Origin of the sequence: Nocardioides guangzhouensis, from assembly GCF_004519545.1 — a bacterium.
GTDB lineage: Bacteria > Actinomycetota > Actinomycetes > Propionibacteriales > Nocardioidaceae > Nocardioides > Nocardioides guangzhouensis.
The window spans coordinates 1-54,685 of the sequence record NZ_SDKM01000019.1 but is presented as its reverse complement, the minus strand read 5'-3'; the positions used below and the strand labels follow the sequence as shown (position 1 = coordinate 54,685).

The 54,685-nt window shown below is 72.6% G+C and carries 60 protein-coding genes and 1 tRNA gene (1 of these 61 cut by a window edge); 31 read left to right on the top strand and 30 right to left on the bottom strand.

The genetic code is table 11. From position 1 onward, the window contains the following. On the bottom strand, window positions 1-995 hold the 5' portion of the coding sequence (locus EKO23_RS13840) for a UTP--glucose-1-phosphate uridylyltransferase (RefSeq protein ID WP_134718260.1). Its footprint begins 391 nt before the window's first position; the window shows 995 of its 1,386 coding nt (coding positions 1-995); the start codon lies at window positions 993-995; its stop codon lies off the left edge, out of view. 98 nt (window positions 996-1,093) lie between these two features. Here EKO23_RS13840 and EKO23_RS13835 point away from each other — a divergent pair, with 98 nt between their 5' ends. Further along, a complete protein-coding gene (locus EKO23_RS13835) occupies window positions 1,094-1,690 on the top strand; it encodes a 5-formyltetrahydrofolate cyclo-ligase (RefSeq protein WP_134718258.1) in 597 nt (198 codons plus the stop codon). A gap of 84 nt (window positions 1,691-1,774) precedes the next feature. Here EKO23_RS13835 and EKO23_RS13830 read toward each other — a convergent pair whose 3' ends face one another. Then, window positions 1,775-4,357: a penicillin acylase family protein gene (locus EKO23_RS13830; protein WP_246051081.1), complete on the bottom strand. Its 2,583-nt coding sequence runs from the start codon at window positions 4,355-4,357 to the stop codon at window positions 1,775-1,777. Between the two features lie 35 nt (window positions 4,358-4,392). Continuing rightward, complete coding sequence (locus EKO23_RS13825) at window positions 4,393-4,758, bottom strand: FmdB family zinc ribbon protein (protein WP_134718254.1); 366 nt, start codon at window positions 4,756-4,758, stop codon at window positions 4,393-4,395. A 120-nt stretch (window positions 4,759-4,878) separates the two neighbouring features. On the opposite strand from EKO23_RS13825, the gene EKO23_RS13820 reads away from it, so the two are divergent. Then, window positions 4,879-5,544, top strand: a complete 666-nt coding sequence (locus EKO23_RS13820) for an SAF domain-containing protein (RefSeq protein WP_134718252.1) — start codon at window positions 4,879-4,881, stop codon at window positions 5,542-5,544. Between the two features lie 60 nt (window positions 5,545-5,604). After that, window positions 5,605-5,973: a large conductance mechanosensitive channel protein MscL gene (gene mscL / locus EKO23_RS13815; RefSeq protein ID WP_134718250.1), complete on the top strand. Its 369-nt coding sequence runs from the start codon at window positions 5,605-5,607 to the stop codon at window positions 5,971-5,973. Window positions 5,974-6,033: 60 nt separating this feature from the next. On the opposite strand, the gene EKO23_RS13810 is transcribed toward mscL, so the two are convergent. Together EKO23_RS13810 and EKO23_RS13805 are read right to left on the bottom strand one after the other, a co-directional pair. Then, complete coding sequence (locus EKO23_RS13810) at window positions 6,034-6,234, bottom strand: hypothetical protein (RefSeq protein ID WP_175582696.1); 201 nt, start codon at window positions 6,232-6,234, stop codon at window positions 6,034-6,036. A 5-nt stretch (window positions 6,235-6,239) separates the two neighbouring features. Then, entirely contained in the window at window positions 6,240-7,424 is a 1,185-nt protein-coding gene (locus EKO23_RS13805) for an LCP family protein (RefSeq protein WP_134718246.1), read from the bottom strand. A 209-nt stretch (window positions 7,425-7,633) separates the two neighbouring features. On the opposite strand from EKO23_RS13805, the gene EKO23_RS13800 reads away from it, so the two are divergent. Beyond that, complete coding sequence (locus EKO23_RS13800; protein WP_134718244.1) at window positions 7,634-8,677, top strand: matrixin family metalloprotease; 1,044 nt, start codon at window positions 7,634-7,636, stop codon at window positions 8,675-8,677. 34 nt (window positions 8,678-8,711) lie between these two features. Here the strand turns inward: EKO23_RS13800 and EKO23_RS25305 are convergent, their stop codons facing one another. Further along, a complete protein-coding gene (locus EKO23_RS25305; RefSeq protein WP_167880472.1) occupies window positions 8,712-8,855 on the bottom strand; it encodes a hypothetical protein in 144 nt (47 codons plus the stop codon). 174 nt (window positions 8,856-9,029) lie between these two features. Here EKO23_RS25305 and EKO23_RS13795 point away from each other — a divergent pair, with 174 nt between their 5' ends. Then, entirely contained in the window at window positions 9,030-9,617 is a 588-nt protein-coding gene (locus EKO23_RS13795) for a hypothetical protein (RefSeq protein ID WP_134718241.1), read from the top strand. Between the two features lie 290 nt (window positions 9,618-9,907). Further along, on the top strand, window positions 9,908-10,093 hold the full coding sequence (locus EKO23_RS13790) for a hypothetical protein (protein WP_217702623.1): 186 nt from the start codon (window positions 9,908-9,910) through the stop codon (window positions 10,091-10,093). 10 nt (window positions 10,094-10,103) lie between these two features. Here EKO23_RS13790 and EKO23_RS13785 read toward each other — a convergent pair whose 3' ends face one another. Beyond that, window positions 10,104-10,454, bottom strand: a complete 351-nt coding sequence (locus tag EKO23_RS13785) for a YciI family protein (protein ID WP_134718237.1) — start codon at window positions 10,452-10,454, stop codon at window positions 10,104-10,106. Window positions 10,455-10,587: 133 nt separating this feature from the next. Here EKO23_RS13785 and EKO23_RS13780 point away from each other — a divergent pair, with 133 nt between their 5' ends. The 3 genes from EKO23_RS13780 (at window position 10,588) to EKO23_RS13770 (ending at window position 11,337) form a co-directional block, all read left to right on the top strand. Then, complete coding sequence (locus tag EKO23_RS13780; protein ID WP_175582694.1) at window positions 10,588-10,857, top strand: DUF6458 family protein; 270 nt, start codon at window positions 10,588-10,590, stop codon at window positions 10,855-10,857. Window positions 10,858-10,926: 69 nt separating this feature from the next. Then, window positions 10,927-10,999, top strand: a tRNA-Arg gene (locus EKO23_RS13775). 113 nt (window positions 11,000-11,112) lie between these two features. Continuing rightward, window positions 11,113-11,337, top strand: coding sequence for a hypothetical protein (locus EKO23_RS13770; RefSeq protein WP_134718234.1), 225 nt, complete (start codon window positions 11,113-11,115; stop codon window positions 11,335-11,337). Window positions 11,338-11,657: 320 nt separating this feature from the next. On the opposite strand, the gene cls is transcribed toward EKO23_RS13770, so the two are convergent. The 3 genes from cls to EKO23_RS13750 form a co-directional block, all read right to left on the bottom strand. Next, window positions 11,658-13,151, bottom strand: coding sequence for a cardiolipin synthase (gene cls, locus EKO23_RS13765; RefSeq protein ID WP_246051080.1), 1,494 nt, complete (start codon window positions 13,149-13,151; stop codon window positions 11,658-11,660). Between the two features lie 24 nt (window positions 13,152-13,175). Continuing rightward, window positions 13,176-13,592, bottom strand: a complete 417-nt coding sequence (locus tag EKO23_RS25300; protein WP_167880471.1) for a DUF6325 family protein — start codon at window positions 13,590-13,592, stop codon at window positions 13,176-13,178. Between the two features lie 159 nt (window positions 13,593-13,751). Continuing rightward, a complete protein-coding gene (locus EKO23_RS13750) occupies window positions 13,752-13,967 on the bottom strand; it encodes a hypothetical protein (RefSeq protein ID WP_167880470.1) in 216 nt (71 codons plus the stop codon). Window positions 13,968-14,188: 221 nt separating this feature from the next. Here EKO23_RS13750 and EKO23_RS13745 point away from each other — a divergent pair, with 221 nt between their 5' ends. The 6 genes from EKO23_RS13745 to EKO23_RS26180 all read left to right on the top strand — a co-directional run bounded on the left by EKO23_RS13745 (window position 14,189) and on the right by EKO23_RS26180 (window position 22,365). After that, window positions 14,189-14,743 carry a TM7S3/TM198-like domain-containing protein gene (locus tag EKO23_RS13745; RefSeq protein WP_134718228.1) on the top strand — a complete coding sequence of 185 codons (555 nt, stop codon included), beginning with the start codon at window positions 14,189-14,191 and terminating at the stop codon, window positions 14,741-14,743. Between the two features lie 143 nt (window positions 14,744-14,886). Next, the gene (locus EKO23_RS13740; protein WP_134718226.1) at window positions 14,887-15,375 is read left to right on the top strand and encodes a DUF1269 domain-containing protein; all 489 of its coding nucleotides are present in this window, start codon (window positions 14,887-14,889) and stop codon (window positions 15,373-15,375) included. Window positions 15,376-15,411: 36 nt separating this feature from the next. Beyond that, window positions 15,412-15,924, top strand: coding sequence for a DUF1269 domain-containing protein (locus EKO23_RS13735; protein ID WP_134718224.1), 513 nt, complete (start codon window positions 15,412-15,414; stop codon window positions 15,922-15,924). Between the two features lie 175 nt (window positions 15,925-16,099). Next, on the top strand, window positions 16,100-18,760 hold the full coding sequence (locus tag EKO23_RS26185) for a helix-turn-helix transcriptional regulator (protein ID WP_134718222.1): 2,661 nt from the start codon (window positions 16,100-16,102) through the stop codon (window positions 18,758-18,760). Window positions 18,761-18,909: 149 nt separating this feature from the next. Next, window positions 18,910-19,320, top strand: a complete 411-nt coding sequence (locus tag EKO23_RS13725) for a DUF7144 family membrane protein (protein ID WP_134718220.1) — start codon at window positions 18,910-18,912, stop codon at window positions 19,318-19,320. A 441-nt stretch (window positions 19,321-19,761) separates the two neighbouring features. Next, on the top strand, window positions 19,762-22,365 hold the full coding sequence (locus EKO23_RS26180; RefSeq protein ID WP_134718218.1) for a LuxR C-terminal-related transcriptional regulator: 2,604 nt from the start codon (window positions 19,762-19,764) through the stop codon (window positions 22,363-22,365). A gap of 48 nt (window positions 22,366-22,413) precedes the next feature. Here EKO23_RS26180 and EKO23_RS25295 read toward each other — a convergent pair whose 3' ends face one another. Further along, on the bottom strand, window positions 22,414-22,584 hold the full coding sequence (locus EKO23_RS25295; protein WP_167880469.1) for a hypothetical protein: 171 nt from the start codon (window positions 22,582-22,584) through the stop codon (window positions 22,414-22,416). A 180-nt stretch (window positions 22,585-22,764) separates the two neighbouring features. Between EKO23_RS25295 and EKO23_RS13715 the strand changes: the two genes are divergently transcribed. Further along, the gene (locus EKO23_RS13715) at window positions 22,765-23,397 is read left to right on the top strand and encodes an HdeD family acid-resistance protein (protein WP_134718216.1); all 633 of its coding nucleotides are present in this window, start codon (window positions 22,765-22,767) and stop codon (window positions 23,395-23,397) included. Then, complete coding sequence (locus EKO23_RS13710) at window positions 23,394-24,974, top strand: ICP22 family protein (protein WP_134718214.1); 1,581 nt, start codon at window positions 23,394-23,396, stop codon at window positions 24,972-24,974. Before EKO23_RS13715 ends, EKO23_RS13710 begins: the two co-directional genes overlap by 4 nt. Here the strand turns inward: EKO23_RS13710 and EKO23_RS13705 are convergent. After that, window positions 24,957-25,922, bottom strand: coding sequence for a hypothetical protein (locus EKO23_RS13705; RefSeq protein ID WP_134718212.1), 966 nt, complete (start codon window positions 25,920-25,922; stop codon window positions 24,957-24,959). The genes EKO23_RS13710 and EKO23_RS13705 overlap by 18 nt on opposite strands. A 46-nt stretch (window positions 25,923-25,968) precedes the next feature. Between EKO23_RS13705 and EKO23_RS13700 the strand changes: the two genes are divergently transcribed. Further along, window positions 25,969-26,562 carry a potassium channel family protein gene (locus EKO23_RS13700; protein WP_167880468.1) on the top strand — a complete coding sequence of 198 codons (594 nt, stop codon included), beginning with the start codon at window positions 25,969-25,971 and terminating at the stop codon, window positions 26,560-26,562. A 5-nt stretch (window positions 26,563-26,567) separates the two neighbouring features. Here the strand turns inward: EKO23_RS13700 and EKO23_RS13695 are convergent, their stop codons facing one another. Further along, complete coding sequence (locus EKO23_RS13695) at window positions 26,568-27,737, bottom strand: saccharopine dehydrogenase family protein (RefSeq protein WP_134718208.1); 1,170 nt, start codon at window positions 27,735-27,737, stop codon at window positions 26,568-26,570. Window positions 27,738-27,804: 67 nt separating this feature from the next. Here EKO23_RS13695 and EKO23_RS13690 point away from each other — a divergent pair, with 67 nt between their 5' ends. The 4 genes from EKO23_RS13690 (at window position 27,805) to EKO23_RS13675 (ending at window position 31,366) form a co-directional block, all read left to right on the top strand. Beyond that, on the top strand, window positions 27,805-29,751 hold the full coding sequence (locus EKO23_RS13690; RefSeq protein ID WP_167880467.1) for a beta-propeller domain-containing protein: 1,947 nt from the start codon (window positions 27,805-27,807) through the stop codon (window positions 29,749-29,751). Window positions 29,752-29,899: 148 nt separating this feature from the next. Next, on the top strand, window positions 29,900-30,106 hold the full coding sequence (locus EKO23_RS13685) for a hypothetical protein (protein WP_134718204.1): 207 nt from the start codon (window positions 29,900-29,902) through the stop codon (window positions 30,104-30,106). Window positions 30,107-30,248: 142 nt separating this feature from the next. Then, window positions 30,249-30,518, top strand: coding sequence for a DUF2277 domain-containing protein (locus EKO23_RS13680; RefSeq protein ID WP_134718202.1), 270 nt, complete (start codon window positions 30,249-30,251; stop codon window positions 30,516-30,518). Continuing rightward, a complete protein-coding gene (locus tag EKO23_RS13675; RefSeq protein WP_134718200.1) occupies window positions 30,515-31,366 on the top strand; it encodes a Sir2 family NAD-dependent protein deacetylase in 852 nt (283 codons plus the stop codon). The genes EKO23_RS13680 and EKO23_RS13675 overlap by 4 nt, the downstream gene beginning before the upstream one ends. A 3-nt stretch (window positions 31,367-31,369) precedes the next feature. Here the strand turns inward: EKO23_RS13675 and EKO23_RS13670 are convergent, their stop codons facing one another. Then, window positions 31,370-32,278, bottom strand: a complete 909-nt coding sequence (locus EKO23_RS13670; protein WP_134718198.1) for an EamA family transporter — start codon at window positions 32,276-32,278, stop codon at window positions 31,370-31,372. An 84-nt stretch (window positions 32,279-32,362) separates the two neighbouring features. Here EKO23_RS13670 and EKO23_RS13665 point away from each other — a divergent pair, with 84 nt between their 5' ends. Beyond that, the gene (locus tag EKO23_RS13665; protein ID WP_134718196.1) at window positions 32,363-33,247 is read left to right on the top strand and encodes a LysR family transcriptional regulator; all 885 of its coding nucleotides are present in this window, start codon (window positions 32,363-32,365) and stop codon (window positions 33,245-33,247) included. Here the strand turns inward: EKO23_RS13665 and EKO23_RS13660 are convergent. Next, on the bottom strand, window positions 33,234-33,920 hold the full coding sequence (locus EKO23_RS13660) for an iron-dependent transcriptional repressor DtxR (RefSeq protein ID WP_134718194.1): 687 nt from the start codon (window positions 33,918-33,920) through the stop codon (window positions 33,234-33,236). The genes EKO23_RS13665 and EKO23_RS13660 overlap by 14 nt on opposite strands. A 47-nt stretch (window positions 33,921-33,967) precedes the next feature. Between EKO23_RS13660 and EKO23_RS13655 the strand changes: the two genes are divergently transcribed. From EKO23_RS13655 to EKO23_RS13645, 3 genes are all read left to right on the top strand, one after another. Then, complete coding sequence (locus EKO23_RS13655; protein ID WP_217702622.1) at window positions 33,968-35,305, top strand: cryptochrome/photolyase family protein; 1,338 nt, start codon at window positions 33,968-33,970, stop codon at window positions 35,303-35,305. Between the two features lie 91 nt (window positions 35,306-35,396). Next, window positions 35,397-36,224, top strand: a complete 828-nt coding sequence (locus tag EKO23_RS13650) for a hotdog family protein (RefSeq protein WP_134718192.1) — start codon at window positions 35,397-35,399, stop codon at window positions 36,222-36,224. Between the two features lie 42 nt (window positions 36,225-36,266). After that, on the top strand, window positions 36,267-37,871 hold the full coding sequence (locus EKO23_RS13645) for a glycoside hydrolase family 13 protein (RefSeq protein WP_217702621.1): 1,605 nt from the start codon (window positions 36,267-36,269) through the stop codon (window positions 37,869-37,871). 177 nt (window positions 37,872-38,048) lie between these two features. Here EKO23_RS13645 and EKO23_RS13640 read toward each other — a convergent pair whose 3' ends face one another. The 6 genes from EKO23_RS13640 to EKO23_RS26175 all read right to left on the bottom strand — a co-directional run bounded on the left by EKO23_RS13640 (window position 38,049) and on the right by EKO23_RS26175 (window position 42,620). Continuing rightward, on the bottom strand, window positions 38,049-38,711 hold the full coding sequence (locus tag EKO23_RS13640) for a maleylpyruvate isomerase N-terminal domain-containing protein (RefSeq protein WP_134718188.1): 663 nt from the start codon (window positions 38,709-38,711) through the stop codon (window positions 38,049-38,051). A 184-nt stretch (window positions 38,712-38,895) separates the two neighbouring features. Continuing rightward, window positions 38,896-39,366 (bottom strand): MarR family winged helix-turn-helix transcriptional regulator, encoded by a 471-nt coding sequence (locus tag EKO23_RS13635; RefSeq protein WP_134718186.1) that lies wholly within the window; start codon window positions 39,364-39,366, stop codon window positions 38,896-38,898. Further along, window positions 39,363-40,952, bottom strand: coding sequence for an MDR family MFS transporter (locus tag EKO23_RS13630; RefSeq protein WP_246051079.1), 1,590 nt, complete (start codon window positions 40,950-40,952; stop codon window positions 39,363-39,365). Before EKO23_RS13630 ends, EKO23_RS13635 begins: the two co-directional genes overlap by 4 nt. A 241-nt stretch (window positions 40,953-41,193) precedes the next feature. Then, on the bottom strand, window positions 41,194-41,427 hold the full coding sequence (gene csrA, locus EKO23_RS13625) for a carbon storage regulator CsrA (protein ID WP_134718184.1): 234 nt from the start codon (window positions 41,425-41,427) through the stop codon (window positions 41,194-41,196). A 9-nt stretch (window positions 41,428-41,436) separates the two neighbouring features. Next, window positions 41,437-41,865: a flagellar assembly protein FliW gene (gene fliW, locus EKO23_RS13620; RefSeq protein WP_246051078.1), complete on the bottom strand. Its 429-nt coding sequence runs from the start codon at window positions 41,863-41,865 to the stop codon at window positions 41,437-41,439. A gap of 29 nt (window positions 41,866-41,894) precedes the next feature. Continuing rightward, window positions 41,895-42,620 (bottom strand): flagellin, encoded by a 726-nt coding sequence (locus EKO23_RS26175; protein ID WP_246051077.1) that lies wholly within the window; start codon window positions 42,618-42,620, stop codon window positions 41,895-41,897. Here EKO23_RS26175 and EKO23_RS13610 point away from each other — a divergent pair. Continuing rightward, entirely contained in the window at window positions 42,510-42,941 is a 432-nt protein-coding gene (locus EKO23_RS13610) for an FHIPEP family type III secretion protein (protein ID WP_246051084.1), read from the top strand. The genes EKO23_RS26175 and EKO23_RS13610 overlap by 111 nt on opposite strands. Window positions 42,942-43,233: 292 nt before the next feature. Here EKO23_RS13610 and EKO23_RS13605 read toward each other — a convergent pair whose 3' ends face one another. Then, window positions 43,234-43,635: a GFA family protein gene (locus EKO23_RS13605; protein WP_134718178.1), complete on the bottom strand. Its 402-nt coding sequence runs from the start codon at window positions 43,633-43,635 to the stop codon at window positions 43,234-43,236. A 93-nt stretch (window positions 43,636-43,728) separates the two neighbouring features. On the opposite strand from EKO23_RS13605, the gene EKO23_RS25290 reads away from it, so the two are divergent. Further along, window positions 43,729-43,902, top strand: coding sequence for a DUF6767 domain-containing protein (locus EKO23_RS25290; protein ID WP_167880465.1), 174 nt, complete (start codon window positions 43,729-43,731; stop codon window positions 43,900-43,902). A gap of 13 nt (window positions 43,903-43,915) precedes the next feature. Here EKO23_RS25290 and EKO23_RS13600 read toward each other — a convergent pair whose 3' ends face one another. Genes EKO23_RS13600 through EKO23_RS13590 form a run of 3 tightly spaced genes read right to left on the bottom strand, consistent with a single transcriptional unit; the run spans window position 43,916 to window position 48,308 of the window. Further along, window positions 43,916-45,943 carry an ABC transporter ATP-binding protein gene (locus tag EKO23_RS13600; protein ID WP_134718176.1) on the bottom strand — a complete coding sequence of 676 codons (2,028 nt, stop codon included), beginning with the start codon at window positions 45,941-45,943 and terminating at the stop codon, window positions 43,916-43,918. Continuing rightward, the gene (locus tag EKO23_RS13595; RefSeq protein ID WP_134718174.1) at window positions 45,940-47,679 is read right to left on the bottom strand and encodes an ABC transporter ATP-binding protein; all 1,740 of its coding nucleotides are present in this window, start codon (window positions 47,677-47,679) and stop codon (window positions 45,940-45,942) included. Before EKO23_RS13595 ends, EKO23_RS13600 begins: the two co-directional genes overlap by 4 nt. Beyond that, a complete protein-coding gene (locus EKO23_RS13590; protein WP_246051076.1) occupies window positions 47,676-48,308 on the bottom strand; it encodes a TetR/AcrR family transcriptional regulator in 633 nt (210 codons plus the stop codon). The genes EKO23_RS13595 and EKO23_RS13590 overlap by 4 nt, the downstream gene beginning before the upstream one ends. A 191-nt stretch (window positions 48,309-48,499) precedes the next feature. On the opposite strand from EKO23_RS13590, the gene EKO23_RS13585 reads away from it, so the two are divergent. Continuing rightward, on the top strand, window positions 48,500-49,315 hold the full coding sequence (locus tag EKO23_RS13585; RefSeq protein ID WP_134718172.1) for a hypothetical protein: 816 nt from the start codon (window positions 48,500-48,502) through the stop codon (window positions 49,313-49,315). A gap of 45 nt (window positions 49,316-49,360) precedes the next feature. On the opposite strand, the gene pdxH is transcribed toward EKO23_RS13585, so the two are convergent. Beyond that, window positions 49,361-49,990 carry a pyridoxamine 5'-phosphate oxidase gene (gene pdxH, locus EKO23_RS13580; RefSeq protein ID WP_134718170.1) on the bottom strand — a complete coding sequence of 210 codons (630 nt, stop codon included), beginning with the start codon at window positions 49,988-49,990 and terminating at the stop codon, window positions 49,361-49,363. Between the two features lie 99 nt (window positions 49,991-50,089). On the opposite strand from pdxH, the gene EKO23_RS13575 reads away from it, so the two are divergent. After that, window positions 50,090-51,196, top strand: a complete 1,107-nt coding sequence (locus EKO23_RS13575; protein ID WP_134718168.1) for a citrate synthase 2 — start codon at window positions 50,090-50,092, stop codon at window positions 51,194-51,196. A gap of 6 nt (window positions 51,197-51,202) precedes the next feature. Here EKO23_RS13575 and EKO23_RS13570 read toward each other — a convergent pair whose 3' ends face one another. The 4 genes from EKO23_RS13570 to EKO23_RS13555 form a co-directional block, all read right to left on the bottom strand. Next, complete coding sequence (locus EKO23_RS13570; protein ID WP_134718166.1) at window positions 51,203-51,802, bottom strand: class I SAM-dependent methyltransferase; 600 nt, start codon at window positions 51,800-51,802, stop codon at window positions 51,203-51,205. Between the two features lie 25 nt (window positions 51,803-51,827). Further along, a complete protein-coding gene (locus EKO23_RS13565; RefSeq protein WP_134718164.1) occupies window positions 51,828-52,421 on the bottom strand; it encodes a VldE C-terminal domain-containing protein in 594 nt (197 codons plus the stop codon). Window positions 52,422-52,506: 85 nt separating this feature from the next. Continuing rightward, complete coding sequence (locus tag EKO23_RS13560; protein ID WP_167880466.1) at window positions 52,507-53,013, bottom strand: GNAT family N-acetyltransferase; 507 nt, start codon at window positions 53,011-53,013, stop codon at window positions 52,507-52,509. Continuing rightward, complete coding sequence (locus EKO23_RS13555; protein WP_134718162.1) at window positions 53,006-53,422, bottom strand: zinc ribbon domain-containing protein; 417 nt, start codon at window positions 53,420-53,422, stop codon at window positions 53,006-53,008. Before EKO23_RS13555 ends, EKO23_RS13560 begins: the two co-directional genes overlap by 8 nt. Before the next feature lie 101 nt (window positions 53,423-53,523). Between EKO23_RS13555 and serC the strand changes: the two genes are divergently transcribed. Beyond that, window positions 53,524-54,645, top strand: a complete 1,122-nt coding sequence (gene serC / locus EKO23_RS13550) for a phosphoserine transaminase (RefSeq protein ID WP_134718160.1) — start codon at window positions 53,524-53,526, stop codon at window positions 54,643-54,645. Window positions 54,646-54,685: the final 40 nt, after the last annotated feature.

Genomic DNA, 54,685 nt, shown 5'->3' with positions numbered 1-54,685 from the left:
TGGATCACCTCCGGGGTCGTCGGGTCGCTCGGGTCGAGGTGCTTGGTGTTGCGGATCAGGGGCAGCCCGAGCACGCCCTGGCGGGCCCGCAGCGTCTCGCGCATCGTGGCCAGGTCGAACCACAGGTTGTTGGTGCTGGTGTAGCGGTGGCGGTCGACGTCGGCCAGCGCCTTGCGGTCGGACTCCGGGGTCTGCGCCGTCTCGCGCAGGATGATCCGGCCGTCGGACTTGCGGCGGGCGAAGTGGCCGCCCTTCTTGTCCGAGGGGGTACGGCGGGTGGCCTCGATCGCGAACGGCGCGCCGGTCGAGGCGAACCAGCCGGCCACCCGGGCGTCGGGCACCGCGCCGAGGTTGTCGGAGTTGGAGACGAAGGCGTAGCGGTAGCCGGCGGCGATCATCTGGTCGAGCAGGCCGGTGCCCAGCAGCGCGGTGTAGATGTCGCCGTGGCCGGGCGGGCACCACTCGAGGTCGGGGTTCCTCGACCAGGTCGCCGGCGAGAGGTCCTTGGCCAGGAGCTTGGGCTCCTTGTTCTGCAGGAACTCCAGCGGCAGCCCGTCGACCGGCAGCTGGTCGTAGCGGGCCAGCGCGGCCATGGTGTCGGCGGAGGTGCGGAAGCTGTTCATGAACAGCAGCGGCAGGCGCACGTCGTACTTCTCGCGGAGGAAGAGCACCTGGCGGGCGATGATGTCGAGGAAGGACAGGCCGCGGCGCACGCAGAGCAGCGACTTCGCGCGGTCCATGCCCATCGACGTGCCGAGGCCACCGTTCAGCTTGATCACCACGGTGCTCGCGATGGCGTCGGCGGCGACGTCGTCGGAGACCTCGACGTCGTCGAGGGACTCCATGTCGTGCGGGTCGATGGCGGACTCGGGGATCATCCCGGTCTCGCCGTGCTCGAGGAGCCGGAAGTAGTGGGCGAAGACGTCGATGGCGACGGGGTCGACACCCGCCTGCACCATCTTGTCCCGCGCCCGGTTCAACGCATCACTGCCCATACCTCGATCGTAGGGCCGTTCGCGTCCCAAACCGAACGGGCGTCACGGGTCGGCCCCGGCCCGGGCCCACGTCCCCGGGTTGGTCCTAGTGTTGCGACATGTCCGACCTCGGGTCGCCGGGTGCGACCGCCGCCAAGACCGCCCTCCGCGACCAGCTCGTCACCAACCGCAACCGGCGGCCGTTGCTGGAGCTCGGCGAGTTCGCCCGCGCCATCGCCGACCACCTGCTGACCCGGCCGGAGGTACGCCGGGCGGCCACGGTCGCGGCGTACGTCTCGATCGGGACCGAGCCCGGCACCGGCGCCCTCCTCGACGCCCTGCTCGAGGCCGGCAAGCGGGTGATCGTGCCGGTGGTGCTGCCCGACCTCGACCTCGACTGGGCGGTCTACCGCGGGTCGACCTCCCTGGTGCCGGCCCGGATGGGGCTGCTGGAGCCGGCCGGCCCGCGGCTCGGCGTCGACGCGGTGGCCGGCGCCGACGCGGTCCTGGTGCCCGGCCTCGCCGTCGCCGCCGACGGCACCCGGCTCGGCCGGGGCGGCGGCTGCTACGACCGCGCGCTGGCCCGGGTCCCCGCCGGCACCTTCACCTGCGTGCTGCTCTTCGACGACGAGCTGCTGCCCGGGGTCCCGCACGAGGAGCACGACCGGCGGGTGGTCGCGGCTGCCACGCCGTCGGGGGTGCGGGTGTTCGGGTAGGAATCCCCGGCTGACCGGGGGATCCTGCACATGACAGGCAGAATTCCGGCCGACAAGCGTCGGAACTGCGCGTCAAGTTCGCCGTCAGTCGCCGGGGAGCAGGGTGAGGGTGTCCTCGCCGGCCTCGTCGACGGCGTCGCGGGTGGACACCCAGGGCAGGGTGCGGCCGTCGACGTACAGCTCGGTCTGGTCGGTGTAGTTCGGGTGGAAGGCGTGGCCGCTGGCGCCGGTGAGGTTGATCCAGCGCGAGTCGTCGAAGTCGCCCAGCGAGACCACCATCCGCATCGACGGTGCCCAGACGACCCCGTAGCCGACGCCGGCGTCCCAGCCGGTCGCGTTGACGATCGAGTCGCCGCCGCCGATCCGCCAGTCGTCGCGGTTGAACAGCCACTCGACCGCGCCGACGCCGGACTCCCCCAGCGTCTGGTTGTGCAGGTCCATGCGGTGCAGCCGGCCCCACTCCCACTCGTCCGGGCGCCGGGCCTGCCGCCGGGTCATCTCGTCGCGCGCCTCGAGCTGCGCCTCCGTGAGGATGTCGTCCCGGGTCTCGACGGTCTCGGTGTCGCGGTCGTCCCAGAACGCGTTGGCCGGCTGCCGCAGCAACCGGGTCAGCACCGCGAACCACCGGCTCCCGCCGTCCGGCCACTGCGACTCCCGCATCTCGTCGTGGAAGGTCAGCGCCAGCAGGTTGCGCCAGACGGCGTTGTAGTACGCCGCGGCCGCCGAGTCCGCAGGCTGGCGGAAGTCCCAGTCGGCGAGCAGCCGCTGACCGCCGCGGAAGTAGCCCCGGGGCAGCTGCACGTCGAGCAGGTAGGGCACCAGCACCGGCGCCATCGCGTTGTAGTCGTCGAGCTGGATGTCGGCCATCTCGTCGACCGACAGGTCGCCCTCGTCGAGCAGCAGGCTCCGGATCCGCTGCGAGCGGTAGCCGTAGTCCCAGTCGTCGGTCAGGTGATAGGGGTACGACGGCCCCGCGACCGCCTGGTTCGCGGTCACCACGAACCCCTCGTCCGGGTCGAGCACGCTCGGCAGCGCGTCGAACGGGACGTACTGCCCGCTCCAGTCGTTCTCCGGCCGCCAGCCCGCCGACGGGGTGAGCCCGTCGTTGCCCGACTTGCGGATCGGGACCCGGCCCGGCGCCTGGTAGCCGATGTGGCCCTCGGTGTCGGCGTACACCAGGTTCTGGGCCGGCACCGCGAAGTCGGCGGCTGCCGAGCGGAACTCGTCCCATTCGGACGCCCGGTCGAGCTCCAGGATGGCGTCGGCGGTGTTCGAGGGCTGCAGGGCGGTCCACTCCAGCGCGACCGAGAAGCCGTTGCCGCGGTCCGGTCCCTCCGGTGCCTCGGCGTTCGCACCGACCGTGCTGAGCTCGCGGGACACGTCGGAGATCAGCGGCCCGTGCTTCGTCTCCCGGATGGTCAGGTCGAAGTCGTCACCGTTGCGGACCTTGATGGTCTCCCGCCGAACCTTCAGCCGGCGCATCTTCCCGTCGTACAGCCAGCGGTTGCCCTCGGTCTTCTCCAGGTAGAGGTCGGTGACGTCCGGGCCGAGGTTCGTGAACCCCCAGGCGATGTCGCGGTTGTGGCCGATGACCACGCCGGGGACTCCGGAGAAGCTGAAGCCCGAGACGTCGTAGGGGCAGGCCGCCGAGACGCTGCGGCAGTGCAGGCCGACCTGGTACCAGATGCCGGGCATGCTGGTCCCGAGGTGCGGGTCGTTCGCGAGCAGCGGCTTGCCGGTCGCGGAGTGCTCGCCGTCGACGACCCAGCTGTTGCTGCCCAGCCCGGAGCCGCGGCCGAACAGCGCCGGCGCCGCATGCAGGCCGCTCTGCGCGTCGTCCAGCGCGGCCACCTGGTCCGCGGTCCACGCCGGCCGGGCCGGGTTGCGGGTGCCGGGGCCGGTTGCCTGCGACTCGTAGCGACCGTCGACCACGGCGCCCTGCCCGACGATCGGGTCGTGCTCGTCGTAGGGGTACGGCGGGTAGAGCTCGTCGACCTGGTCGGGCCTGTGGTTGACCCCGGCCAGCACCCGTCCGATCTCGTCGTCCATGTTGCCGCGCAGGTCCCACGCCATCGCCTTGAGCCAGGCCAACGAGTCGACCGGGCCCCATTCCTCGGGGGTGTAGTCGAGCCCACCCGCGACCAGGACGGTGTACTCCAGGGAGATCTCGCTGAGCGAGCGCCCGTCGAGGTAGGCGTTGACGCCGGCGCTGTAGGCCTCGAGCGCCTCCCGTGTCTCGGGCGCCAGCAGCCGCAGCTCGCGCTCGGCGACCCGGCGCCAGCCGAGCGTGCGCACGACCTTGTCGGTCTCCAGCCCGTCCTCGCCGAACAGCTCGGAGGTGCGGCCGGCGGTGACGTGGCGGCGTACGTCCATCTCGAAGAAGCGGTCCTGCGCGTGCACGTAGCCCTGGGCGCGCATGAGGTCGGCGGTGGTGTCCGCGTAGATCTGCGGGATGCCGTGCTCGTCGCGGACCACCTCGACCCGGCCCTCGAGCCCGGGGACCGTGATCTCACCAGCGGTCTCCGGCCACGACCGTCGTACCAGCACCACGCCGGTGACCAGTGAGGCCACCATCAGCAGGACCACGGCGACCACGCCGTAGACCGCCCAACGTGCCGCCCACGGCCAGGCTCGGAAGGTCCTCCAGCTGCTCCTCAGATCCGGCACGCGGGTCATTGTGCCGGTCGGGTGACCGGGGCCGGTCAGGAGGCCGAGGCGCTGCCGGAGGTCGACGAGGACGAGCCCGTCGAGGACCCGGACGACGACGTGGTGGCGCCGCTGGAGGTGCCGCCGTCACTCGATCCGGACGATCCGGACGAACCGCCCGACGAGCCTCCCGGCGAGCCGCCGTCGGAGGACGTCGAGGAGGCCGGGACACTGGCGTTGGTGCCGGACCGGGAGTCCGTGCGGTAGAAGCCCGAGCCCTTGAACACCACGCCGACGGCGTTGAACACCTTGCGCAGGCGACCGTGGCACACCGGGCACACGGTCAGCGCGTCGTCGTTGAAGCTCTGCACCTGCTCGAAGTGGTGCCCGCACTCGGTGCAGGCGTACTGGTAGGTGGGCACGACGGGGGAACCTCCACTGCTGGGTCGTCGGGTGGGCGCGGCGGCCGGCCCGACAGCCAAAGATACGTCACCTGTGGACAACACCCACGCCGAGTCCGGGGGGCTGCCTAGCCTCGACCCATGCCCCGACCCCGCGCCGCCCGCTCCACCCGGGCCGACCTGGCCGCCGCGCGCCGCGCCGTACGCCGACGGGTGCTGCGGCACCGCCGGCTGCTGTCGGCACTGTGCGTGGGTGGGGCGGTGCTGGCCGGCCTCCACGCGGTCGCTCCCCCGCCGCCGACCACGGTCACCGTGCTGGTCGCGGCCCGCGACCTCCCGGCCGGCACGGTCCTCGCGAGCGACGACCTGGCCGCGACCGCCTTCCGGCCGGACTCGGCCCCCGACGGGGTCGCGGCGCGCGGGCAGGCGGTGGGCCGCACGCTGGCCGCACCCCTGCGTCGCGGCGAGCCGGTGACCGACGTGCGCCTGGTGGGGCCGTCGCTGCTGCACGGCTACCCCGGGCTGGTCGCGGTGCCGGTGCGGATCCCGGACCCGGGCACCGTCGACCTGCTGCGGGTCGGCGACCGGGTCGACCTGCTGGTCACCGAGACCGACGCCTCCGCGGCGCAGCGCCTCGCCGGTGGCGTGCCGGTGCTCGCCCTCCCCCGCGACGACGCCGTCGCCGGGCCGGTGACCGGAGGCGTGGTGAGCGGCCGCCTGGTGGTGCTTGGCACGTCACCGGGGCTCGCCGGGACCGTGTCCGCGGCGGCCGTGCGGGGTTGTCTGGTCCTCACGCTGTCGGGCTAGGTTGTGGCGGACCCCAACGTGACCCAGGTCCAGAGGCGGCCGGGTCGGAAGGAGACCGCGATGGTGCAGGGATTCAAGGAGTTCATCCTCAAGGGCAACCTGGTCGAGCTGGCGGTGGCCTTCATCATGGGCCTCGCGTTCGCCTCGGTGGTCAGCACGTTCACCGACGTGCTGATGGGGTTCATCGGCAAGGTCGGCGGCGAGCCGGACTTCGGCTCGGTGAAGCTGGCCGGCGTGACCGTGGGGCTGTTCATCAACGCACTGATCTCGTTCGTGATCGTCGCGGCCGTCCTCTACTTCTTCGTGGTCACGCCGTACAACAAGGCCCTGGCCCACTTCAAGAAGACGGAGCCGCCGGCCGCCAAGCCCGACGACGTGCTCCTGCTCGAGGAGATCCGCGACCTGCTCGCCCGGCGCCCGCAGGTCTGACCGGCACCCCACGTCACGAGGCCCGTCCCCCCGGGGCGGGCCTCGTCGTACGTCGCTGGGTCAGCCGTGGTGGGGCGGCACCTGCCGCTGCAGCCACTCGTCGTCGCGGTCGCCCGTCGGCTCGCGAGGGGCGCGGTCGTCGCCGGTGGTCTCCGGCAGCACGTCACCGAACACGTCCGCGAGCCGCTTGCGACGAGCCCAGTCCGGCTCGGCGCCCGGACCGTCGTCGGGGGTGTCGTCGGGGGTGCGCTCGTCGCCCATCGCGGTCACGCGCAGAGCCCGTTGGCCGCCGCGGTCTCCTCATCGGTCTTGGTGACCGTGCCGGCGGCCTGGGCCGCCGACTTCTTCGGATCCTTGGACTTGCCGGCCGCGGTGATCGCCTCGGTGCTGAGCCGCTTGGACAGCGGCATGTCGTTGCGGACCTTCCGCCACAGGTTGTCGGCGTCCCCGCTCCACACCAGGCGGTTGGGGTCCGGCTCGTAGGCCGCGAACGGGATCGTGACGAACTTGATCTTGTCCAGCCCGGTGTCCTGGAACTGGCCGGCCAGGTCGGCGATCTTCTTCACCGAGCTGAGGCCCGGGTCGAGGGTCAGCGAGCTGGTGGCCGCGTTCACGAACCCGAAGAGGCGGTCCGGCCGCGACAGGGTGCCGGCGGAGCTCACCTTGTTCGTCATCGCCGCGACGAAGGCCTGCTGGCGCTTCATGCGGCCGATGTCGCCGTTGTTGGAGATGTTGTGGCGGATGCGCACGTAGTTGAGGGCCTCCTGACCCTTGACCTCGCGGGTGCCCGCCTTGAGGTGGATGTTGCCGACCGGGTCGTCGACGTCCTCGGGGATGCACACCTTGACGCCGTCGATCGCGTCGACCATGTCCTTGAAGCCGTTGAAGTCGACCACCACGAAGTGGTCGATCTTGACATGGGTCAGCTGCTCGAACTGCCGGATCGTGCAGGCGGGCCCACCGACGGAGAAGGCGGCGTTCCACATGTCGAAGCCACCCGGGATTTCCTTCTTGTCCTTCGTGAAGCACGTCGGACGCTGCACCATGGCGTCGCGCGGCAGGCTCACGCCGTACGCGTTCTCGCGGTCCGCGGAGAGGTGGATCAGCAGGGTCGTGTCGGAGCGCTGGCCGCCGCCCCTGAGGCCGTCGATGTTGTTGCCCTTCCCGTCGCGGCTGTCGGACCCCATCACAAGCACGTTGATCGGCTCGCGGGGACCTTCGACCTCCACCTTGTCGGGGCGGTCGTCACCGAGCTGCGAGGTGACGTCGAGAATGGTGAGGTTCTCGTTGAAGTGACGGTAGGAGTACACCGAGAAGAGACCGACGACGACGGACATCGCCACCACGACGTAGCCGAAGGCCCGCAGCACCTGGTGGCGGGTCTCGGCGTTGCCGCGATGGCGGGCGTCGGGATCGTCAGACGCGTTGGGGTTCGCTCGGTGTCGGGACAACGTTCTCGGCCATTACCTCGGTTCGCGGGCAGGAAAAAGGCGGCCGCGGTGCGCAGCCACCGGCCAGAAGGCTACGCGATCCGCGCGAATACACCCAGTTGTCGGACGATGCGACAGCGGGGTCCCCCGACCCGGCGGCTCCGTACCCGATCCACCTTTCGGTAACAAAACCCCCTCGCGCGAGTAATTGGTTACTTAAACTCGCCAATATGTCCGACCTCACCCCCGGTTGGTGGCTCCGGGTCTGCGCCCTGGTGCTCGCCGTCGCCGCGCTGCTGCTCCCGTCGAGCACGCCGGCCTCGAGCAGCGGCAGCGAGACCTCGGCCGCCTGGCCGGCCCCCACGATCGTCCGGGGTGCGGACCGGTACGTCACCGGCCGGGCCAGCGACGCCGGCGTGGTGACGCTCGAGCAGCGGGTGCTCGGCGGGTGGCGGGCGGTCTCGACCGCCTCGACCGGGGCCGACGGGGCCTACCGCTTCCGGATCCCCACCTGGTGGGTCGGCACCCGCAGCTACCGGGTCCGCAGCGACACCGCGGCCACCACGGAGTTCCGGGCCAGCGTGGTCCCGTCCTACACGCCGCGGGGCCGGGTCGGGCAGTACCGCTACAGCTTCGACTCCATGACCCGCTGGGACCCGTGCACGACGATCGGCTTCCGGGTCAACGCGCGCCAGGGGGGTGCGGGCGCGGTCCGCGACACCAAGGCGGCCGTGGCCCGGATCTCGCAGGCGACCGGCTTCCGCTTCGCCTACCGCGGCACCACCACCGGCATCCCGTCGAACGGCGGCAACAGCTGGTACCCCGCGGACACCGAGATCGTGGTGGCCTGGGCGAGGCCGAGCCAGTCCTCGCTGCTGCGGATGTACCCCCGGGCCGCCGGGGTCGGTGCCGCGCTCGCCCGCACCGGCTACTACAACGGCGACGGCTCCCGCACGAGCAAGATCAGCAAGGGCATGGTCGTGGTGAACTCCAACGTCCGGATGAAGGGCGGCTTCGGCACCGGCCTCACCCGTGGCGACACCCTGATGCACGAGATCGGTCACGCGATGGGGCTCTCGCACAGCGGCGCGAGCGCCCAGATGATGTACGCCTACCTCACACGTTCGGCGGCCCGGTTCGGCCGCGGTGACCTGCACGGCCTCGAGGCGCGGGGCAGCAAGCTCGGGTGCGTCCGTCCGACCTCGCCGGCGACCTCCGCCCGTGGCACGCGGACGGTCGCACCGCGGGTGGCCGCCCTCCGCGTCGCCCCCTGACCGGGCACGTCGCACCCTGACCGGACGAGTCGGGTCAGGTCGGGTCCGGCACCGGCTCGGGCTGGTCGAGGAGCCGGCCGTGGTGCGCCACCGCCCGCGCGAACAGCAGCAGCGTCGGTGCCAGCAGCAGCGCGCCGCAGCCCAGGGCCGCCCGGACGCCCGAGCGGTTGCCGACCACGCCGAGCGCCGGACCTCCGGCCCACTCACCCAGGCTCCCGGCGATGCCCGTCGCGCCAGGCGGCCCGCCCGCAGCCGCTCGACCCGGCTGACGAGCGGGGTGGCGACGGCGAACGCGAGGACCAGCGTGGCCGCGCCGAGCACGCCGAACCACGCGACGTCGCCGAGGCCCCCGATGTCGGGCAGGCCCACGTCGAGCAGCAGGTGCGCCTCCCACAGCCGGTCGAAGCCCTGCTCGAAGGCGCCGAGGAACACGAAGATCACCACGATCAGCACCAGGATCGGGCTGGCCCGCACCACCCGGGCGCCGTCGCCGACGGTGCGCAGCATCGTCGCCAGCGTCTCGTGCTCGCGCGCGCCGCCCCGGCGGAACCCCTCCTCCGGCATCGCCACCACCAGCGCGACCGCGAGCACGAGCGCCGTACCGCCGGCGACGAACGGGAGCCGCAGGTCTGCGAGCGCCAGGGCCACCGCGGCGACGATCCCGAGCAAGCCGGTCACGCGGCCGACCTGGGCACCGCGCTGGTACGACGGGCCGAGCCGCTCGCTGCCCACCTCGTCGGCCAGCCAGGCGTCCTCGGCGCCGCTGCGGAACGTCCATCCCACCCCCCACAGCGCCATGCCCGCGATCACCCAGCCGGCGGAGGAGAGCAGCCCGATGGCGATCATGGCGATGCCGGAGACAACCGCGGCCACCACCATCGAGAGCCGTCGGCTGCAGAGGTCGGCGACCACCGCGGTCGGGATCTCGAAGCAGAAGTAGGCGACCTCGAGGGCGGTGCCCGCGAGCACCAGCTGGAGGGGCGACATGCCGAGGTCGCGGATGAAGTACACCGCGGCGGTCGTCCACGACAGCGTCCCGATGAAGCCCCACCCGCCCCAGTACGCCAGCCACACGAGGTGCGCCGGCGCGCGACGAGTCACGGCACGAGGCTAGGACCGCCGCGGGGCCTCCGTCCGGGGGTCGCGGCCGCCGGGTCCTTCGACCCTTCCTCCGCCACCCGCCGTACGGCCACGATGGACGCGGCCGACGGACCGGAAGGAGGGCCACTCGTGGGCAACAACAACGCGAGTGCCGCCGCGGGCGGTGGTGCGATCTACGGGCTCGGCATCTTCGGCGCATGGGTCTACTACTTCCAGCAGGCCGACGCGTTCTGGGAGTACCTCTACGCGGTCTTCCAAGGGCTGTTCTGGCCGGCGTACATGGTCTACGAGACCTTCGCCGCGCTGCACGCCTGAAGCGTCCCGCTCAGACGTCCTCGGTCGACCGCGGGAACGTGGTCGGAGTGAAGTGGATCGCGCCCGCCGGCAGCATCCACGGCATCGCGACCAGCTCGAAGACACCGGCCTGAACGGCCGGGTCCTCCCCCTTGAGCCGCAAGGCCTCGTCCGGCTCGCAGCGCAGGATCGACAGCCCGCGGTAGTAGCGCGCGCCGCCCGGGTCACCGACCGGCCCCGCGGCGAGCAGCACGCCGCGCTCGTGCAGGTCGGCCAGGTGGGCCAGATGTGCGTCCTGGAGCCGGTCGGCTTCGTCCTCCGAGAGCTGCGGCGGCTGGTCCGGGGTCACCAGCAGCACCACGGTGTAGCGGTCGAAGTCCATGCCACCGATCGTAGGCCTCGCCCGAGCCACGCGCCGCGCAGCCGCCGTTCCCGTCGCCTCCGCGGGCGGGTGCTCGTTTGGCGGCTCGCCCATCGGGAACAGAGGGTCGAACAGCGGACCCGAGGAGAGAATCATGAGCAGGATCGGCGCAGGAATCACCCTCATCGTCATCGGACTCGTCCTGACCTTCGCCCTGCGCGTCGACGTGCCGGGGATCGGCGAGTACGCACTCGGCCTGATCCTCGTCCTGGCCGGAGCGGTCCTGCTGGTGCTGCACTTCGTGCTGCTGAACCAGCGGCAGCGTTCCCACACCGTCGTCGAGGAGCGCCCGCGGTACGTCGAGGACGAGGTGATCGAGGAAGAGCCGGTCATCGAGCGCCGTCGGCGTCGCCGTCGCTACTGAGTCGAGCCGGGGAGGCGTTCTCGCCCGATGGGAGCCCGGGCCCCCGGCCCGACTACCATTCCGATCGCCGCCCCAGTAGCTCAGCGGATAGAGCAGCCGCCTCCTAAGCGAAAGGTCGCAGGTTCGACTCCTGCCTGGGGCACCGCACCCGCGCACCGCACCCGCGCCTCGTCGGGCGCCAGGCTTGACGGTCGCCGCCGTAACCCGGCCACCCACCCCTGCGTTGGACCAGCGATCCGACTCCCTGGGGGGACCGTGCTGCTGGCCGAGCTGACGACGATGCTCGTCATCGGGACGCCGTGGGCCTTCCCGATGACCGTGCAGCGGCTCGACACGCACCAGGGCGGGTCCCGCAGGCGCCTGGACGGATCCGTCGGGCGCAGGTCCACGGCCGGTACCTGGCGACGCGTGCCGCCGGATCCCGCCGCGAACGTCGACCGGGCGGACGACGTCTGGGCGATCGGGGCGTGCCCGCGATGACCAGGCCGTGGCTGTCCGATCACCGCGACGAGCGCGGCCCTCGGGGGTGGGTCGCGTCGCGGCTGACCCGGCACCCACCGGACCGAGCCGAAGGTCCCCCGGCATTGTGGGAGCCGGGGGACCCCCGGTCGTCCCACGACGAGCGCCGTCCCGCGTCGCCGGGTGGTGCCTCGGGCCCACGTCGGTCTCCCGACGGTGGCCGAGCCCGGCGCCTCGGGCGGTGCTCGCAGCCAGTAAGCCATGCGTCCCAGCCGGGCGACCTCACCCGTCCCGGGTGAGTTGACCCGCGGTTCAGCCGCCGGCCACGACCGGTACGTCGGTCACTGCAGGGCCGCGGTCAGCCGCATGACGTTGTCGAGGTAGCGCGCCGGGCGGCCGCGTGCCGTCCACTCCTCCAGGGTGAGCTCCCGGGAGAGCCGGCGGTACTCGTCCTGCACCTCGCGCATCCGGGTCACCACCTCCGGGTCGCTGACCAGCATGACCACCTCGTAGTTGAGCGCGAACGAGCGGTAGTCCATGTTCGAGGAGCCGATCACGGCCAGGTCGTCGTCGACCGTGAAGTGCTTGGCGTGCAGGACGTACGGCTCGGGGTAGAGCCAGATGCGGATGCCCGCCCGCAGCAGCGCCTCGTAGTAGGACCGTTGGGCGTGCGCGACCATGAACTGGTCCGCGCCCTCGGAGACGAACAGCTCGACCTCGACCCCCCGCTGGGCAGCCGTGGTGACCGCGCTGAGCAGCGACTCGTCCGGCACGAAGTACGGGCTGGTCAGCGACAGCCGACGCTGCGCGGAGTAGAGCATCGAGTTGAACAGGCGCAGGTTGTTCTCGGTCGCGTAGCCGGGGCCGCTCGGCACCACCTGGCAGGCCACCTCGGTCGCGGCGCCGGGGCGCCCCGGCACGGTCGGGGTCTCGGCGAGCGTGTGCAGGATCGACCCCGAGGTCTCGGCGACCCAGTCCGTCGAGAACACCAGGTTGAGCTGGCGCACGCACGGGCCGGTCACGCGGGCCATCAGCTCGACCCACTCCCGTCCGGCCTTGTGGTTCTTGGGCTTGTTGTAGCCCGGCTCGATGAGGTTCTGCGAGCCGGTCCAGCCGACCGTCCCGTCGACCACGAGAATCTTGCGGTGGTTGCGCAGGTCGATCCGGCGGAACTCGCCCTTCAGCGGCCGGATGGGGAGCATCCGCGCCCACTGGATCTTCGTCCCCGCGAGCTTCTCGAGGAACTGCTTGTAGACCGGGATCCCGTGGCTGCCCAGGTGGTCGAAGAGCAGGCGCACCTCCACCCCGCGCTCGGCTGCGGCCGCGAGCGAGCCCAGCAGCTCGTCGGTCCAGTCGTCCCAGGCCGAGATGTAGAACTCGACGTGCACGAAGTCGGTCGCGGCGTCCACGTCGGCGCGCATCGCGTCGAAGCAACCCGCGTAGTCGGTGAGCACCTCGAGCGTGTTGCCGTAGGACATCGGCAGGGAGCTCAGGCCCTGGTTCAGCCGCACCATGCCCGCCAGCGCGCCGGTGCCGTCGGCGCCGGGAGCGCCTGGCGGGGGCAGGGGCGCCTCCTCCCGGGCCAGCTCCTCCATCACCCGCTCGTTCACCTGCCGCTGCCACTCCCGACGCTTCCGGCCGACGCTGGTGCCGCCGAACATGAGGAAGGCGAGGATCCCGAACCCGGGCACGGCCAGGATGAGGATCAACCAGGCCATCGCCGTCGACGGCTTCCGGTTGCCCGGGATCACGCACAGCGCCAGCACGAACACCACGATCTGGGCGATCCACACCGCCGCGGCGAACAGCGTCGCCAGCCAGCCCCACACGTCCACTGGTCGCTCCCGGTCCCCGGCAGGTCAGTCCGCGGACGCGAAGGCCGCGTCGACCTCGTCCACGGGGACCCGCACCGTCATCGTCATCTCGGCACCGAGGTCGCGCAGTCCCTCGGCGACGTCGGTCGCCCACACGTGCTCCACGACCACGGCCGCACCTTGCGCGTCGTCGGCGAGGGAGGTGGCCAGCACCTCCAGGTCGAGGTCGGTGAGCAGGGTGTCGCTGTCGATCCTGAGCAGTGCCCGCGCCACGGAGTGCTCCTCGCCCTGCTCGAGGTCGTCGAAGACGAGGCCGCCCTCCGGGTCGCGCCGGAACACCACGAGGTCCACCACCGTGAGCAGCCCCGCGTCGACCGGCCGGCGCAGGAGGTCGACCACCTGGTCCACCGCGGCCTCGGCCGGGAACGAGAGGAACAGCACCTCGACCGGTCCTCGTGCCATCACGCCTCGCTCTCCCCGTCCGGCCGGGGCGACCGCGCCCCGCGACGGTACGCCGCCTCGCCCGCACGCTAGGGGGACGCACGCCCGCGAGCGTCACCCGAGACGGGTGAGCCGCCAGCGGACCGCCCTGGGGCGGTCGACGCCCGGCGAAGGGCCGGGTCAGTCCTCCGGGATGGTGACCACCTCGAGCACCGTGATCCCCAGCGAGTGCAGCAGGTTGAGCATCCCCTGGAGCTCCTCCTGGTCGGTCAGGTCGCCCGTGAAGGTGGTCGACGCGCGCTGCGTCCGGGTCGTCATGTGCGGGAACGCGCCTGCCAGCTCGTCGGAGATCTCCCCGTCCACACGGATCAGCATCCTCGTCATGGGCGCCCTCACCTCGTGATCCTCGGCGCGACCCGCGACGCGGCATCGACTGCGACGGAACCCATGCCGCCCTCCCGCACCATCGTCGAAGGGCCGACCGGCTCTCGCACCCCTCGGAACGACACGCTAGGCAGTACCCGGCCGGACGACCTCACCAGAAACGGGCGAAGCACCCCGCAGCGGGCGACCCGCATGCTGCCGGGGACCGGCCGAGCGCCCCCGGGAGGTACCGCATGTCCGTCGCCGTGCTCATCGTCCTCGGCATCATCGAGTGCTTCTTCGGTGCCCGCTTCCTGCGGCTGACGGTCCTCGTGGCCGGGTTCGGCCTCGGCTGGATGCTCGCGGTTGCCTTCGACGCCGGTCTCGCCACCACCCTGGTCGTCTCGGTGGTCGCGGCCGGCGTCGCCTTCGTGGTCACGCTGCTGGCCGCGTCGTTCGTGATGTTCGTGGTCGGCATGGTGGTCGGTGCCGTCGTCGGCGCGAAGCTGTTCGTGCTCATCGAGCGCGGCGACCCGACCTGGGCACTGGCAGTCGTGTTCATCCCGGCCGTGGCCCTGGTCTCGGGCTTCCTGGCCACCCGGTTCCGCCGCCCGTTCCTGGTCTGGGCGACGTCGCTGGCCGGTGCCGCGCTCATCCTCTCCGGCATCGGTCGGTGGGGAAGCGACTCGACGGACCTCTTCTGGCGCCCGGACACCACGGCCGGCACCGTGGTCTTCGGCGTCGCCTGGGTGGCGCTGACCCTCGCCGGACGCCAGGTGCAGGGCGGCGGCCGGTCCGGCCGGGACTGACCGCGGGACCCCCTGGGGACCATCTCGCTCGCGGGCTTTCACGTGATTCGGGGGAGGCAGGCCGTACCCCGGGCACGAACGCTGGTGCCACCAGCCCGACGGCGACAGCTCGGACGCCTCGGCACCGCACCCAAGGAGCCCCGATGGCCACACTGACAGTCTGGAAGTTCGACAGCGCCGACGCCGCCGACGAGGCCTCGCGGACCCTGCAGGACCTGGCCAAGCAGAACCTCATCACCGTCCACGACGCGGCGACCGTCTCGTGGCCCTCGGACCGCAAGAAGCCGAAGACCCGGCAGCTCAGCAACACCACGGCAGCCGGCGCGCTCGGCGGCTCGTTCTGGGGACTGCTCTTCGGACTGATCTTCTTCGTGCCGCTGCTCGGTGCCGCGATCGGTGCCGCGACCGGCGCGCTGGCCGGCTCCCTGGCCGACGTCGGCATCGACGACAGCTTCATCAACAAGATCCGCGACCGGGTCACCCCGGGCACCTCCGCCCTGTTCGTGATGAGCTCGGACGCGGTCATGGACAAGGTCCAGGACGCGTTCGCCGGCAACCAGCCTTCGGAGCTGCTGTTCACGAACCTGAGCACGGAGCAGGAGAACGCCCTGCGCCAGGTCTTCGAGGACTGAGGGGCCGGGGACACCGGGGCGACCGGGGATCGACCGATGCCCACCCTCACGGTGTGGCGCTACGACACCGCAGCCGGTGCCGGGTCGGCGGAGGTGCGGCTGAAGGTCGCCACGGAGCGCAAGCTGCTGACCGTCCACGACGCGATCACGGTGACGTGGATGCCTGCCGACGACAAGCCCGTGATCGGGCACGTCGCCCATGCGACGGCGTCGGCCGCGGGCAAGGGGTCGGTGCTCGGCGCCCTGGTCGGCACGCTGGTGCTCGCGCCGGCCGTCGGCGCCGCCGCGGGCGCGTCCATCGGTGCGGTGGCCCAACGACTGCGCGGCACCGGCATCGACGCCGACGTGCTCGCCAACGTCCGGGAGGCGCTGCGGCCGGGCAGCTCCGCCCTGCTCGTGCTCTCCTCCGACGAGGACATCGAGGCGATCGAGCCCCTCCTCCACGACGACGCCGTCCTGGTGCACGCCGCGCTCGACGACGACGCCCCGGAGCTACTGCGCGAGGCCCTCGCCCGCCGGCAGCAGCCCCAGGAACCGGAGCAGACGTAGCCCGAACCCCCTCCTTGCCTGATCCAACCAACCCATTTGGCAGCCACGCCTCGGGACAGCACAATGGGGGCGGGTGCCAGCGCCCACAGGGAGCACGAGTGAGCTGGGCGGGCACCCGGGGAGCGAACAAATGGTGCCCGGAACCGGGTCCGGAGCAGGCCCGTCCGCAAACCGAGTGAGCGTCCAGTCCACGGGGGCCCTCGGGTCGACCGGCGCGCCCCGGACGCTGTTCGGCCGCTCCCGGCTCTACTCCTTCTTCGCCCGGGTCACCACCACGCCCGTCAGCCTGCTCGTGGCCCCCGCCGGCTGCGGGAAGACGGCCGCGGTCCTGGCGTGGGAGGCGGCTGCCGGGGGTGAGGTCCGCTGGTTCGCTCCCGACCAGGCCGAGGACGCCGTCCGCCTCGCGGAGCAGACCGTTCGCTCCCCCGGCCCCCGCACCCTGGTCCTGGTCGTGGACGACGCCCACCTGCTCCCCGACGGGACGGTCACGACTCTCGCCCGGCTCGCGCACGACGCCGACGGCACCCTCAGCGTGCTGCTCGTCGGCAGGCGAGGGGTGGCCCAGCCTCCGTTCGCGATGGTGCTGGCCGGCGAGACCCAGACCGCACACTTCTCCGACCTCGCCTTCGCCGACGAGGAGGCCGCGATGCTGGTGCGCGCGCACCACCCCCGCGCGGACCGGGCTCAGGTGGATGCGGTGGTGGCCGAGAGCGGCGGCTGGGCGGGCTCGCTCGTGCTCGGCGGCCTGGCCCTCGCCGACGCCGACGCACCCACGCACAACGGAGCGACCGTCCCGCTGCCGCCGGTCCTCGACTACCTCGGCAGCGAGGTGCTCGGGGAGTCGCAGGACGGCCTGCACGACGTGCTCGTCCGGGTCGCCGGCGAGGGCACCGTCGACCTCGACGCCGTCCAGGTGCTGACCGGTTCGGAGAGCGCGGGCGACCTGCTCGACGCCGCCGCCGGACAGGGGCTGCTGGTCGCCCGGCAGCCGGTGCCGCTCGGCACGATCGGTCCGGCCTGGCGGTTCCACCCGCTCCTGGTCGAGCTGGTACGACGGACCACCACGGCCGGCGGCCACGACCGGACGGCGTACGTCGACGCCCACCGTCGGGCCGCGCTCCACCACCTCCGCACGGGCGACGCAGCCCGGGCACTGCACCACGCCGGCCGCACCGCCGACGTCGACCTCCAGGACTCCGTCATCCGCACGGTGGCCCCCGAGCTGGTCACGCAGGGCGAGCTGTCCCTGCTGGAGGACGCGCTGGCCTCCGTACCCGCCGGAGTCCGTGACTCCCACCCCCGCCTCGCCGCGTCACAGGCGCTGCTGCTCTGGGCGCTCGGTCGGCAGGAGGAGGCCAAGGCCGCTGCCGACCGCGCGCTCGAGCACGAGCCCACCGGTCCCGGCCTCGACCTGCACACGATCGGAGCCGCCACCGAGCGCGACCTCGAGGTGGACCTGGCGCTGCTCGAGATCTGGGCCGCCAAGAGCGGTTGGCGGTCGCGACGGGGTGCGGCGGCCCGGGCCGCCGCCGCGCTGCGCTGCACCCACGAGTCCCCCGACGGCGAACCCGCCCACGACCTGGTGGGGGTGTCCGCGCTGCGCTGCGCCTGGCTCATGCTGGAGCTCGCCGGGCTGCAGGTGTGGGCGAACGAGCTCGATGCCGCCTCGGCCCACGTCCGTGCCGCCGCCACCGAGGCCCAACGGCTCGACCTGCCGTTCCTGAGGACGGCCGTGCTGGCGGTGCGGGCCACCCTCGAGATGGTGCACGGCGCCTACCAGAGCGCGGCCGACGACGCCGAGGAGTGCCTGCGCGACGGCGCGGCCACGGCCGCGGGGCCGCGGGCGGTCCTCGTCCGCGGGGTGGCCCGGTTCTACGCGGCCGACTACCCCGCCGCCGCCGAGGACCTCGCCACCGTCCGCGCGTTCGCGGTGGAGTCGCACGACCCCATCGACGCGGCGTACGTCGCGCTGCTCGACGCCGGCCTCGGCATCGCCGTCGGAGACCTCGAGGGCGCCCGGCGGCTGCTCGAGCGGGACGCCGATCTGCCCGCCCCGCTGCCGGCGTACGTCGCCCGCCACTTCGCCCTGTTCCGGGCCGGCGCGGCCGGCTTCATGGGCGACCTGGCGGCGATGGAGGCCGAGGCGGCGAAGATGAGCCGGGCCTGTCACGAGGCAGACGCCCGGCTGACCCGCGCGATCGCGCAGGGCCTGGCCGGCAACGAGCGCGAGGCGGTCCGGGAGCTCGACAGCCTGCTCAGCTCGCGCGACCTGAGCGCCGAGGACGCGGTGGGCTCCGGCCTGCCCCGGGTGACCGCAGCGGCAGCGGCGGTCAGCCGGGTCGCCTTCCTGCACCGGATCGGCACCCCCGCCTCCACCGCGCAGGCCCGCCGGCTGCTGCCCGACGCGCTGGCCCGGATCGCGCCGCAGCGCCTGCTCACGATCGCGGTCGTGTCCGGTCCGATGATCACCGACGGGTTCGCCGACCTGCTCGTGGCCGAGGTCGAGCGTCCGGGCGGCCATCCGCTGGCCGCACCCCTGCTCGACGCCGTACGCCGCCTCCGACGGCCCTACCCCGACCAGACGCCGGAGGGGACGCACGGTCCGCGGCCCGCGGCTGCTGCACACGCTGCGGACCGGCAGCCCGACGACCTGACCCCCCGCGAGGTCGAGGTGCTGCGGGCGCTGGAGCGTGGCGGCAGCAACACCGACATCGCCGTGGCGCTCTACGTCAGCGAGAACACCGTGAAGACCCACCTGGCCTCGGTCTACCGCAAGCTCGGGGTCACCGGCCGCCGCGCGGCGCTGCGCACCGCGCAGGACCGCAACCTCCTCTGACGAACCGTGCGAATTGGCGGTGCGAACCGTGCGACGTGGTCGTCACTTCGCACGGTTCGGGTGACCCGTCCAGACCGCTGCTGCCCTAGCGTCGGGGCACCATGCAGGGGCAACGACGTGCGCCCCGGAGCCGCTTCCAGGAGGTCGGGATGAGCCAGTCGGATCGTCAGTTCGAGGAGTCCACGAAGGGCGGCTGGGTGATGGGCACGACCGCGTTCGCGGGCGTCCTGCTCGCCACGCTCGGGTCGTTCCAGATCCTGCAGGGCCTGGCCGCGGTCCTCGAGGACGAGGTGTTCGTGCGGGGAGTCGAGTACTCCTACAAGCTCGACCTGACCACGTGGGGCTGGTGGCTGATGCTGCTCGGCGCCGCGGCGGTCGCCGTCGGCATCGGGATCGCGCTGAACAACGTCGTCGCCAACATCGCCGGCCTGGTGCTGGCGTTCCTGAGCGCGTTGTCGAACTTCGCGTTCCTCCCCTACTACCCGTTCTGGTCGATCCTCGTGATCGCCTTCGACGCCCTGGTGATCTGGGCGATCTGCGTGCAGCTCGCCCGACGCTGACCACCCTCGGCGCGACAGGCCGACGCCCGGGCCGCGGACGACCGCTGTCCGGGGTCCGGCATGGGCCGGGCCGCCGGTTGCCGACGTCTGGACCAGTCCGGTGGAGGCAGGGGAACCGCGCCGCAGGTCCCGGTCTGGTCCCCTCCCTCCGAGTCCCACCGGCCTGCTCCGTCCCGACTAACCCGTCCTGCCTCACCCGCCACGGGTGAGGCGACGGTCGTTCCTGCCCTCCTAGCCTGCAACTGGACGGGAGGGCTCGTCCGAATTGCGAACGCGTCCGGCTCGGGGCGGCCGTTGCGATGGGAGCGCGCACGGCGACCGCATCTCGGGTCGAACCGACCGGGAGGCTCACGGACGATGACCACGACGCACGAACCTCGGCCAGGCACACCTGCACCAGGCACCGCATCCGGCACCGGCAGCCCCACCCGCGACACGTCCGTGGACGCCTTCGCCGGGGTGCCCCGGCTGCCCCGGGTCTACGTCCCGCGAGCCTCGCTGAACCGTCACCTCGACGACGCCACCGACGGCGGCATCACGCTGCTCGTGGCACCGGTCGGCGCGGGCAAGACGCTCGGCGTCGCCGGGTGGCTCCGGGCGGCCGGCCCCGCCGATGGCGCCCGGTGGGTGAACGCCGACCGCACCTGGACCCCGGCACGGATGGCTGCGCTGCTGGACGCCGCCGCGACGCCCGGCCCGGACGGCCTCCGGCCCCTGGTCGTCGTCGACGAGGCGCACGAGCTGCCGTCGTCCACGCTGCGGCTGCTCGACGAGCGGCTCAACCAGGTCCCCGACGACCTGCGGCTCCTGCTGCTCTCCCGGTGGGACCTTCCCCTGTCCCGCCTGGTCCCCGAGCTGCTCGGCCACTTCACGATCCTGCGCGGCGACGTGCTCCGCATGGACGACGACGAGTGCGCCACGCTGATCGCCGAGCACGCCCGCACCAGCCACGCCGACGTGCTCCGGGCGGTCACCACTCACGCCAACGGCTGGTGCGCCGCCGTCGTGCTCACCTCGCGCGCAGTGGCCGCGAGCCCCGACCCCCTGGCCGCCGCCGAGCGGTTCGCCCGGGGTGACGCCAGCATCGCGGACCGGCTGGCCAGCGAGGTCTTCGCGACGCTCCAGCCCCGGCAACGACACCTGCTGCTCTGCGTCGCCGCCGAGCAGGTGGTCAGCACAGACGTGGCGACCCACCTGACCCACGACCCGCTCGCCGCGGACGTGCTGGCGGGGCTGGAGACGACCGGACTGCTGGTGTCGCGGGTCCCGGCGGACACCGGTGTCCCGCAGGCCCGGCGTGGCGACGACGACCCGGTCGCCACCCGTTACCGGATCCACCCGCTGCTGATCGAGGTGGTGCGTCGTCGCATCGCCGCCGGTGGCGTGGACATCGCCCAGGCCCAGTCGACCGTACGGCGCGCCGTACGGCTGGACCTGGCGCGCGGCGAGTCCGACGCCGCGCTGCGCCGGCTCTTGCACCTCAACCAGCCCGAGGAGGCCGCGCGGCTGCTCGTCGACGACGGCCTGACCCTGCTGATGCGCGGCCAGGGGTCGCAGATCGCGGCATTCGGGCGTCGCTGGACCGACGAGGTCGAGAAGCATCCCGAGATCTGGTTCCTGCTCGCGCTCGAGCGCTGGCTCAGCCGGGACGCCACCGCCGCCGGCCACTGGCTGGACCGGCTGGTGGTCGACCACGCCGGGGTCGGGCCCGAGGACCCCCGCTCGCTCCGGCTGGCCTGCACCCGGCTGGTGCGGGCCCGGATGGGGGCCGAGCCCGTGGGCTCGGCGATCGGCTATGCGCGGCGCGTGCTGATGGCGCAGATGTCGGGCACCACCCCGCAACCGCTCACGGTCATGCTGCTGACCGAGCTCGGCATCGCCCAGAACTGGCTGGGCGACCTGGTCGAGGCCGAGATCAACCTGAGCACCGCGATCGCGATGAGCCGCTCGCGCGGCCTGAGCGGCCTGACCGCCCTGGGCCTCTCCCACCTCGCCTGGACCGTCTACATGCAGGGCCGCGAGAGCGCCTGCCTCACGATCGCCCAGCAGGCGGTCGACCTGATGGCGACCGAGGACGCGCCCCGGGACTTCGTGCTGGCCCGCGCCCTGCTGGCACGGGAGCTGGCCGGGATGTCCGACCTGCCGTGGCCGGAGCCCGGGGACCCGGCTCCGGCCCAGCAGGTGCTCGTCCACGAGGGGGACCCGGTCACCCGCTTCTGGGTGGGTGTCCGCAACGCCCGGCTCGCCCTGGCCGGCGGATCGGTCGCCGAGGCCGAGAAGCGGCTCCAGGTGCCCACCGACCTGTTCACGATGTCCGACCACCTCCGGGTCGTGCTGATCATCGAGCGCGGCTTCCTGGCCAGCCTGGCCGGCGACGAGCGCACGCTCCGCACGCTCGAGGGCGAGCTCGAGGCGCTCGGTCTGCGCGGGGAGGTCGCGCTGCTCGCCGGGCTCCGGCTGGAGCTGACCGGCAGTCGCAAGGCCAGCGCCGCGGCGTACGCGGTCGCCGAGGAGGAGGTCATCTACTCCCAGCCGGCCACCCGCGCGCTCGCCATGGCCTGCCGCGCCCAGCTGCTCGACGTGCTCGGCGAGCCGGACCAGGCGCTGGAGCTGCTGCGCGAGGCGGCGACGATCACCGAGGTGCGCCGCAACGCCGTGCCGTTCCTCGGGTGGAGCCGGCAGGGCACGCCGATCGAGTCGCTGCTGGCCCGGCTGGCCCAGCGCTACCCGACCGCCTGGATCCGGGAGCTGGCAGAGGCGGGGGGCGGGAAGCCGGACGTGGCCACGGTGTTCGCGCCGACCACGCCGACCGACCAGGAGCGGGCCAAGGCCAGCCCGGACGGCACCCCGCTGCCGGCGCTGAGCCCCCGCGAGCGGGAGGTGCTCAACGAGCTGGCCCGCGGGGCGACGTACGCCGACATCGCGGCGCACCTGTTCGTCTCCGAGAACACGATCAAGACGCACGTGTCGAACCTCTACGGGAAGCTCGTGGTCACCCGGCGCAGCGAGGCCCTGGCCGTGGCGCGCAGCCTGCACCTGCTCTGATCGATCGACCGGCGCCACCTGGCCGGTCGGGGGTCGGTCCCGGGCCGCTCAGAGCGCGATGGCGACGAGCGCCAGCACGCCCCAGGTCGCGACCGCGGCCAGGCCGCCGACCAGGACCACCAGCGTCAGGAGCGCGAGCACACCCTCGACCACCGTCCGGGTGTAGGACGGCTCGAGCCGCACGCGCGGTGCGGCACTCCTGACGGGGTGGATGCGCATGTGCATCGGTCTGCCTCCCGAAAGGCCTCGACGTCTCCTGTTCTCTCGATCGTGATCCTCCGTCGGACCCCTGACCTCACCCGTTGCGGGGGAACCGCGACGGAGGGGCCTGCCGCACGCTGGTCGCGTCGGAGTGCCTCGTCGGAGTGGCTCGTCGGAGAACCTGGATCAGGAGGCGGCATGTCGGATGACTCCCGCGTCATCGTGCGCAACGTGATGGCCGACCACTGGGGCCTGGTCATGGGGTACGGCGTCGTCACGCTGCTCCTCGGCGTGGTCCTGGCAGCCTGGCCCAGCGAGACGCTCACCGTGGTCGCGATCCTGATCGCGATCCAGCTGATCATCTCGGGGAGCGTGCAGCTCTTCCTCGCCCTCGCGCCGTCCGGAGCATCCGGTCTCGGCCGCCTCATCGTGGGTGCGGTGGGGACCTTCGCGATCGTGGTCGGCATCCTGATCGTGGTCGACCCGCTCCAGACCCTGACCATCGTCGGAATCCTGGTCGGGCTCTGGCTGGTGATGGCCGGACTCGCCGACATCGCCCTCGCGTTCCTCGACTCCGGCGAGTCGAACCGGCTCTGGGACGTCGCGCGCGGCGTGCTCTGCATCATCGTCGGCGGCTTCCTCATCGTGAACCCCGAACGCTCCCTCGGTCTGCTGGTGCTGCTCGCCTGCATCTGGCTGATCGGCTACGGCGCGGTCACGATCGTCGCCGCGCTCCGTCTCCGGTCCTCCCTGCGCGGCGACTCGTCGGGTGTCTCCGGACGGCACCGGCAGGACAGCCGTGGGGGAACCGACCCGGTCGCCCACTCATGACGGGCACGCCGCCGCAGGAGCCGGGCCCCGGCCCGGACGAGGCTGCCGACCAGAGCCCGGACCAGGCGGCAGACCAGGTTGCGGACCGGGCTGCGGACGCCGGCACCGAGCCCACCACCGAGATCCCGGACGAGGGGACCGAGCCCACCGCCGAGATCCCGACCGAGCCGGAAGCGGGCCCCAACCCGGAGACCGGTTCCGACGCCGCCGCGGAGACCGGCCCGGAACCCGCCCCGCAGACCCCCTCGGAGACCGCCCAGCTGCGCGCCGAGGTGGCCCGGCTCGAGGCCCGGCTCGAGGAGACCGGCCCGGCCGCCGACCGCCCCGGCCGCACCTCGGGCATCCTGCGCGGCCTCGCCGTCGTGATCTGCGCCGTCCTGGTGGCGATGCTGGCCCCGCTGTCCGTAGTCGCGACCTGGGCCAACGACCAGATGTCCGACACCGACCGGTACGTCGACACGGTCGCGCCGCTCGCCGACGACCCGGCCGTGCAGCGCGCGGTGACCGACCGGATCAGCAACGCGATCATCGAGCGCCTCGACGTCCGCGCGCTCACCCAGGAGGCCGTTGACGCACTGTCGAAACAGGGCCTGCCGCCGCGGGCCTCGACCAGCCTCTCGGCGCTGATCACGCCGCTCACCAACGGCGTCAACAACTTCATCCACGACCAGGTCGCGAAGCTGGTCTCCTCCGACGCGTTCTCGGTCGCGTGGGAGCAGGCCAACCGCGAGGCGCACGCGCAGATGGTCGCGCTGCTCACCGGCGACACCGAGGGCGGCGCCGTCGAGGTGCAGGGCAACGCGGTGAAGCTGAACCTCGCGGTGCTGATCGAGACCGTGCAGCAACGACTGGTCGAGGCCGGGTTCACGATGGCCGGCAACCTCCCGGCGGTCAGCGCCCAGTTCACGATCTTCCAGTCCGCCGACATCGCCCGGGCGCAGAACGGCTTCCGGGTGCTGAACGCGGTGGCGCGGGCGCTGCCGTTCATCGCGCTGGGACTCTTCTTCCTGGGCATCCTCGCGGCCCGGCGCCGCCGGCGGGCGCTGTTCGGCATGTCGCTCGTGGTGGCCGGGTCGATGCTGCTGCTCGGCGCCCTGCTCAACGTGTTCCGGATCGTCTACCTCGATGCGGTCCCCGCCGACCAGCTGCCGCCCGACGCGGCCGCGGTGATCTACGACCAGACGGTCCGCTTCATCCGCTTCAACCTGCGCGCGGTGCTCGTGCTGTTCCTCGCCATCGCCGTGGTCGCGTGGGTGACCGGCCCGGAGCCGGCCCCGACCGCCGTACGACGAGCCGCGACGCGGGCGTTCGACGTGATCCGCCACGGGTCCGACCGGGCCGGGCTCGACACGGGCGTGTTCGGCGAGGCGCTGGGCCGCTCCAAGAACGTGATCCGGGCGGTGATCGGCGGCGCGGTGATCGTGGTGTACGTGATGGCCGCACACCCGACCGGGTCGTTCACGCTGTGGTTGCTCGCGATCGCGCTGCTCCTGCTGGTGATCGTCGAGGTCCTGGCCCGCAACCCCGACCGGTCGGTGGAGGCTCCCGCCGACGACCGCTCAGCGGCCGCGACCTGACCCGCCGCCGGACCCGAGCCGGATGCCCGACACCAACCGGGTCGCGACCGACCGGACCAGCGCGTCCTCCGACACCGCCCGCCCGACCACCGAGGTCACCACGACGACGCCGGCCGCGCCGACCAGCCAGGTGGCCACCGCGAGGACCACACCGAGGGCGCCGAACTGGTTGGCGCTGGTCACGACGTACCGCGGCATCACCAGGCTCGACGCGCTCGTGTAGATGCCCAGGACGACGCCGGTGAGGGCGGAGGGGAAGAACAGCCGCGTCCAGCCCACGCGCCCGAACAGGAGGTACCACACGCTCCACCACCAGATGAGGGTGAGGAAGACGCAGCGCAGGGCGAAGAAGGCCGGCTCCAGGACCAGCTCCGAGGCCCGGTCGTCCAGCCAGCCGACGAACGTGAGCGTCTGGCTCGCGACCAGCCACCCGAACAGCCACAGAAGGCACCGACGTCGGGCCGCGACCCCACCGATCGCCGGCTGCTCCCACGCCTTCTCGTACATCCGCTGGACGGCGCGCGAGAAGCTGGTCGCCGAGAACACCACGATGAGGATGCCGATGACGCCGGTGGTGGCGCGCACCTGTTCGACGTCGACGCCGGCTGCCGCGGCGGCGTACCCCGACTCGTCGGCGGTCTCCTTGACCACCTCCTCCCCGCCCGAGCCGAGCCCGGTGACGGTCGCGAAGCGCTCGAGGGCCGCGTCCGTGGCGTCCGGGAAGAACGCACCGAGGATCACCAGCATCGGGACGAGTGCCAGCAGCGCCTGGGCCCCGATCGCCATCGACCGGTCGACCACCTCGATCCGGGCCAGGGCGTCGACGGTCCGCCGGACCGGCGGCACGGTGTCGAGCACCCGGTAGCCCCAGGCCCGCCCCCGGTCCAGCCAACCACCGACCCGCCGCCCGACCGCCCGCCCGGCGTCCACGAGTCGACCCGCGCGCATGCCTCAGCGTGGCCCCCGCGGCGCCGCACGCGATCACCCTCTCCGGGTGAACCAGCCCCGGCCGCGAGAGGGCAACGTCGGACACGTGGTCGAGGACGACGAAGTGCCCAAGGGTGTCTCGCGATGGCTACGGCTGCTCGCGATCGTCGTCCTGACGGTCGTCGTCTACTTCATCGTGCCGGTGCAGTACGAGTCGACCGCCGACGTGGCGCGTCGGACGGCCGGCGCGGCCGTGCTCTCGGTGGCGCTGATCTGGGGGATGCTCTACCAGATCCGGATCCACGTGGACGACAGCTCGCGGCGGCTCGACGGGCTCATCGTCTCCATCGTGCTCGTGGTCGAGGTGTTCGCCCTGACCTTCTACATCGTCGAGGTGCGCAACCCCGGCGAGTTCGCCAGCCTGCACACCCGGATCGACTCGCTCTACTTCACCGTCGCCACGCTGGCCACGGTCGGGTTCGGCGACGTGCACGCCGTCGGCCAGGCCGCGCGGGCCCTGGTGCTGGTCCAGATGGTGTTCAACGTGCTCTTCGTGGCCACCGCGGCGGCGATCATGTCGACGCGGATGCGGGACGTCGTGCGGCAGCGGTCCGAGATCAAGCGGGCGCAGCAGGGCGGGCGGACCGAGAACGAGACGTAGCGGGCTCAGACCGTGTCGAAGTCCAGCCCGGCCTTCTGCAGGCGGGACAGCAGGTTGTCGCCCATGGCCACCGCCGTGGTGACCTGCCCGGCGGTGGGCGGGTTGGTGTCGAAGGCGAGGCACAGCGCGGACTCCGCAAGCATCTTCGCGGTCTCGGAGTAGCCGGGATCGCCGCCCGACACCCGGGTGTGCACCTGCTCGCCGCCGGCCTCGGCGACGAAGTCGACCGTGAACCAGGCCTTGCGCCGCCGCTTCTCGTCCGGGCCCTCGCCCTGCGGCACCCGCTTCTTCAGCTGCTCGCGCAGCGGTCCGACCTGGGCGGCCAGGGCCAGCGCGGTGGCACCGACGGCACCCCCGACGGCGTACCGCAGGGTCTGGGTGCCGGCGTAGTGGGAGTAGCGGAACTCCGGGCCGTACGACGCCAGGGCCGCGCCGCTGCGGGCGACCACGACCGGGTCGATGGTGGGCAGCGGCAGCAGCCAGTAGCCCAGCACCGGGTCGCGGTGCGGCTTCCCCTGCACCGCCCGCGACGAGCGGCCCTCGGGGCGCCCCTCGGCCTTGCGTCGCTCGGCGTACGTCGCGCGGGCGCTGCGGGCGGCCGCCATCGCGCCCAGCGCCGAGTGGAAGGTGCCGCCCGAGAAGGTCGCGTTGCTGCGGACCACGCCGCGCACGGTGACCGGGACGTCGGCCGGCAGCTGGCGGACCGTGAAGTAGACCCCGAGGTCGTGCGGGATGGAGTCGAAGCCGCACGCGTGCACCAGCCGGGCGCCGGAGGCGACCGCGGTCTCGTGGTGGGCGAGGTACATCCGGTCGACGAACTCCGGCTCGCCGGTGAGGTCGCAGTAGTCGGTGCCGGCGGCGGCACAGGCGGCGACCAGCGGCTCGCCGTGCACGGCGTACGGGCCGACCGTGGAGACGGCAACCCGGGTCCGAGCCACCACCGCGTCCAGCGCGGCCCGGTCGGCGGAGTCGGCGACCAGCAGCTCCATGTCCTCCAGGCGCGGGTCGATGGCGGCCAGCCGGTGGCGCACCGCCTCGAGCTTCGCGAGGTTGCGGCCGGCCAGCGCCCAGCGCAGCCGGGCCGGTGCGTGCCGGGCGAGGTACTCCGCGGTCAGGCCGCCGGTGAACCCGGTGGCGCCGAAGAGGACGAGGTCGAGGTCGCGGGCGTCCGTCATGGGGGCCATCGTGCCTCACCGTCCGCGGACCCGGGAACCGGTCCGGTCCCCGGCCCGTCGGATCCCCATGGACCGCCCCTCGCCGCTGACCCGCCCGGCCGCCCGACGCTGGCTCGCCGTGACCGCCGCCGTCGCCCTGGTCGGCGGCTCGTTCGCCGCCGGGGCCGTGTGGCGTGGCGGTGGCGACGAGGTCCGCTCCGGCCGTCTGGTCGCGGCGCCGCTGCGTCCGCTGCCGCAGGCACCCGGCGTGGGACTGGTGTCCGCGGACTCGTGCGACCAGCTGCTCGACTGGTACGTCGACCACGCGCTCGACCGGGTGACCGCGTGGGGCTGGGACGGCGGCCCGGTCTACCTCGCCCGGGACGGCTTCACGCCGATGGCGGGCGCGGCCGAGGACACCGCCTCCGCCGGGCGCGGCCCCGACGAGGTCACGTCGAGCGACACCGGCACCAACGTGCAGGAGCAGGGCGTCGACGAGCCGGACGTGGCGAAGACCGACGGCGACCTGATGGTGCGGGTCGGCGGCGACACCCTGACGACGTACGACGTGACCGGGACGGAGCCGCGGCTGCTGTCGACGTACGAGCTGCCCGGGGTCGCGGACCAGCGGGACCTCTACGGGTACGGCGCGGGCACCGAGCTGCTGCTGGTCGGCGACACCGCCGTCGTGCTCGGCAGCGAGGGTCCGTGGTACGACGGCCGCGGCCCGCGGACGACCGTCGTCTCCGTCGACCTGTCGTCACCCGGCGCCCCGACGATGACGGACCGCCAGACCTACGGCGCCGAGCTGGTCTCGGCGCGACGCTACGGCGACGCGGTCCGGCTGGTGTTCTCCTCGGGCCTGCCGGACCTCCCGTTCGTGCACCCGTCGGACAAGCGGTCCGACCGCGAGGCGCGCGCCCACAACCGCGCGGCCGTCCGCGCCAGCACCCTGGCCGACTGGCTTCCGTCCGTCCACGACGAGGGCGGCGCCCGCACCCGGCTCGCCGACTGCGACCAGGTCCGTCTCCCCGAGGACTTCTCGGGTCCCGGAACGATGGCGGTGGTCGGGTACGACGCCACCACGCCGCGCGACCGCAGCGTCACCGCCGTCGCCACCTCGTCGACGACGGTCTACTCCTCGACCGACCGGCTCTACCTCGCCACCAGCGCGGGCTGGGGGATCCGCTGCTGCGTGATGGTGGACGCCGTCGTGCCCGGGTGGCCGGGACGTGACGGGACCACGCAGCTGCACGCGTTCGCGCTCTCCGGCGACGCCGCGACGTACCTCGGGTCGGGGGAGGTCGACGGCTCGGTCCGCGACCGCTGGGCGATGGACGCCACGGACGGGGTGCTGCGGGTCGCGGTCGGGCCGACCTCCGAGACCGGCAACTTCAACTCGGTGCTGACGCTCGCCGAGCGCGACGGCCGGCTGGTGCAGGTCGGGCGGGTCGACCGGCTCGGTGTGAACGAGGAGATCAAGTCGGTGCGCTGGTTCGACGACCTGGCGTTCGTGGTCACGTTCCGGCAGACCGACCCGCTCTACGCGATCGACCTGTCCGACCCGGCGCACCCGCGGCGGCTCGGCGCGCTGAAGATCCCGGGCTACAGCGAGTACCTCCACCCGATCGGCGACGACCGGCTGCTCGGCATCGGCACGGACGCCGGCCTCGACGGGTCGGTCCGGGGCGGCCAGGCGGCGGTCTTCGACGTCTCCGACCTCGCCGCACCGCGGCGGGTCTCCGTGCACACCTACGGGAGCCAGCAGGCGACCCGGGCCGGGCAGGACCCGCGCCAGTTCACCTGGCTGCCGGACCGGCGTACCGCGCTCACGGTGGTGGAGTCCTGGGGCCCCGACGGCGGCTCGCACGGCACGGTCTCGCTGCTCCACGTCGGCCCCGGCGGCCAGCTCACCGAGCGCTCCGTGCACGGCGCCTACGGGTACGCCGACGTCGCCGCCCTGCGCACCCTCCCCCTCCCCGACGGCCGGGTCGTCGTCACCAGCCCCGACACCACCCGCCTCCTCACCCCCTGACCCGCCCACGTGCCCCGAATTGATGGCCGAGGTGCCCCGAATCGATGGCCGAGGTGCCCCGAATTGCGCCCCGAACGGCCAGGCCTTGTTTGCCGACGGCCAGGTCTGGTGACCGCTAGCCTGAGGCAGCAGCCGGAGGGAGGCCACCATGTGGTACGTCGCGGTCTTCGCGGTCCTGGGCATCCTGCTCGTGACCGTGGTGCTGGTCCGCAACCAGCGCAAGCCCCGCCTCGCGAAGTCGCGCCCGCCACGAGGAACCGCGGGGGCGTCCCGCACCAGGTCCGGCAGTGCCCAGCGCAAGGAGCGGAAGCGGAGGAGAGCCCAGTCCAAGCGCGTCCGACGCAAGCGGCACTAGGGACACGCAACTTCGGGCACCTCGACCAACAACTCCAGACACCTCGACCAACAACTCCGGGCACCTCGACCAACAACTCCGGGCACCTCGGCGATCAATTTCAGGCAGGGCGGGGCGGGTGGGGCGGCGTACCCTCGGGGACATGTGCCGCAACATCCGCCAGCTCCACAACTTCGAGCCGCCGGCGACCAACGACGAGATCACGGCCGCCGCGCTGCAGTACGTCCGCAAGGTGAGCGGCTCCACCCGGCCGTCGCAGCGCAACCAGGAGGCGTTCGACCTGGCGGTGCGCGAGGTCGCGCACGCCACCCGGCACCTGCTGGAGGAGCTGGTCACCACCGCCCCGCCGAAGGACCGCGAGGTCGAGGCGGAGAAGGCGCGCGCCCGGGCCGCACTGCGGTACGGCACGTGACCCTCGCACCGCCCGGCGAGGCCGCCGCCCGACCGGGGCAGGCGGCTGCGCCCGACGTGCTCGCGTTCCTGCGCGGCCGGCCGCTGGTCGTGCTCACCGGCGCCGGCCTGTCCACCGACTCGGGCATCCCCGACTACCGCGGCCCGAACGCCCCGGCCCGGATGCCGATGACGTACGGCGAGTTCGTCTCCGGTCCCGACGCGCAGCGCCGCTACTGGGCGCGCAGCCACGTCGGCTGGTCCCGCTTGGGTACGGCGCGCCCCAACGCCGGGCACCACGCGCTGGCCCGGCTCGAGGCCACCGGCGGCGTCGACCTCCTCGTCACCCAGAACGTCGACGGCCTGCACGAGGCCGCCGGCTCGCGCGTCCTCGCCCTGCACGGCCGGATCTCCGACGTCGTCTGCCTGTCCTGCCGCGCGATCAGCTCCCGGGCCGCGCTGCAGCGGACGCTCGAGCGGCTCAACCCCGGGTACGCCGCCACGCACGCCGCCGCGCTGGTCCGTCCCGACGGCGACGTGGAGATCGACGAGACCGACGGCTTCGTGGTCCCCGGCTGCGACTGCGGCGGTGCGCTCAAGCCCGACGTGGTGTTCTTCGGCGAGAACGTCCCGCCGGTGCGGGTGCAGCGCAGCTACGACGCGGTCGAGGCGCTGGCCGGCCGCGACGGCGTGCTGCTGGTCGTGGGCTCCTCGCTCACGGTCATGTCCGGCCTGCGGTTCGTGAAGCGCGCCGCCAGGCTTGGCATCCCGGTGGTCATCGTCAACCGGGGCCCCACCCGCGGCGACGAGCACGCGACGTACACCCTCGACGACGGGTGCAGCGAGTTCCTCACCGCGCTGGCCGGCTGACGGTCAGCCTCCGTGGATCGGCGGCTCCGGCGGCACCGGCTCCCGCGACCCGGTGCGCTCGGCGCCGATCCCGGCGACCACCACGAACCCGATACCGACCACCGCCAGCGGCTCGGGCACCTGGCCGAGCGCGACCAGCCCGACCAGCAGGGCGATCGCCGGCTCGAGGCACATCAGCGTCCCGAACGCCGCGGTGGTCAGGTGCCGCAGCGCCATCAGCTCGAGCGTGAACGGCACCAGCGGCAGCAGGATCGCCAGCCCGAGCCCGACCAGCACCAGCCGCGGCGTGAGGTCGCCGATCACGAACGGCCCGACCAGCACGGTCGACACGACCGCGGCCACCGGGATCGACACCGCCACCCCCGCGATGCCCGCGACCTCGTCGCCGACCCGCTGCGTGAGCAGGATGTACGCCGCCCAGCAGACCGCCGCGCCGAGCGCGAACGCCACCCCCACCGGGTCGGCGCCGCCGCTCCACGGCTCGGTCAGCAGGAGCACGCCGACGCCCGCGACCGCCGCCCACCAGCGGTGCCGGCCGTGCGCGCGGAACGCAGCGACACCGAGCGGGCCGAGGAACTCGAGCGCGCTGGCGGTGCCGAGCGGCAGGCGGGCGACCGCTGCCATGAACAGCAGCGTCACGCCGGCGGTGACCACGCCGAGGGCCACGCACGCCCTGAGCGCGGACGGGGTGAGGTCGCGGACCCGCGGCCGCACCAGCACGACCAGCAGCAGCCCGGCCCAGGCGAGCCGGATCCAGGCCGCCCCGGCGGCACCGAGGTCGTCGATCAGCCCGACCGAGCCGGCCAGTCCGAGCTGCACGCACGACATCGAGACCAGCGCCATCGCGGCGCCCTTGCGCGCGTTGCCGGGGACGGTACCTCCGGCGGTCGGGGGGCTGGTCGTCGTGCTCATGGCTCCAGTAGAAGCCACCAGATCCGTTCACGTCCACGTGGAATAGGTGGACGTACCGTTCACCGATCCTGCACGATGCCTGGCATGGACCCGCGGCGCCTCCGTCTCCTCCTCGAGCTCTCCCGTCTCGGCTCGATGCGGGCGGTCGCCGAGACCCTGCACCTGACCACGTCCTCGGTCTCGCAGCAGATCGCCGCGCTCGCCCGCGAGGCCGGCACGCCGCTGCTCGAGCCCGAAGGCCGGCGCGTGAGGCTCACCCCGGCCGGTCTCCGGCTCGCCGACCACGCGGTGACGGTGATGGCCGCGATCGACGCCGCCCGGGCCGACCTCGACCCCGACGCCGAGCCCAGCGGGACCATCCGGGTCGGCGGGTTCGCCACCGCCATCCGCCGCTCATTGCTGCCGGTGGTCGCCGAGATGGCGGGCTCACACCCGGATGTCGACGTGTCGGTCCAGGAGTACGAGCCTCGGGAGGCCCTCGACCTGCTCACCGCGGACCGGCTCGACCTGGCCCTGGTCTACGACTACAACCTCGCCCCGGTCTCGCTGGGCCCCGAGGTCGCGGCGAGGCACCTGTGGGACGTCCCCTGGGGGCTCGGCGTCTCCGAGGACGGGAAGCCGCGCGAGCCGGCCGACCTCGCGACGTACGCCGACGCGACCTGGATCGTGAACTCGCGCAACACCGCTGACGAGGACGCCGTCCGCACGCTCGCCGCGCTGGCCGGCTTCACCCCGCGGATCCGGCACCACATCGACAGCCTCGACCTCGTCGAGGACCTGATCCTGGCCGGCCACGGCGTCGGGTTGCTGCCGCGGGAGCGCGCGACCCGCGCCGGCGTACGCGTGCTGACGATCGCGGACCCGCCGGTGGTGCTCCGCGCCTACGCCGTCGTACGGCGCGGGCGGGACGCCTGGCCGCCGCTGCGGCTGGTCCTGGAGAAGCTGACCGGGGACCTCAGAGCTTCCTGACGAAGATGTGATCGGCCGCTTCGGGCACGATCTCGGCGGTCTCGCCACCCGACCCGACCAGCACTCCCTCGCCGGTGGCGACCACGGTCACGGTCTTGCCGGGCAGCGCACCGACCCGGCGCAGCGCGCCCATGAGGTCCTCGTCCTTCTGCATCTCCTCGGAGATCCGCCGGATGTGCACCCGCGAGTCGCTGTGACCGGCCGCGACCGACAGCGCCTCGACGTCGGTCATGAACTCCTCGCCGAGGGACGACTCGCCGAGCTCGTCGAGGCCCGGGATCGGGTTGCCGTACGGCGACTCGGTGGGGTGGTCGAGCAGCTCGACGAGGCGCCGCTCGACGGTCTCGGACATCACGTGCTCCCAGCGGCAGGCCTCGGCGTGCACCAGCTCCCAGTCGAGCCCGATCACGTCGGTGAGCAGCCGCTCTGCGAGCCGGTGCTTGCGCATGACCCGGGTGGCGAGGCGGTTGCCCTCCTCGGTGAGCTCCAGGTGGCGGTCCCCCTCGACGGTGAGCAGGCCGTCGCGCTCCATGCGGGCCACGGTCTGGCTGACGGTCGGGCCGCTCTGGTGCAGGCGCTCGGCGATCCGCGCGCGCAGCGGCACGATGCCCTCCTCGACCAGCTCGTAGATGGTCCGGAGGTACATCTCGGTGGTGTCGATCAGGTCGCTCACCGGATCATTCTTACGTATCCGTGGGACCCGCTGGCACAGTGGACGCGATGAGCGACGCGAACACCACGGTCATGTGGTTCCGCCGCGACCTGCGGCTCTCGGACAACCCGGCCCTCCTCGACGCGTGCGCGTCCGACGGGGTGCTGCCGCTGTTCGTGCTCGACCCCGCACTGTGGGGACCGGCCGGACCGAGCCGGCGGGCGTACCTCGCCGCCTCCCTGCGCGCCCTCGACGCCTCGCTCCGGCAGCGGAACGCCGGGCTGTCGGTGGTGCGCGGCAACCCGGTCCCGCAGGTGCTGCTGGCGGCGAAGGCGGTCGGCGCCACGCGGGTCCACGTCGCCGCGGACTACGGCCCCTATGGCCACCGCCGCGACGCCGAGGTCGAGGAGGCCCTGGCCGACCACGGCATCGAGCTGGTCCGCACGGGATCGCCGTACGCCGTGGCGCCGGGGCGGGTGACCAACGGCTCCGGCGACCCCTACAAGGTGTTCACGCCGTTCTCGAAGGCGTGGGCCGGCCACGGCTGGCGGGCGCCGGTCGACGCCCCGACCGGGGCGCGCTGGCTGGCGCTCGACGACACCGTCGACCTCCCCTCCCCCGCGCTCCCGGACGGCCTCGAGCTGCCCGAGGCCGGGGAGGCCGCCGCCCGGCGCCGGTGGCGGGAGTACGTCGATGGTGACCTCGCGTCGTACGCCGACGACCGGGACCGGCCCGACCTCGACCGGACCTCGCACATGTCGGTGCACCTGAAGTGGGGTGAGATCCACCCGCGCACGATGCTCGCCGACCTGGCCCGCGGCGCCGGCCCCGCGACGTACCGCACCGAGCTGGCCTGGCGCGAGTTCTACGCCGACGTGCTGTTCCAGCGGCCGGAGACCGCGCGGGAGTACCTCCGCCCGGAGTTCGCGCGCATGGAGTACGACGAGCCCGACGGCCGGCTCGACGCGTGGCGGCGCGGGCGGACCGGCTACCCGATCGTCGACGCCGGGATGCGACAGCTGCGCGCGACCGGCTGGATGCACAACCGGGTGCGCATGATCGTGGCGTCGTTCCTGGTCAAGGACCTGCACCTCGAGTGGCGGCACGGCGCCCGGCACTTCATGCGCTGGCTGGTCGACGGCGACCTGGCCTCCAACCAGCACGGCTGGCAGTGGACCGCGGGCTGCGGCACCGACGCGGCGCCGTACTTCCGGGTCTTCAACCCGACCTCGCAGGGCCGCAAGTTCGATCCGGACGGCGACTACGTCCGGCGCTGGGTGCCGGAGCTGGCGGGCGCCGAGGATCCGCACGAGCCGGGCCCGGTCGACGGCTACCCGGCGCCGATCGTCGACCACGCCGAGGAGCGGCGCGAGGCGCTGGCCCGGCTGGAGCGGATGAAGCGGTGACACCAGATCGACGCAGCACGCCCGGGCGTGCGACCGTAGGAAATTCACAACCAGCGGCAACTGCCGGCCGACGCCGGCAGTGGAGGAACGGATGACCGACCCCGTCTCAGCACCCCTGATCGAGCACTTCCCGACGACGGAGCTCACCGTGCCGTCCCGGTTCTGCGGTCCGAAGGACTCCGGCAACGGGGGGTGGACGGCCGGCTCGCTGGCCGCGCTGGTCCCGGGCCGCGAGGGCGAGGACCGCTGCCGCTCGTGGCCGGCGATCGAGGTGACGCTGCGCATGCCGCCGCCGCTCGACGTACCCCTGCACGTCCAGCACCTCGACGCCGAGCAGCCGCCGCTGACCGTGCTGGCCGCGGGCGAAGCCCGGGTCGCCGAGGCGCGCGTGCTCGACGGCGAGGTCACGCCGGTCGAGGCGGTGCCGGTCGAGGAGGCGCGTGCGGCCATGGCGACGTACCCGGGCCTCCGGTCGCACCCCTTCCCCACCTGCTTCGCCTGCGGCACCGGCCGCGCGGAGGGCGACGGGCTGCGGATCTTCCCTGGCCTGGTCTCGCCGGCCGCGGACGGCGGGCAGCGGGTGGCGTCGGCGTGGACGCCGGCGCCGAGCGTCGGCGAGGACTTCCACGAGTACGTCGACGAGGTGCCCCGCGCCAGCCTGCCGGTGACCTGGGCGGCGCTGGACTGCACGGGCGGCTGGGCGGCCGACCTCGAGGAGCGGATGATGGTGCTCGGCCGGATGACCGCCGAGATCGACGCCCTCCCCGCGATCGGCGAGGAGCACGTGGTGGTCGGGCAGCTGCTCGGCGCCGAGGGGCGCAAGAGCTTCACCGCGTCGACCCTGTACGACGCCGACGGACGCATCGTGGGCCGGGCCCGGCACGTGTGGATCGCCGTGGACCGCGCCACATTCGGCTGAACGGGTTTCGTCCTCGCCGCCCGGTCTGCCACCATGGTTCTCATGGTGAATTTGAACGATCCAAGGAACGCCTGGTGGCGGCACGCGGTCTGTTACCAGATCTACGTCCGCAGCTTCGCCGACGGCAACGCCGACGGCATCGGCGACCTGCCCGGGATCACCGCCCGGCTGCCCCACCTGCGCGACCTCGGCGTCGACGCCCTGTGGATCACGCCGTTCTACTCCTCCCCCCAGAACGACCACGGGTACGACGTCGCGGACTACACCGACGTCGACCCGCTGTTCGGCACCCTTGCCGACGCCGACGCCATGATCGAGCGGGCCCACGAGCTCGACGTGAAGGTGATCGTCGACCTGGTGCCGAACCACACCTCCAGCGAGCACGCCTGGTTCCGGACAGCGCTGGCCGCCGGGCCGGGCAGTCCCGAGCGCGCCCGCTACATGTTCCGCGAGGGCCGCGGCGAGCACGGCGAGCTGCCCCCGAACAACTGGGAGTCGGTCTTCGGCGGTCCCGCGTGGACCCGCGTCGACGACGGCCAGTGGTACCTCCACCTCTTCGACCCGACCCAGCCCGACCTCGACTGGCGCAACCCCGAGGTCGCCGACATGTTCGATGACGTGCTCCGGTTCTGGCTGGACCGCGGCGTCGACGGGTTCCGCGTCGACGTGGCGCACGGCCTGTTCAAGGAGGAGGGCCTGCGCGACCAGGTCGTCGCCGCCGACGAGACCGAGGCCGCCTCCGCCGAGCACTCCATGGTCGAGCGCGTGCTGCGCGACGAGCCCATGTGGGACCAGCCCGAGGTGCACGAGGTCTACCGCCGCTGGCGCAAGATCCTGGACGACTACCCCGGTGACCGGATGGCCGTCGCCGAGGCCTGGACCCAGACCCCGGAGTCGATGGCGCAGTACATCCGCTCCGACGAGCTGCACCAGTCCTTCAACTTCCACTGGCTCACCACGCCGTGGTCCGCGCCGGCCTTCAAGAAGGTCGTCACCGACACCCTCGAGGCGGTCTCGCTGGTCGAGGCGTCCCCGACCTGGGTGCTCAGCAACCACGACGTCACCCGGCACGTCACGCGGTACGGCGGCGGCGAGACCGGGCTGGCTCGGGCCCGCGCGGCCACGCTGACGATGCTGGCGCTGCCCGGCTCGGCGTACGTCTACCAGGGCGAGGAGCTCGGCCTCGAGCAGGTCGACGTCGCGCCGGAGCACCGGCAGGACCCGTCCTGGTTCCGCACCGGCGAGCCCGGCCGGGACGGCTGCCGCGTCCCCATGCCGTGGGGCGGGGACCGCGCGCCGTACGACTTCGGTCCGGCGGAGCAGCCCTGGCTGCCGATGCCGGCGCACTGGGACGCCCTGACCGTCGAGGCGCAGGACGGCGACCCGGACTCGACGCTGTCGTTCTACCGCGCGGCCCTGGCCGCCCGTCGTACCTTCGCGACGACCGCGGGTGACACCGTCGACACCTCGGGCTCCGACGCGGACGTGCTCGTCGTGCGCCGCGGTCCGGTGGTCTCGGTGACCAACTGCGGCGACTCCCCCGTGCCGCTGCCCGCCGGGGAGGTCCTGGTCGCCAGCGGTCGGCTGACCGAGTCGGCGGCCGGCACCCTGCTGCCCCCGGACACCGCCGCGTGGGTCCGCGCCTGACCCCGTTCCACACCATCTCCTGACAGTCCGCGACGTCCTGGCTGGATCTCTCCTGATCCCCGAGCCAGGACGTCGTGGACTTTCTCCTTGTCGCAGCGCGGGATAGTCCCAAACGAATGAGGGTCCGACACGCCGGTGGGAGCAACCGTTTCGTTGGGGACTACCCCGAGATGGGGGTCAGGAGAAGGCCGGCAGGTTCGGCAGTACCTCGGCCAGGGCGGTGCGCTCGGCGTCGTCCGGGGCGGCCCGGCCGGTGGCGATGAGGGCCACGCGTACGTCGTCGAGGTCGGCCGGGAACGGACCGGCCAGGGCCTCGACCACGCGACGTACCTCCGCCAGCGCACCGGCCTCGGGACCCGGCCGGCCGTCGAGGTGCGCGACCAGGTCGAGGTGGTGCACGGTCGCTTCGACCGCGAGCGTGCTGGCCAGGTCGCCGACCGTGAGCACGTGCCCCTGGGTGGCCACGAGCGCGCCCGGGTCCGACCGCCGTACGGCGTCGCGCGCGGCGGCCGACGTCTCGCCGTGCAGCGCGGCCAGCCGGGTCCAGTCGCGGAACATGGCGCCGCTGACCCGGGTCCAGCGTCGGCCGTTCGCGTCGCCCTCGGTGTCCGACCCCCAGCCCTCCCAGTAGGTCACGGCGTCCCGGTCCGGCCGCGCGTCGTACGGCGCGGGCGTGTGCAGCGCGACCAGCGCCCGCTGCGCGTCGCAGAGCACGTGGAAGACCAGGTCGCGCACCGCCCAGCCGCTGCAGCCGGTCGGCTCCCAGCTCGCCTCCTCGTCGACCGAGGCGACCGCCTCCTCGAAGGCGGCGTACGCGGACTCCAGCAGCGCGGCGCTCATGCCCCCACTCTTGCCCCACCGCCCCGATCCCGGTAGCCCGCGACGTGCTGGCTCGCCGCTGCCCGACGTCCGAGCCACTGCGCCACGGACTACCCCTGTGCCTTGGCGAGGTAGTCCCAAACCTTTGAGGGGCCGACAGCGGCGTGTCGACCCCTCGAAGGTTTGGGACTATCCGGAAAGGCGGTCAGTAGTCGAGCGAGGCGTTGTAGCGCGACAGGGTGTCGACGAAGGCGAGGAGGTCCTCGTCGGACCAGTCGCCGAGGCGCTCGTCCAGCCAGCGGCGGCGGTCGCGCTGGACCTGGGCCATCCGGCGGCGGGCCTCGTCGGTCACCGCGAGCAGCGCGGCGCGACCGTCGGCCGGGTCGGGGGTGCGCTCGACCAGACCGAGGTCGGCGAGGTGCTGCACCTGTCGGCTGATCGCGCCCTTGTCCATCGCGAACAGCTCGGCGATCGCAGAGCTGCGGCAGGGGCCGGACTCGTCGAGGTAGCTGAGCATGAGGTACGACGACGCCGGCAGGTCGGGGTGCACGGCACGGGCCCGCTCGGCGAGCACCCGCTTGACCCGCCGCAGCACGACCCCGAACTCGTGCTCGAGCCGGCCGAGCGAGTGGGCACGGGTGCCCACGCGCTCGGGCGACGCGGCCTTGGCGCTCATCGCGAGTTCAGCTCCGCGGTCGCCTCCGGGGCGAGCTCGTCCTCGCGCAGGATCGTGGTGCGCAGCGGGACCTCGCGGATGAACAGGACGCACACCAGGGCCAGCACGGCGAACGGCACGGCCACGAGGAAGATGTGGCCGGTCGCCTCACCGAAGGCGTTCTCGAAGATCGCCCGCACCGGACCCGGCAGCGAGGACAGGTCGGGGATCGAGTGGCTCTGGTGGCCGTCACCGGTCGCGATGCCGAGCCGGGTCAGGCCCTGGGTCACCTTCTCGGCAACCTGGTGGCTGAGCACCGCACCGAGCGCCGAGACGCCGATCGAGCCGCCCATGGAGCGGAAGAACGCGACCACCGAGCTGGCGGCGCCCATGTCGGACTGCGCGGTGTTGTTCTGCACCGCCAGCACGAGGTTCTGCATGGTGGCACCGAGGCCGAGACCGAGCACGGACATGAACAGCCCGACCACGAGCAGCGGGGTGCGCTCGTCGATCTGGGCGAGCAGGCCGAGCCCGACGATGACCAGCACCATGCCGCCGACGAGGTACCGCTTCCAGCGGCCGGTCTCGCTGATGATCCGGCCGGTCAGGATGCTCGAGATCAGCAGCCCGCCGACCATGGCGATCGACATCAGTCCGGCCTTGGTCGGGGACATGCCGCGGGCGAGCTGGAAGTACTGCGAGAGGTAGACGGTCGAGCCGAACATCGCGACGCCGATCAGCACCGAGGCCATGGTCGCGAGCGACGTCGTACGGTCCCGGAAGAGGCGCATCGGGATCACCGGCTCGCGGGCCACCCTCATCTCGACGTAGACGGCGGCGGCGAGGACCACGAGGCCCGCGATCACCAGGCCGATGCTGGTGCCGGAGACCCAGTCGAACTGGTTGCCGGCGAGGGACACCCAGACCAGCAGCAGCGAGACGCCGCCTACGATGAGGGTGGCGCCGAGGTAGTCGATGTGCACCTCGCGCTTGATCACCGGCAGGTGCAGGGTCTTCTGCAGGACCGCGAACGCGACGACCGCGACCGGGATGCCGACGAAGAAGCACCAGCGCCAGCCGACCGAGTCGACGAGCACGCCACCGACGAGCGGGCCGGAGACGGTGGCGAGGGCGAACGTGGCGCCGATGTAGCCGGAGTACCGGCCGCGCTCGCGGGGGCTGACCATCGACGCGATGACCACCTGGACCAGCGCGGTCAGGCCGCCGACGCCGAGGCCCTGGATCGCGCGGGCGCCGATCAGCACCTCCATGTTGGGCGCGAAGCCGGCCAGCAGCGAGCCGGCCGAGAAGATCACCAGCGCGGTCTGGACGAGGACCTTCTTGCTGAACAGGTCGGCGAGCTTGCCCCAGATCGGGGTGGTCGCGGTCATCGTCAGCAGGGTCGCCACGACCACCCACGTGTAGCCGGTCTGGCTGCCCTCGAGGTCGGTGACGATGCGCGGGAGCGCGTTGGACACGACGGTGCTCGAGAGCATCGCCACGAACATGGCGAGGAGGAGGCCGGAGAGGGCCTCGAGCACCTCGCGATGGGTCATCGCGCCGGACTGCTCGGCAGTCGGCGCGGGAGCGGTGGTGGCCTGGGACACGGGAGCCTTTCGGAAGTCGTTGACTCCGACAACTATCCTCCCGTTGGTTGCGATTCGCAACCAATTGCCGTGTCGTCCCGGTCACACGGCGGTACGACGCCGCACGGCGCCGCCATTTCCCACGGCTCGGCGGGTCGCTGGTCGAGGAGCGAGCGCCAGCGAGCGTCTCGAGACCAGGGCTACCGCGACGTGCCCGCTCGGCGCACACGACGAGCCCGCATCACCCGGCCGTCGGTCCGGGTCAGGAGCGGTCGCGCAGGGCCCGGGCGATCGAGGCGACGGCGTCGTCGCTGGGCGAGGCGGACTCGCGGTTGCTCTCCTCGAGCTGCACCAGCAGCTCGGCACGGTGCACCTTCAGCGACCGGGGCGCGTCGATGCCCACGCGGACCACGTCACCGCGGACCTCGAGGACGGTGATGGTGATGTCGTCACCGAGGACCACGCTCTCGCCCGGGCGACGACTCAGAACCAGCATGCGTCCACGCTACCGGGCGGGGCTCGCGGCGCCCGCCTCGCCCAGCAACGGCGTGGCGACCTCCAGCCCGGGCTGGTCGAGGACGATCTGGCCGCCGCGCCGGGTGGCGTGGTTGACCAGCAGGGGCGCGGCGAGGTTGGCGGTGGTCGTGGCCAGCGACTCGCCGGCGTTCAGCACCACCAGCAGCAGCACGTCCTCGGCGGTGCTGATGCCGAGCTCGGAGACCACGTCGTCGCCGACCTCGGGCGCGTAGTCGGGGAAGAACGGCGCGGGCGGCACGACCAGGAACCGCAGACCCGGGTCGTCCAGCGAGGCGAGGCTGCACAGCAGGCCGTCCTCGCCGAGCTCGACCAGTGCGAACCGCCGGTGGTCGGGGAAGCCCGCCATGGGACGGATCAGCTCGATCACCGGTACGTCGGTGACGGGGGCGTCGGTCACGAGCGCTCCTGCGGGTGAGGGTGCGGCCATCATCGCAGGAAGTCCAGCAGGCTCGGCTGCATGACCCGCGCGGTCGCGGCGAGGGCCGACTGGTAGGCGACCTCCTGCATCTTGAGGTCCACCATCGCCTTGGGCAGGTCGGTGTTCTCGATCTCCGCGAGCCGGGTGGTCAGGGTCAGCTCGGCGTCGCCGGCGGCCGTGGCGGCCTGCTCGAGGCGGGCCGTCCGGGTGCCGGCGTCGGCGCGGGCGGTGGTCATCGTCTCTCGGTCGGTCTCGAGCACGTCGATGGCGGCGGAGATCCCGGGGCCGTCGCCCCCGCGCAGTGCGGTGGCCAGCGCGTCCAGGTGGTCGAAGACGGTGTCGCCCGCGGCACCGAAGGCGGTCGGGCCGTCCACGTCCACGCGCACCTTGACCCCGTCGGCGACGGTGCGGGTGACCGCGCCCTGGACTCCGACGTACCTGCCGGTGGCGTCGTAGGCATGAGGGCCGCCGGTGACGCCGCCGAAGACCGGACGACCGAGGTACTGCGTGTTGGCGACAGCGATCAGCGACTCACGGATCTGCGCGACCTCGGCTGCCAGTGCGTCGCGGGCCTGGCTGCCCAGGGTGCCGACGTTGGCACCCTGGTCCGGATCTTCGAGGCGCTGTCCCTGCGGGCCACCCGGTCCAAGGAGGTCGACGCCCTGGTCGAGGCGGCCCGCGCGGCGCTCGGCCCGGCCCTCGCCGCGCCGTATCGCGAGGGGCAGACGCTGCACGTGCTCACCCTGCACCCGCCGCTCGAGCAGCGGATCCTGGAGACCATGCGCCCCGGCGAGCACGGGCCGGTCGTCGGGCTGGACCCGGAGACCGGCCAGGCCATGCTCACCCGGCTCGCCCAGCTCACCTCCGACGTCGAGAACCGGAACGTCCGGCCGGTGCTGGTCTGTGCGCCGCAGGTCCGCGCCGCCGTACGTCGCTTCGTGCAGCCGGTCGCGCCGCGCCTCCCGATCCTGTCGTACGCCGAGCTGACCGGCGCCGACGAGATCCGATCGGAGGGCGTGGTCACCGCCGAGGTGCACGCCGCCGTCGGGGCCTGAGCCGGGCCCGATCCGCCCCTGGAAATGCGACGACCCGCAGACGTGGACCCCTCGCGGGGCCCGCACCGGTGGACGTGAAGACCGGTTCGTCTGCGGGTCGGGTGACTGCTGTGGATTCGTCAGCAGCCGCTGCGGGTGGTTCCACCCGCGGGTTGCTGGCTGCTAGCGGGCAGCCACCTCACGCGTCCTGTAAGAAGTCATTCTTCGGACCACCTCCTTTCCCGTGTGCCACGAGCGTAGGTCGGCAGCGGCAGCGCGTTCAACCCATATTCGCGGGCTGTGGACGCGCGGTTCACTCGGTCGCACGCTCGGGGAGGTCCGGGCGGGTGAGGTAGTCGCTGGCCTGGCTGGTCCACCACGCCTCCACGGTGCGCAGCCCGGTCGGCGGCTCGAGGGTGCCGGCGCCGATGGACCAGCGCGCCGGGTCGCCCGTGGACCGCCAGAACAACGAGGACCCGCAGCGCGAGCAGAAGCCGTACCCCGCCTCCGGGACCGGGAAGAACCAGCGGAGCAGGTCGTCGGCGTCGACCACCTCGAGGTCCGCGACCGCGGCCGACGTCGCCGCCATGTGGTGGCCGGTGAACCGTCGGCAGCGCTCGCAGTGGCAGTCGACCACGTCGCGGAGGCCACCGTGGACGACGTACGTGATGCCGCCACACAGGCAGCGGCCGCGGGCGTCGGGAGTCTCGGGCACCGGCCCATGCTGGCACCCGAACCGGGTCCTTGGTCCCTACATCTTTCTCCGTCGGCGACCTACCGTGGTCGGGGACGAACCGAAGGAGGACCCATGGCACGGCCGGAGCCCAGGTGCCCGATCCGGATCAGCGATGCCTGCTCCCTCTGCGTGCCCGGGGCCACCGGCCCCGAGGACTGCCCCTTGGTCCGGCTGGTGATGGACGATCCCGACCTCCGCGAGCGGCTGGCCGGGCTGCGCCGAGAGTCCCTCGCCGGGACCCGCTGAGGCGACGCCGGACTCAGGCCACCTCCTCGGCGACCCCGGCGTTGAACTGCGCGTTGTAGAGCCGGGCGTACGCCGACCCGGCCGCGAGCAGCTCGTCGTGCGTGCCCTGCTCCACGATCGCGCCGTCCTCCATCACCAGGATCAGGTCGGCGTCGCGGATCGTGGAGAGCCGGTGCGCGATCACGAACGAGGTGCGGTCGGTGCGCAGCGCTGCCATCGCCTGCTGCACCAGCAGCTCGGTGCGGGTGTCGACCGACGAGGTGGCCTCGTCCAGGATCAGCAGCGCCGGCCGGGTGAGGAACGCCCGCGCGATCGTGACCAGCTGCCGCTCACCGGCGGAGAGGTTCGAGCCCTCCTCGTCGATCACGGTGTCGTAGCCGTCGGGCAGCGAGTGCACGAACCGGTCCACGAACGTCGCCCGCGCCGCCGCCAGGATCTCCTCCTCGGTGGCGTCCGGGCGGCCGTAGGCGATGTTGTCGCGGATCGTGCCCTCGAACAGCCAGGTGTCCTGGAGGACCATGCCGATCTGGCCGCGCAGCTCGGCGCGCGGCATCGAGGTGATGTCGACGCCGTCGAGCGTGATCCGGCCGCCGTCGAGGTCGTAGAACCGCATCACCAGGTTGACCAGCGTGGTCTTGCCGGCGCCGGTCGGCCCGACGATCGCGACCGTCTGCCCGGGCCGGGCGAGCAGGGAGAGGTCCTCGATCAGCGGCCGGTCCTCGACGTACGAGAAGGACACGTGCTCGAAGGCCACCTCGCCGCGGCGTACCGGCGGGTGCGGCGTGGGAGCGGCGTCGGCAGGTTCCTCGTCGGCGTCGAGCAGCTCGAAGACCCGCTCGGCCGAGGCGACGCCGGACTGCAGCAGGTTCATCATCGAGGCGACCGTGGTCAGCGGCTGCGTGAACTGGCGGGTGTACTGCACGAACGCCTGCACGTCGCCCAGCGAGAGCGACCCGCTGGCGACGCGCAGGCCGCCGACGACCGCGACCACGACGTAGTTCAGGTTCCCGATGAAGAACATCGCCGGCATGATCAGCCCCGACACGAACTGCGCGCCGAAGCTGACCTGGAACAGCTCGTCGTTCTCCTCGGCGAACCGCTTCTCGACCTCGCCCCGGCGGTTGAACACCGACACCAGCGCGTGACCGGAGAAGGCCTCCTCGATCTGCGCGTTGAGGGCACCGGTGCGACGCCACTGGGCGATGAACTGCCCCTGCGAGCGCTTCATGATCGCCCGGGTCACGACCAGCGACACGGGCACCGAGACCAGCGCGATCAGCGCCAGAAGCGGCGAGATCCACACCATCATCGCGAGCACCGCGACCACCGTCATCAGTGAGGTGAGCAGCTGGCTCATCGTCTGCTGCAGGCTCTGGCTGATGTTGTCGATGTCGTTGGTGACCCGGCTCAGCATCTCGCCACGCGGGGAGCGGTCGAAGTACCCGAGCGGCAGCCGGTTGATCTTGTCCTCGACGTCCTGGCGCATGGTCCGGATGGTGTTCTGGACGACGCCGTTGAGCACCCAGCCCTGGAGCCAGCCGAGCACTGCGGCGCCGGCGTAGATCGCGAGGACCAGCAGCAGCACCCGGCCCACCGCGTGGAAGTCGACGCCCTGCCCGGGCACGACGTGGTCCATCGCGGCCAGCATGTCGGCGAGGTTGTCGTCACCACGGGCGCGCAGGCCGGCGACCGCCTCGGCCTGGGTGGCGTCGGCCGGGATCTGCCGGCTGAACAGGCCGGCGAAGACCAGGTCGGTGGCGTGCCCGAGGATCCGGGGGCCGACCGACATCAGCGCGACGCTGGCGACACCGAGAACGACGACCAGGACCGCCTTGCTGCGCTCGGGCGCCAGCCGGCCCAGCAGCCGCCTGGCGGACGGGCCGAAGTCCATCGCCTTCTGGCCGACCATGCCGCCGCCCATCGGACCGCGGCCGGGACCGGGCCCGCCCTCGATCCGCTCGGTGGCCTTGAAGCCCTCCTGTGCCGAGGACTTGCCGGACGTGGCGGCGGTCTCCTGCTGGCCGGTGGTGTCGGTGCTCATGCCACCTCCTCCGCGGTCATCTGCGAGCCGACGATCTCCTGGTACGTCGCGCAGGTGTCGAGCAGCTCGTGATGGGTGCCGCGGCCCACGACCCGGCCGTCCTCGAGCACCACGATCAGGTCGGCGTCGAGGATCGTGGAGACCCGCTGCGCGACCACGAGCACGCTGGCGTCGGTCGTGGTCGGCCGCAGGGCGGCACGGAGCCGGGCGTCGGTGGCGAGGTCGAGCGCGGAGAACGCGTCGTCGAAGAGGTAGACCGAGGGGCGTCGTACGACGGCGCGCGCGATGGCCAGCCGCTGCCGCTGGCCGCCGGAGAAGTTGGTGCCGCCCTGCGCGACGGACGCGTCCAGCCCGTCCGGCAGGGCGGAGACGAAGTCCCCGGCCTGCGCCACGTCGAGCGCCTCCCAGATCTCCTCGTCCGTCGCGTCCTCCTTGCCGTGCATCAGGTTGCTGCGCACGGTGCCGGAGAACAGGAACGCCTTCTGCGGCACCAGCCCGATGCCCGACCACAGGACCTCGGGGTCGAGGTCGCGCACGTCGGTGCCCCCGACCCGGACCGCGCCCTCGCTGGTGTCGAAGAGCCGGGGTACCAGGTTGACCAGCGTGCTCTTGCCGGCGCCGGTGGAGCCGATCACCGCCACCGTCCGGCCGGGCCGCAGCTCCAGGGACACGTCGGCGAGCACCGGCTCGTCGGCGCCCGGGTAGGCGAACGTCACGTGGTCCAGGTCCACCCAGCCCCGCTTGCCCGGGTCGGGGGCGACGGGGTGCTCGGGCGGGGAGACGGAGCTGTGGGTGTCGAGCACCTCGACGATGCGGTCGCCGCACACCGAGGCCCGCGGGATCATCATCAGCATGAAGGTCGCCATCATCACCGACATGAGGATCTGCATCAGGTAGGACAGGAACGCGGTGAGCGCGCCGATCTCCATCTGCCCGTTGTCGACCCGGTGCCCGCCGAACCAGATCACCGCGACGCTGGAGACGTTCACGACCAGCATCACCAGCGGGAACATCGTGGCCAGCCAGCGCCCGGCCCGCAGCGCGACCAGGGTGAGGTCGTCGTTGGCGGTCCCGAAGCGCTGGGCCTCGTAGGGCTCGCGGACGAACGCGCGGACCACGCGGATGCCGGTGATCTGCTCGCGCAGGATCCGGTTGACCTCGTCGATGCGCGTCTGCATGCGGCGGAAGTTGGGGACCATCCGGCTGACCACGAAGCCGACGGAGACGAACAGCGCCGGCACCACGACGGCCAGGATCCAGCCCAGGCCCAGGTCCTCGCGCAGCGCCATGATCACGCCGCCGACCATCATGATCGGCGCCGAGACCGCCATCGTGCAGCCCATCAGCACCAGCATCTGCACCTGCTGGACGTCGTTGGTGCCGCGGGTGATCAGCGACGGGGCGCCGAAGTGCTGGACCTCGCGGGTCGAGAAGGTGCCGACCCGGTGGAACAGCTCGCCGCGCACGTCGCGGCCGAAGCTCATCGCCGTCCGCGCCCCGAACCAGACCGCACCGACCGAGCAGACGATCTGGGCCAGCGAGACCGCGAGCATCACGCCGCCGGTGTGCAGGATGTAGTCGGTGTCCCCCCGGGCCACGCCGTTGTCGATGATGTCGGCGTTGAGGCTGGGGAGGTAGAGCATCGCCACCACGCCCACGAACTGCAGGACGACGACGGCGGTCAGGAAGGTGCGGTACGCCGCGAGGTTGCGGCGCAGGAGTCGCAGGAGGTTCACGAGGCAGGGCCTTCCGAGGTCAGGTCTTCCGAGAGGGGCGCTGCGCCGGCCGGTCGCAGGACGCCGTGGAGGATCACGTCCGCGATCTCCTCCGGGGAGAGCGGTCGCTGGTCGGAGATGTGGGGGTGGCTGCCGGAGAAGGTGAGCAGCCGGACGAGGTGGACCACCCGGTCGACGGGCAGGCTGAACCGGTCGGCGTCCTGCGCGAGCAGGCTGGCCAGTCCTTCCTGGGCGAGCCTGCGCCGGGCCGCCGCGTCGGTGAACCGGGGCGGCGGCTTGGGCACGCCGAGCGCGGCCATCAGCGCGAAGATCCCGACGAACCGCCGCTGCAGCAGCGTCGTGTAGGCCACCAGCCGCTCCCGCAGGTCGAGGCCCGGGTCGATCGACCGGACGTCCTCGAGGAACACCTCGGGGTCGAACTCGGCGTCGAGAACCGCGTCGACCAGCTCCTGCTTGGTCGCGAACGCCCGGAACACGGTGCCCTCCGCGATGCCGGCCGCCTCGGCCACCAGCCGGGTCGACGTGGCCTGCCCGTGCTCGAGGAACAGCGGCCGCGCGGCCCGCACGATCGCGGCCCGCCGCTCCTCCGGCGACATCGGTCGCGCCCGCTCGCGCCTGGTGGTCTCCACGGGTCGAGCGTAAGTGAGTGAGTACTCACTCACAAACGGATATCCCGGGTGCGCCCGTTCGGGCGGGCGACGACCCACCCGGGCATGCGGGCCACCGGGTCCTTCGCCTCTGGCAGCGCGCCGACGGCCCCCTCGACGCTGGACGGGACCGGGCGGGCCCCGGGCCCGCGCACCTACTCGAGGAGGTTCCCGTGAGCACGAGACAGCACTTCGCCTGGGCGGCGGCCATCGCCGCCGCCGCGATCCTGACGCCAGCACCCGCGTCGGCGGCACCACCGAGCAACGACACCATCGACGGCGCGATCTCGGCATCCGTCGGGTTCAGCCAGGTGCTCGACACCACCGAGGCCACGACCGACGAGCAGGACACCCAGTTCAACGAGACGTGCGGGGCGCCGGCCACCGACGCGAGCGTCTGGTACACGGTGGCCGGCACCGGGGCCGGGGTGGTCGTCGACGTGTCCGCGTCGAGCTACTCCGCCGGTGTCATGGTCGGCACCGGCACGCCCGACAACCTGGAAACGGTCGCCTGCGGACCCGGGACCGTGGGGTTCCTCGCCGAAGCCGGCACGACGTACTACGTGCTCGCGTTCGACGACCAGGAGGACGGCACCGGGACCGGCGGGAGCCTCGACATCTCCTTCGCCGCAGCGCCCCCGCCCCCGACTGCCGAGATCACCGTCGACCCGCGGGGGACGTTCTCCTCGAAGACCGGGATCGCGCACCTCAGCGGCAGCTACACCTGCACCGACGCCGACTTCCTCGAGGTCGACGGAAGCGTCCGACAGCCGGTGGGACGCCTCGCCGTGACCGGTTCCTTCTTCGTCTTCGACGAGGGCACCTGCGACGGGACGCCGCACCCCTGGGCCGCGGACGTCGAGCCTGACAACGGGAAGTTCGCGGGCGGCAAGGCGATGACCGTGACGTTCACCTTCGCGTGCGGGCCGTTCGACTGCGCCGAAGGGTTCGCCGAGCAGACCGTCCACCTCAGCGGCGGGAAGAAGTAGTCCAGCGACGGTGTGCCCACCGACCCGGTGGGCACACCGTCCACGTCACGGGGCGAGACGCTCGGTGACCCAGCCGTCGCCGTGCCGGCGGTAGCGCCACCGGTCGTGCATCCGGTTCGGCCGGCCCTGCCAGAACTCCACCACGTCGGGCAGCACGACGTACCCGCCCCAGTGGCCGGGGACCGGCACCTGGTCGGGGAAGCGCGCCTCCGCGTCGGCGTACGACGAGGCGAGCTCCTCGGCGGAGACGACCTGCGACTGCGGGGACGCCCAGGCGCCGAGCTGGGCGCCGCGCGGCCGGGTGGCGAAGTACGCCGCGGACTCGGTGAGCGAGACCCGCTCGGCCCGGCCCTCCACCCGGACCTGCCGCTGCAGCGGGTGCCACGGGAACAGCAGCGCGCAGTCGGGGCGGTCGTTGAGCTCGAGGCCCTTGCGGGAGTCGTAGTTGGTGAAGAACACGAAGCCGCGCTCGTCGACTCCCTTGAGCAGCACGGCCCGCGACGACGGGCGACCGTCCACGCCCACGGTCGACAGGACCATCGCGTTCGGCTCGGGCAGCACTCCGACCTCGTCGAACCAGCGGCGGAAGAGCGCCACCGGCTCCGGCGTGAGGTCGGCCTCGGACAGGCCGGCGGCGGAGTACTCCGCGCGCAGGGCCGCGAACTGCTGCTCCATGGCGCGACCCTAGCGGCCCCGGTGGGCACCCGCCGTGCGTCCGGGACGGCGGAGGGGCAGAATGCTGCGGATGGCTACCCCCGAGTACGAGGAGCAGGCATGACCGAGGTCCACCACGGTCTCGAAGGAGTCGTCGCCTTCGAGACCGAGATCGCCGAGCCCGACAAGGAGGGCTCGGCACTGCGCTACCGGGGCGTCGACATCGAGGAGATCGTCGGGCGCGTCCCGTTCGAGAAGGTCTGGGGCCTCCTCATCGACGGCGCCTACGACCCCGGGCTGCCGCCCGCCGAGGCGTACAACATCCCGGTGCACACCGGCGACGTCCGGGTCGACGTCCAGGCCGCGATCGCGATGCTGGCACCGGCGTTCGGCTTCCGCCAGACCTACGACATCAGCGACGAGCAGGCCCGGGCCGACCTGAGCCGGGTCGCCGTCATGGTCCTGTCGTACGCCGCCCAGTCGGCGCGCGGCATCGACCTTCCCGTGGTGCCCCAGTCGATGGTGGACCAGGGCCACACCCTCGCCGAGCGGTTCATGATCCGCTGGAAGGGCGAGGCGGACCCGAAGCACGTCAAGGCGATCGACGCCTACTGGAGCTCGGCGGCCGAGCACGGCATGAACGCCTCCACCTTCACCGCGCGGGTGATCACCTCCACCGGCGCCGACGTGGCGGCGGCGTTCTCCGGCGCGATCGGCGCCATGTCCGGCCCGCTCCACGGCGGCGCCCCCTCACGGGTGCTGGGCATGATCGAGGAGGTCGAGCAGAGCGGCGACGCGACGTCGTACGTCAAGGGCCTGCTCGACAAGGGCGAGCGGCTGATGGGCTTCGGCCACCGGGTCTACCGGGCCGAGGACCCGCGGGCCCGGGTGCTGCGCCGGACCGCCCGCGAGCTCGGCGCCCCGCGCTACGAGGTCGCGGAGGCGCTGGAGCAGGCCGCGCTGGCCGAGCTCCGCGAGCGCCGCCCCGACCGCGTGCTCGAGACCAACGTCGAGTTCTGGGCCGCGATCGTGCTCGACTTCGCCGAGGTGCCCGCGAACATGTTCACCTCGATGTTCACCTGCGCCCGCACCGGCGGCTGGTCGGCGCACATCCTCGAGCAGAAGCGCACCGGTCGACTGATCCGCCCCTCCGCCGTCTACACCGGGCCGCCGGCCCGCAAGGCCTCGGAGATCGACGGATGGAACGAGGCCTGGGCCCAGGGCTGACCGGGGTCAGGAGCGACTGACGACGAGGTAGCGGTCGTCGGTGATCGCCTTGCCCCAGTAGACCGGCTCCGGCAGCGGCAGCACCTCGGCGTGTCGGCCGGTGCCGAGCACCAGCGCGGCCGCCTCCTGCCGCGTGATGCCGGCGCCGGTCGACCACGAACCCTCGATCAGCACCAGCCGTCCGCCCGGGCGGAGCAGGTCGACCCAGCGGCCGAGCGCGTCGGGCGGGTCGTCCATCGCCCACAGCACGTGCCGGCTCAGCACCACGTCGTACGACGCGGGGTCGAGGCCGGGGGCGTTGGCGTCCCCCACGCGGGCCCGGACCGGCACCCGGGCCGCCGCGGCCTTGGCCCGTGCCCGCGCCACCATCTCCGGGGAGACGTCCAGCCCGTCGACGGCGTACCCCTCGGCGGCGAGCAGCACGGCGAGGGTGCCGGTGCCGCAGCCGAGGTCGGCGATCCGCGCCGGGGCCGGCGGCAGCACCGACAGCAGCAAGGCCCGCCAGGCATCCCGCGTCTCATGGTCACCGAGACCGTGGTCGGGTTCGTCGTCGAACGTGGCTGCCTCGGCGTCCCAGAGGCTGCGGGCGTGGTCCGGGTCGGGCATCCCGCGAGGCTAGCGGGAGGGTCGCTCAGCCGCCGGTGCGGGCCAGTCGGGCGACGTAGAAGCTGGTCTCGGCCCGCGCGGCCTTGCGGGTCAGCGAGATGTGCATGTGGTCGCGGTGCCGAAGCGTCTTCGAGCACTTCCTCCGGGTCTTGCAGCTCGAGCTGAGGTAGTCACGCCGCTCGAACTGGTTGTAGGAGCTGTAGATGTGGTCGTTCCAGATGAGGTACATGATCCCCATCCGGCGTGCGAGCACGTGCGCCTCGCCGTCCTCCCTGGCCTCGAAGAGCTTCTCCATCAGCCGCTTCGCGCGCTGGCGGTCGGCGTACTTCGTGGCGTCGAGCGTCCAGTCGAAGGCCCGGCCCTCCTTGTGCTCCGAGGTGCCGCCGGACGTGCACGGCCGGGCGATCGGCCCGAACCCGCCGCCGTAGTGGTTGACGATCCAGCGACCCATCATCTTCGTGCCCTGCTTGGCCGTCGGCGAGCACCTGGTCTGCGGCTGGTACGGCGCGTAGTCCTCGAGCTCGAGGGCCTGGGCGGGCAGGGCCGAGAGCACCAGCGCCGAGGCGACTGCGGCGACCACGAGCGGGAGGCGGGAGAAGGGGCGGAACCGAGAAGTCATGGGGCAGTCCGAGAGATGGGGGAAAATGACCCGTCGAGACTAGGCGTCGCCGGCGTGTCCTGTCCCCGAAAGCTGGAGATTGCTGCTATCGGGTGACCGGCAGGCGGATCGCGAAGCAGCGCGAGAGCGGCGAATCGCGGTAGTAGCCGAAGCCGGGCACCGGCTGGTAGCCGGCCGAGGTGTAGAGCGCGATCGCCTCGGGCTGCGCGGTCCCGGTCTCCAGGATCGCCACCTCCGCGCCGGCCCGGTGCGCGGTCTCCTCGAGGTGGGCAAGCATCCGGCGGGCCAGCCCCCGACCGCGGCCTCCCGGCGCGACGTACATCCGCTTGACCTCGGCGGTCGCGGTGGTGCCGAACGCCTCGACGTCCCCGCGCAGCCGCCAGGCGCCGGTCGCCAGCGGCACCTCGCCGACGTACAGCACGAAGAAGGCGCCACGGGGTGCCTCGAACATCGTCGGCTCGATCGGTGTCTCGTCCCGGCCGCCGTACCGCGCGACGTACTCCTCCTGGACCTGCTCGACCAGCACCACGGCGTCCGGGTGCGTGATCGGCACCCGCGCGATCCGGACCTCCCCGGCCGCGCGTTCAGGCAAGCGACGCTCCGCACGAGTCGCAGAAGCGCGCCTCGGCGTCGTTGCGGGTGCCGCACTGGCGGCAGTACGGACCGCCGGTCGGCTCCGCGACCGCGTGGGTGCGGCCGAGGTTGCCGAGCCCCTCGCCGCTGGAGAGGTAGTCCAGCGAGTCGCGGGCGACGGGCAGGCCCTCGCCGGCGGTGTAGCGGGCCATCGCGCCGCCCCAGCCGGCCATCGCCAGCCAGCCGCCGACCGCGAGCAGCGGCAGGCCGACGAACAGCATCCAGAACCTGGTCGGCTCGCTCCCCGCGGTGACGACGTCACGGAAACCGACGAACAGGAAGTACGCCGCGAGCACGAGCACGACGACCGCCGCGACGCGGAAGTAGAAGCGGATCGTCGACTGGCGTGAGTACCCGGGATCGCTCACGGACTGGCTCCCTCGTCGGAGATGGTCGAAACGGATGCCACAATAGGCGTCGCTGACAACGTCGTCAGGACAAACACCGATCGACCTGAAAGGTTGTCGTCGTGACCGACGTACAGATCCCGGCCGACCTGCTGCCCGCCGACGGGCGCTTCGGCGCGGGCCCGTCCAAGATCCAGACTTCCCACCTCGACGCGCTGGCCGCGACCGGGGCGACGCTCATGGGCACCTCGCACCGCCAGGCGCCGGTGAGGAACACCGTCGGCCGGGTGCGCGACGGCCTGGCCGCCCTGTTCTCGCTGCCCGACGGGCACGAGATCGTGCTCGGCAACGGTGGTGCGACCGCGTTCTGGGACGTCGCGACGTACGGCCTGATCCGGGAGAAGAGCCAGCACCTGTCCTTCGGCGAGTTCTCCTCGAAGTTCGCCAAGGCCGCGTCCACCGCACCGTGGCTGGCCGACCCGTCGGTGATCGCCAGCGACCCGGGCTCGCGCCCCGAGCCGGTCGCCGAGGACGGGGTGGACGCCTACGCCTGGGCCCACAACGAGACCTCGACCGCGGTCATGGCCCCGGTGGTGCGTCCCGCGGGTGCCGCCGACGACGCGCTGGTCCTGGTCGACGCGACGTCCGGTGCCGGCGGGCTGCCGGTCGACCTGGCCGAGGTCGACGCCTACTACTTCGCGCCGCAGAAGTGCTTCGCCTCCGACGGCGGCCTCTGGATCGCCGCGCTCTCGCCGCGGGCCCTGGCCCGGGTCGACGAGATCGCCGCCTCCGGCCGCCACGTGCCGGCGTTCTTCGACCTGCCGACCGCGATCGACAACTCCCGCAAGAACCAGACCTACAACACCCCGTCCGTCGCGACGCTGTTCCTGATGGCCGAGCAGCTCGACTGGATGAACGCCAACGGCGGACTGGCCGGGATGGTCGCGCGGACCACCGAGTCGTCGAGCGCGCTCTACGGCTGGGCGGAGAAGACGTCGTACACCACGCCGTACGTCGCGGACCCGGCGCACCGCTCGCTGGTCATCGGCACCATCGACTTCGACGACACGATCGACGCGGCCGAGATCGCGAAGGTGCTGCGCGCCAACGGGATCGTCGACACCGAGCCCTACCGCAAGCTCGGCCGCAACCAGCTCCGGATCGCGATGTACCCCGCCATCGACCCGGCCGACGTCGAGGCCCTCACCGCCTGCATCGACCACGTCGTCGACCAGCTTCGTTGAGTCGCGCCTCGCTGGTCGTCGAGTCGCGCCTGACTGGTCG

Bases quoted from the DNA above. Each gene is read 5' to 3' on its own strand.
- EKO23_RS25300 (WP_167880471.1), bottom strand. From the start codon at position 13,592: ATGGCACGAGGACCGGTCGAGGTGCTGTTCCTCTCGTTCCCGGCCGAG.
- EKO23_RS13705 (WP_134718212.1), bottom strand. From the start codon at position 25,922: ATGCGCGCGGGTCGACTCGTGGACGCCGGGCGGGCGGTCGGGCGGCGG.
- EKO23_RS13800 (WP_134718244.1), top strand. From the start codon at position 7,634: ATGTCCGACCTCACCCCCGGTTGGTGGCTCCGGGTCTGCGCCCTGGTG.
- EKO23_RS13740 (WP_134718226.1), top strand. From the start codon at position 14,887: ATGGCCACACTGACAGTCTGGAAGTTCGACAGCGCCGACGCCGCCGAC.
- EKO23_RS13710 (WP_134718214.1), top strand. From the start codon at position 23,394: ATGACGGGCACGCCGCCGCAGGAGCCGGGCCCCGGCCCGGACGAGGCT.
- EKO23_RS13820 (WP_134718252.1), top strand. From the start codon at position 4,879: ATGCCCCGACCCCGCGCCGCCCGCTCCACCCGGGCCGACCTGGCCGCC.
- EKO23_RS13650 (WP_134718192.1), top strand. From the start codon at position 35,397: ATGACCGACCCCGTCTCAGCACCCCTGATCGAGCACTTCCCGACGACG.
- EKO23_RS13695 (WP_134718208.1), bottom strand. From the start codon at position 27,737: ATGACGGACGCCCGCGACCTCGACCTCGTCCTCTTCGGCGCCACCGGG.
- EKO23_RS13670 (WP_134718198.1), bottom strand. From the start codon at position 32,278: ATGAGCACGACGACCAGCCCCCCGACCGCCGGAGGTACCGTCCCCGGC.
- EKO23_RS13735 (WP_134718224.1), top strand. From the start codon at position 15,412: ATGCCCACCCTCACGGTGTGGCGCTACGACACCGCAGCCGGTGCCGGG.
- mscL (WP_134718250.1), top strand. From the start codon at position 5,605: ATGGTGCAGGGATTCAAGGAGTTCATCCTCAAGGGCAACCTGGTCGAG.
- EKO23_RS13780 (WP_175582694.1), top strand. From the start codon at position 10,588: ATGAGCAGGATCGGCGCAGGAATCACCCTCATCGTCATCGGACTCGTC.
- EKO23_RS13745 (WP_134718228.1), top strand. From the start codon at position 14,189: ATGTCCGTCGCCGTGCTCATCGTCCTCGGCATCATCGAGTGCTTCTTC.
- EKO23_RS13575 (WP_134718168.1), top strand. From the start codon at position 50,090: ATGACCGAGGTCCACCACGGTCTCGAAGGAGTCGTCGCCTTCGAGACC.
- EKO23_RS13835 (WP_134718258.1), top strand. From the start codon at position 1,094: ATGTCCGACCTCGGGTCGCCGGGTGCGACCGCCGCCAAGACCGCCCTC.
- EKO23_RS13635 (WP_134718186.1), bottom strand. From the start codon at position 39,366: ATGAGCGCCAAGGCCGCGTCGCCCGAGCGCGTGGGCACCCGTGCCCAC.
- EKO23_RS13725 (WP_134718220.1), top strand. From the start codon at position 18,910: ATGAGCCAGTCGGATCGTCAGTTCGAGGAGTCCACGAAGGGCGGCTGG.
- EKO23_RS13715 (WP_134718216.1), top strand. From the start codon at position 22,765: ATGTCGGATGACTCCCGCGTCATCGTGCGCAACGTGATGGCCGACCAC.
- EKO23_RS13785 (WP_134718237.1), bottom strand. From the start codon at position 10,454: ATGGACTTCGACCGCTACACCGTGGTGCTGCTGGTGACCCCGGACCAG.
- EKO23_RS13600 (WP_134718176.1), bottom strand. From the start codon at position 45,943: ATGAGCACCGACACCACCGGCCAGCAGGAGACCGCCGCCACGTCCGGC.
- EKO23_RS25295 (WP_167880469.1), bottom strand. From the start codon at position 22,584: ATGCGCATCCACCCCGTCAGGAGTGCCGCACCGCGCGTGCGGCTCGAG.
- pdxH (WP_134718170.1), bottom strand. From the start codon at position 49,990: ATGGAGCAGCAGTTCGCGGCCCTGCGCGCGGAGTACTCCGCCGCCGGC.
- EKO23_RS13645 (WP_217702621.1), top strand. From the start codon at position 36,267: ATGGTGAATTTGAACGATCCAAGGAACGCCTGGTGGCGGCACGCGGTC.
- EKO23_RS25290 (WP_167880465.1), top strand. From the start codon at position 43,729: ATGGCACGGCCGGAGCCCAGGTGCCCGATCCGGATCAGCGATGCCTGC.
- EKO23_RS13665 (WP_134718196.1), top strand. From the start codon at position 32,363: ATGGACCCGCGGCGCCTCCGTCTCCTCCTCGAGCTCTCCCGTCTCGGC.
- EKO23_RS13680 (WP_134718202.1), top strand. From the start codon at position 30,249: ATGTGCCGCAACATCCGCCAGCTCCACAACTTCGAGCCGCCGGCGACC.
- EKO23_RS13570 (WP_134718166.1), bottom strand. From the start codon at position 51,802: ATGCCCGACCCGGACCACGCCCGCAGCCTCTGGGACGCCGAGGCAGCC.
- EKO23_RS13690 (WP_167880467.1), top strand. From the start codon at position 27,805: ATGGACCGCCCCTCGCCGCTGACCCGCCCGGCCGCCCGACGCTGGCTC.
- EKO23_RS13810 (WP_175582696.1), bottom strand. From the start codon at position 6,234: ATGGGCGACGAGCGCACCCCCGACGACACCCCCGACGACGGTCCGGGC.
- EKO23_RS13565 (WP_134718164.1), bottom strand. From the start codon at position 52,421: ATGACTTCTCGGTTCCGCCCCTTCTCCCGCCTCCCGCTCGTGGTCGCC.
- EKO23_RS13795 (WP_134718241.1), top strand. From the start codon at position 9,030: ATGTCGGGCAGGCCCACGTCGAGCAGCAGGTGCGCCTCCCACAGCCGG.
- csrA (WP_134718184.1), bottom strand. From the start codon at position 41,427: ATGCTGGTTCTGAGTCGTCGCCCGGGCGAGAGCGTGGTCCTCGGTGAC.
- EKO23_RS13685 (WP_134718204.1), top strand. From the start codon at position 29,900: ATGTGGTACGTCGCGGTCTTCGCGGTCCTGGGCATCCTGCTCGTGACC.
- EKO23_RS13655 (WP_217702622.1), top strand. From the start codon at position 33,968: ATGAGCGACGCGAACACCACGGTCATGTGGTTCCGCCGCGACCTGCGG.
- EKO23_RS13640 (WP_134718188.1), bottom strand. From the start codon at position 38,711: ATGAGCGCCGCGCTGCTGGAGTCCGCGTACGCCGCCTTCGAGGAGGCG.